Here is a 52,725-nt window from a genome sequence, read left to right as displayed (position 1 = left end):
GTGCTGTGGCTGGCGGCCGACAATCTGTTCGACGCCGAGGTCGAGGTCTCCGAAACCGCCGGCGGCGTCGCCGGCTACGCCCCGCCGCGGACCCTGACGCTGGGTCTGCGAATGGAATACTGAGCGAAGAAACAATGAGTATCTGCCTTGGGGTGATGCCAGGGCATTCCATCTTGGTTTGACGCTGTCATTCCTGCAGCTTCGCCGGCTGAGGGATCGCGGTCCGACAGGATCTTTGCGCGGAAGAGCGTGTCGTGATCCTGCCAGGACGACTTCCTGCCGAAGTCATTCCTCGCATGGCGCGCCTATGCGAGGAACGTAAACACATTATTTAATCGCAGTTTCGAGACTCTGCAGCATTATCATTCGGTCAGCGGCACCGGCTTCCGACAAAACGAAACAACAAACCACCCGACCCAGCCTAAGTTTCACATAAATGAGGGATCGGGGAATCCCTTGCGCCCATGTCGGGAGGGACTGGATCGTGAATAAATTATCGAAACGGGCGCTGATGGCCTCGACCGTGGTCGGGGCGGCTCTGTCGGCGTTGCTGACCTCGACGAGCGTTCAGGCTCAGACGGCGGACCTGGCCGACAGCGAGCAAATATCGGAAGTCGGAGAGATCGTCGTCACGGGTACGCGCATCCGGCGCGCGGACACTTCGACGTCGGCGCCGCTGGTGGCGGTTGATCGCGAGGTTCTGAATGAGCGCGGCTATGTCCAGGCGGGGCAGGCCCTCAATCAGAATACGTCGGTCGTGCCGTCCACGCCGATGGCGGACGGCAGCGGCGCCCAGTCGGGCGGCGGGCAACAGTTTCCCAACCTGTTCGGCCTGGGGGCGGGCCGCACCCTGACGCTGGTGAACGGGCGCCGTTTCGTCACCACGGCCCAGGGCATGGGTGATCGGGTGGTGGACACCAACATCATTCCGGTGGGGCTGTTGAAGCGTGTCGACGTGGTTCAGGCCGGCGGCGCGGCGGTCTATGGGTCGGACGCGATCGCCGGGGTCATCAACTATGTGCTGCGTGACGACTTCGACGGCCTGGAGTTGGACGCCCAGTACGGTCTGAGCTGGCGTGGCGACTATCCGCAAAGCAGCCTGCGCCTGACGGCCGGCCGCAACTTCCTGGACGGGCGAGCCAACCTGGCCGGCAGCATCGAGTGGTCGGAGAGCGATTCCCTGCTGAGCTACGATCGCCCGATCTCGAACCTGGCGCGGCTGACCACCAGCAATTCCGCGGATACGGGCCCAAATGACGGCATCCCGGCCTTGAAGGAAATCCTTCATGGGCGGTTCTGGCCCTTCAATTACAACGGGGTGATCTACACCACGCCCGCGCCGGTTCCGGCCATGTTGTTGCAGATCGGCGGCGCGCCGACCCAGTTCGCGGCCGATGGCCAGAGCGTGGTCGGCTATGACACGGGAACGATCTACGGCGTGCCTTTCGCCTCTGGTGGAGACGGCTGGGACTATCGCGAGATTGCGGCGCTCTACTCAGGCGTGGAGCGGTTCAACACCAGTCTGATCGGCCGCTTCGACCTGACGGATCGGGTGCGCCTGACCGGCGAGTTCACCTATGCTCAGACGGAAGGTCGTGATCCGTTCGGCACCCAGGGAGGCAGCAATACGGTTCTGAACAACGCCGCCTCGGGGGCTGGGGTTCTGACCTTCACGCGCAACAACGCCTTCCTGACGCCGGAGGCGCGCGCCCAGTTGGAAGCGGCGAGCCCGGCCTTCGCAGCCGGCGCGCCTCTGTTCCTGTCCAAGCAATGGGCGGACGCCGTGCCGACGCGTGAGTTCGTCCACGCGACGGATGTCTGGCGCGGCCAGATCGGCCTGGAAGGCGACTTCGATTTCGCTGATCGCAACTTCTACTGGAGCCTGTCCTACAGCCGTGCGCAGGTGGACGGTGAACGGTCCGGATGGGGCGTCTGGACGCAGCGGATGCAGAAGGCTGTGAACGCTGTGAACCAGGGCGGTCAGGTCGTCTGCGCCGTCAACGCCGACGCCGATCCCTCGAACGACGACGCCGCTTGCGTGCCGATCAACATCTTCGGCGCCGGCACCGTGACAGACGCCATGCGCGACTATGTGTCGGTGCGCGTCGGCGAGACCTATGAGAACACCCAGGACAACTTCCTGGCGACGCTTGGCGGGACCATGTTCGAACTGCCGGCCGGTCCGGTTAGTTTCTCTCTGGCCTATGAGTATCGCGCCGAGGACGCCGCCTTCACTCCGTCTGAAGCGGGCCAGCAGGGCCTGACGGGATCGGGCGCGAAATCGGTCCCGACCTCGGGCGACTACAACACCAATGAGTTCTCCGCCGAATTGCTGATCCCCGTCCTGGGCGGCGACTTCACCCTGCCGTTCGTCCAGTCGCTGGAGCTCGACGGCGCCTATCGGGTCGTCGACAACTCCATCGCCGGCCGCGAGAACGTCTGGGGCGCCGGTCTGCGCTGGGGCGTGGTCGACGGCGTCACGGTTCGCGTATCGCGCAGCCGCAACTTCCGCGCGCCGACGCTGAACCAGTTGTTCGCCCCGTCGACCACCAGCCTGGGGTCCATCACTCGCAACCCCTGCGACGCCGACCGCATCGCCACCGGGCCTAATCCCGCTGTCCGCCGCGCCAACTGCGAGGCCCTGTTCGCCGCCAATCCGGGCTGGGGGCCGCTGGAAGGCTTTCAGGATCCGGGTGAGAACTTCAACAACGTCATGATCACCTCTGGGGGCAATCCGGACCTGCGCAACGAGCTGTCGGACACCACCACCTATGGGGTCATCCTGCAGCCGCGATTCATTCCGGGCCTGACCATCGTGGCGGACCGGGTGGAAGTGGAGCTGAAGGACGGGCTTTCGCCGTTCGCACCGGTGGACTTCATGGCGACCTGCTTCGACTCCAGCGAGCGCAGCAGCGCCTGCGACACCTTCACCTATAATGACCAGGGGCATGTCGCGACGGCGATCTCGACGACCTTCAACGCCGGTCGTGTCCGGTATGAAGGCGAGGTCTACAACATCAACTACGGCTTCAGCCTGGATGACTGGTTCCAGGGCGGCTACTACGGCTCGCTGGAGCTGAACGCCGAAATCACCCATACGGCGTTGCTGGAGACCTCGGTCACGGGCTTCGACTACCTGCGAACCGATGGTACGACTGCCTCGCCTGACTGGGTGTCGCGCTATGACGTGCGCTATGCGCGCGGGCCGCTGCGCCTGACCTATTCGATGTCCTATCTGCCCAAGACCAAGGTCAACCGGTTCGATACGATCGAGTCGACGCCGACGCCCGATATCGACGCCAATATTCGTCACAACGTTTCAGCTTTGTACGACTTCGGCAAATACACGCTGCGGGCCGGGGTCACCAATCTGACGGATGAGCAGCCGTCCTTCCCCACGCGCAACTATGGCGACATCCTGGGGCGTCAGCTGTTCGTCGGGGTGAACGCCCGCTTCTGATGCGATAGGGGAGGCGTCCGCAGGCGCCGCCTCCCTGTCGTAACAGGCCGTAATTCTGGAGAAACTCATGTCCCTCGCTCCCAGCCGACGGTCGCTTCTGGCGGGTTTGGCCCTATCGGCCGGCGTCGCACCGGCGGCGGTTGCGCAGGAGACGACGCGGCCGGAGGCGACAGGACCGATCCGCTTCGTGTCGCGTCATCAGGGCCGCTTCAACGGCCGCGCACTGAACTACACCGCGACGGTCGAGGAGACGCTGGTGGCGGCGGCTGAACGTCGGCCTGCCGCGCGTTTCGTCACAACGGCCTATGTGGCCGAACCGGTCGATGCGACCCGGCCGGTCCTGTTCTTCTTCAACGGCGGCCCGATCGTCGCCTCGTCCTATCTGCACATGGGAGCCTTCGGACCCAAGCGGTACGACCCGCCTCGCGACGTCACGGAGGATGTGCCCGAGCCCTACGCCCTGCTCGACAACGCGGACTCCCTGCTGGACGTTGCGGACCTAGTGTTCATTGATCCGCCCGAGACGGGATTCAGTCGGCTGGTTGATGAGGCCGACCGCAAGGCCGCCTATTCCGATGGAGCGGACTCTCGCATGACGGCGGGCTTCATCGAGGCCTGGCTGAGGGGGGCTGGACGCGCAGGGTCGCCCCGATATCTGGTCGGAGAAAGCTACGGCACCTTGCGCGCCGCTCTGACCGCCGGCTTGCTGAGCGAAAGCCTGCCGCTGGATGGCGTCGCCCTGATGGGACAGGCGCTGAACATGATCGAGACCAGCCAGCGCCGGGGCAATATCGTCTCCTATGCGGTCAACCTGCCGGCGCTGACGGCGATCGCAGCCTTCCACAAGCGCATTCCCGGCAGCGAGGACCTGAAGGCCCGGATCGAGGAGTCCTGGACCTTCGCCATGACCGACTATCTGTCGGCCCTGCGGCGCGGCAATCAGCTGACGGCGGCCGAGCGGCGCGCGACGGCCGAGCGGCTCCAGACCCTGACCGGCATTTCCGCCGACTATTACCTGGCCAACCGTCTGGTCATCACCAAGATGAATTTCTGCGTAGAGCTGCTGAAGGATCAGGGGCTGATCCTGGGCATGTACGACGCCCGTTACAGCGGTCCGGCGCGGCGCGCCGGCGAACGGCCGTCCGACCCGTACAACAAGGTCAACGCCATGGTCGCGCCCCTGCTGGCGCGCCACATGACCGAGAACCTGGGCGTGCGCCTGTCGATGTCGGACTATCGCGGATCGGCGCCTCGGCCGGGACCGTGGGGCTATGAGCCGACCGAGGGGGCCGGCGGCCCCTTCGACGACTACTTCTATGATCGAGGCGTCGAGCGTGCGATGGCGGCCAATCCGCGCTTCCGCCTGATGCTGGGGACGGGCGTGTTCGACACGACAACCACCATCGGCGCCGCCCGCTATCTGGCCGATCAGGCCGCCTATCCGCGCGAACGCATCGTGCTGAAGGAATATGAGGGCGGCCACATGACCTACAGCAATCCGGACGCCCGGACGGCCATGGCCCAGGATCTGCGCGCCTTCATCGCGGGAAGATAACCGTGAGGGGGATGGTGCGGATTCTGGGTCTTGCGGCGCTGAGCGCAGCCGCGGCGGGCGGCGCGACGGCTCAGGTTGAGGGGCCTGCAGTCGCGTCGCCCGCATCATTCCCGGCGGTGGCGAGAGGACTGGATCCCTACGCCGATCCGCCGGCCTATCCATCGACCTATCGAGCGCTGCAGGCTCCGCCGACCGCCATTATCAACGCCGTGATCCTCACAGCTGCCGGTCCGCGCATCGACGGAGGAACGGTGCTGATGCGCGAGGGGCGCATCGAGGCGGTGGGCCGCGATTTCGCCGTGCCGACGGACGCCCGCGTCATCGACGCCGCCGGGCGCTGGGTCACGCCGGGCATCATCGACCCGCACGCTCACATCGGAGCCGGCTCCAGCCCCGGCGCGGCGGGCGGCGACTCCAGCAATGAGAGCGGCCCGAATCCCGGCGGGGTCTGGGTCGAACATTCGGTCTGGCCGCAGGATCCGATGTTCGAGCGCGCTCTGGCTGCGGGCGTCGTGACCATGCAGATCCTTCCCGGCTCGTCGAACATGTTCAACGGCCGCACGGTCGTGCTGCGCAATGTCGAGGCCTTGTCGCCGCAGGCCATGAAGTTCCCTGACGCTCGCCAGGGCCTGAAGATGGCCTGCGGCGAGAACCCGTCCAGCGGCGGCGCCGGCAAGCCCGGCACGCGCGCGGGCGCCATGATGGGCTATCGGAACACCTTCATCGCCGCAGCCGCCTACGCCGCGCGCTGGGACGCCTATCGTCGCAAGACGGCGGCGGGCGAGCGCGCTGATCCGCCTAGTCGCGATCTGACGCTTGAGACGGTTGCGGGCGCGCTGAAGGGCGATATCCCCGTGCACATCCATTGCTACCGCGCCGATGAGATGCTGCAGATGATCGATCTCTCGCATGAGTTCGGTTTCCGCATCGCGGCCTTCCATCACGCGCTGGAGGCCTTCAAGATCGCGCCTGAACTGGTCCGCGAGGGCGTACCGGTCGTGACCTGGGCGGGGGACTGGTCCGGCTACAAGATGGAGGCCTATGACTCCATCATGGAGAACGCCGCCTTCATCGAGGCGGCGGGCGGCGTCGCGGCGCTGCACTCCGACGACGTCATGCTGATGCAGCACCTGAACCATGAGGCCGGCCGCGCGATGACGGCCGGGCGCGAGGCGGGACTGCAGACCACGCCGGAGCAGGCGATCCGTTGGATCACCCTGAATCCGGCGCGCGTCCTGGGGCTGGATGATCGGACCGGCTCGCTGGAGCCGGGCAAGATCGCCGATGTCATCGTGTGGAGCGCCGATCCGTTCAGCGTCTACTCGGCGCCCGATCTGGTCTTCATGGATGGGGCGCAGGTCCACGATCGCACTGCACCCGCCGCCGCGCCCCGTTCCGATTTCGAGCTGGGTCATGTGCGGCGCCCAGACGTGGCGGAGGCGCCGCGATGAGCGGCTCGCGGATTCTTCGCCTGCTGTGCGTCGGCTCGATGCTGGTCGGGTTGGGCGCGCCGATGGCTGCCGACGCCGAAACCGTTGCGGTCGTCAACGCGCGTGTCGTCTCTCTGGGGCCTGAGGGGGATCTGGAGCGCGGCGTCGTCGTTGTGCGCGACGGGCGCATCGCCGAGGTCGGGCGGGATATCGCCGTGCCGACGGAGGCGAGGGTGATAGACGGGGAGGGGATGATCCTGACGCCCGGCCTGGTCGCCGCCATAACTCCTCTGGGGCTGAACGACACTATCGGCAGCGGCTGGGGCGGTCTGGGCTCGACCGCTCCTGATCTCGGCGCCGGGTTTGATGTTCTGGCTGACGTCAATCCCAACTCGCCCCAGATTCCCGAGGCCCGCATCGAGGGCGTGACCCGCGCCGTGCTGGCCCCGAATGCGCCGGGCCGGGCGAGCGACGGTTCGGCGCGGCTGTTCGGCGGGCAGGCCTCTGTCATCCATCTGGGCCAGGGCTATGAGCTGACGGTCCGGCCGGGCGCAGCCGTGGTGATGAACGCCGGGGCTCAGGGCGCAGCGGCGGCGGGCGGCGGACGCGGGGCCTTGCTGACGCGTCTGGCGCAGGTGCTGGATCTGGTGCGCGCCTATGACCGAAATCCGCGCGCCTTCGATCGCGCGCGTCTGGAGCATGCGCCGGTCTCCGAACTGGACCTGCAGGCCCTGGTTCCCGTGACGCGGGGCGAGCGACCCCTGCTGGTCGAGGTCGAGCGGGCGTCCGACATCGTCAACATCCTGAACTTCGCCGAGCAGCAGGACGTCAGGCTGATCCTGTCGGGCGCGGCTGAGGGGTGGATGGTGGCGGACCGCATCGCCGCCGCCGGCGTTCCCGTGGTGCTGAACGGCGAAGACAATCAGGCCTTCACCTTCGACAGCCTGAACGCCACCTATGACAACGCCGCCATTCTCAGCAGAGCGGGCGTGAAGATCGCCTTCAAGCCCTCGGTCGCGCGTATCGTCTTCCTGATCCGTACGCCGCGGTTCATCGCCGGGCGGGCGGTGCGGCATGGACTGAGCTGGAACGAGGCGATGGAAGCGGTGACGATCAATCCCGCCGTCATCTTCGGTTTCGCCGATCGCTTCGGCTCGATCGAACCGGGCAAGGACGCCGACCTGGTGCTGTGGAGCGGCGATCCTCTGGAGACGAGCAGCGTCGCCCGCATGGTGATGATCCGCGGCGTCGAGCAGCCCCTGACCGCCCGGAACCGGGCTTTGCGCGACCGTTACATCGGCCGCCTGACCGCTGACTGACGATCTTGGAGTTCTGGGCATGAGGCTTTGCAAACATCGCGCCGCGGTCCTGATGGCGGGGCTGTGCATGGCCGCATTGTCTTTGGCCGCCCCGGTTCAGGCCCAGGCCCAGGGCCAAACTTCGGCCAGCAGCGAACCTCAGGCCGCCGACCCCTTCGTTCCCGCCTCCGCTTCGACGCGCGGAACGGTCACGGTGCGGGGACGGATCTTGCCCTACGTCGCGGAGGCGTCGGAGACCCTGCTACGCGACCCGCAGGGGCGCGCCAGAGCCACCTTGTCCGCCGTGTCATATGTCGGCGAGGCGGTGGAGCCGCGCCCGGTGACCTTCCTGTTCAACGGCGGGCCGGGCGGCGCCACCATCGCCCTGCGCGAAGGTCTGGCTCCTCGGATCGCAGCGGGCGCCGATCCGCGCGGCGCGTATCGCTTTGTCGACAACCCGGATAGCCTGATCGATACGACGGACCTGGTTTTCGTGGATGCGCCAGGCACCGGCTATGGGCGTTTCTTCGGGGATAATGCGTCGTCGGCCTATTGGGGCGTGGACGAGGACGCGGCGGCGATCACCGATTTCATTCTGGCCTGGTTGAGCGCGCATGGGCGGGAAGGGGCGCCGGTCTTTCTGGTAGGCGAGAGCTATGCCGGCGTTCGGGTGGGGCTGGTCGCGGAACGCCTGGCGGCGATGAACGCCGCGCCGCGTCTGGCCGGGGTCGCCCTGGTGTCGCCCTCCACGATGGCGGGGCGCGAGGAGGCGCCGGGCGGCAAGACATATGACGCTGCGGTCCGGGCCTTGCCCACCCTGGCGGTGACGGCGCGTCACCATGGCCAAGGCGCCTATGTGGCGATGTCCGTGCAGCAGCTCGCGGATCAGGCCTGGACCTTCGCCAGCGGTCCCTATGCTGACGCCCTGGCCGAGGGCGACGCCTTGGCCGAAGCGTCTCGCCGCGAGATGGCGCGCGCCCTGTCCGCCTATACAGGCCTGGACGAGACGCTCATTCTGGACAACGGCCTGAAAATTCCCGCCGCCCTGTTCATGCGGGAACTTTTGGCCGACCAGGGCATACGGATCGGCGGATCGGACAGCCGCGCCAAGGCGTCGCGCGCTGTGACCGAGCGGCGCAGCCCGCCTTATGACGATCCCTCGACCTCGCCCTACACGCTGACCTACGACCAGACTGGAGCGGTCGAGGCCTTGTTCCGCGAGGAGATCGGCTATCGACCGGTCAACGGCTATGTCCGTCTATCGATAGACGCCAATCGGGCGTGGAACTGGAACCGGAGCGGCGGCCCGGTGATGATCCCCGCGCTCTTTTCCGAGTTGATGCGGCGTGATGATCGGCTGCATGTGACGCTGATGGCGGGCTATTACGACCTGACCATTCCCTATGCGCGGTCCGTGCAGGATTATCTGGCCGCCGACCTGCCGTCGGATCGCTTCGATCATCGGGTCTTTGTCGCCGGCCATGCGGTGTTTTCCGACCCCGACGCCCGCGCCGAGGCGACGGATCATCTGCGTCGCTTCTATGCGAAGGCGATGAGCGCCTGGTGAACCGAACGCTCGCCTCAGCTCGCCTTGGCGAGGTGACGGACCGGCAGGAAGGTCGAACGCTTCATCTCCGAAAGAGCGACGGTCGAGTTGATGTCCTCGACGCCGGGCAGCTTCAGGATCTTGCGGAAGATGAAGTCCTGATACCAGCGGATGTCAGGAGCGATCACCTTGATCATGGCGTCGCGCTCGCCAAGGATTGAATAGCATTCGACGATTTCCGGCGTGGCCTCGATGGCGGCCAGGAAGCGTTCGCGTTCCTCTTCGCTCAGGTGTTTGATCTTCAGTTGAGCGAAGACGTGCAGTTGGAAGCCGGCTTTCTCGGCGTCCAGAATCGCCACCTGAGCCTTGATGTAGCCTTCGTCCTTCAGCCGCTGAATGCGCCGCCAGCAGGGCGATTGGGACAGGCCGACCCGCTCGGCCAGTTCCGAGGTGGAGATCGAGCAGTCCCTTTGAAGTTGCTCTAGAATCCGTACGTCGATGGCGTCCAAGGCGGCTGACATTGATTTCGCTCCCTCTCCTCAAAGCCTGCATTGTCTATTCATGCATAGAGGGGGTTGCGCTGACAAACGCAAAGATCGCCCGCCAAGCCCGAGGATATGATGCGGACATGGGAACGGGCTGGTTTCCCGCTGAACGCCAAGGCCGAGGATGCCGACCAATCCCTTGTCCGCCTCCGCCAAGGGCGCTGAAAGCGTCGCGCGGCCGGCTGTGGACTCACCCTCCCTGTATAACGGCGCCAGCTACAGCGCATGGAGCCGGAATCTCTACCGGTTGATGCCCTTGCAGGCGGATGCGCGCCTGCTGTTCGAAAGCACGATCGAGGAGCCGACGGCCCTGTTGTCGGCTCTGGTTGCAGGCGCTTTCGATGGGCGACCGACCGACCGCTACACGAGCGTTTTCGGGCGAGGGAATCCCTATCTGATCTCGGCGGTCGCCGCACGATACGGCGCGCCGGAGCGAGCCGTGCTGACCACAACCGGAGTGGCCAACGGGCTGAGTCAGGTTCTGGCCGCCTTCATCCAGCCGGGTGACGGGGTTCTGATCGAGACGCCTGGCTTCGATGTTCTGGGCGGCCTGACCGAAGCGGCGGGCGGCGTCGCCATGCCGCTGGTCCGCGCGGCGCCGGACTTCGATCTGACGGCGGACGCCTTGCGCGAAGCGCTCGCGCCGGGCGTGCGCATGGCGGTGATCACCAACCTGCATAATCCGTCGGGACGACGCCTGAGCGAAGAGACTGTGCTGGACCTTGCGCGGGCGGCGGCGGAAAAGGGCGCCTGGCTGGTGATCGATGAAGTCTATGCGGACTTCGCCCGGCCGGCGGTTGTGAGCCTGCCCGCAGCGCCCAATCTCATCCGCCTCAACAGCCTGGCCAAGGTCTTCGGCCTCTATGGTTTGCGTTGCGGCTGGATTCTCGCTGATCCGACGGCGGCCGCACGGATCGCCGCCGTCAACGCCACGCGTGAGTTCGGCGTCTCCAAGCTGACCCACTCCGTCAGCGCCCTGATCCTGGAAAACCCCGACCCGTTCGAGGCGCATTGGCGAACGGTTCTGGCCGAGCGGCGGCCGATCCTGGAACATCACCTGGCGGCGATGCGCGCCGACGGCCTGCTGGACGGCGCCATGCCGGAGTTCGGCTGCATGGCCTTTCCGCGCGTCGTCCGCCATGCGGACACCTTGTCTCTGGCCGAGCGGTTGTGGCGCGAAGACGGCCTGGTCACGGCTCCGGGCGAGATGTTCGGCCTGCCCGGATATATGCGGCTCGGCATCGGTCTGTCGCCGGAGCTGATGGACGAGGGGCTGTCCCGTCTTCATGAAGCGCTGAAGCGCTGACCGACGAAACCCTGATTGAAAAGGCCGCAAAGAGCCGAGAGGACTTGGAGGAAACTGACCATGAAACTGTCTCACCGCCGCTCCGCCTGGCGCATTCTGGCTGCGACCGCCGTATCCTGGGCGGCGTTGGCCCTGCCGTCGGCCTGGGCCGAGACGGTTCGCTACAACGTCGTGGCCGGTGGAGAAAACGTGGGCTGGATGGTCGTTGACCGCGAGCAGGACGAGGTTCGCATCGACTATCATGTCGACAACAACGGCCGAGGCCCCAAGCACAAGGAGCATCTGGTTCTAGACGCCCAGGGCTATCCGACGCTGTGGACCATTGACGGAACCTCTCTGTTCGGCGGCGCGATCAACGAACGCTTCGAGCGTACGGGCGATCGGGTGCGCTGGACCAGCCAGGCCGACTCCGGCGAAGCGCCCGTATCGGCAGGCCGTCTCTATGTCGCCAATGACGCCAGTCCCTGGAGCCTGGCCCTCTACGCCAACGCCCTGTCGGACGCGCCGCAACAGACGCTGGACGTCGCGCCGGGCGGTCGGATCACCCTGACGGAGGTTAGGCGCCTGCCGTTGAAGGGCGGGACGGTGAACGCCGTCGTCTATCGTCTGACCGGGCTGAACCTGGCGCCCAGCTATCTGCTGCTGGACGACAAGGGCGATCTGATCGGCGGTCTTGGCGGTCTGATCCGCGAGGACCTGGCTGAAGAAGAGCCGGCGCTGCGCCGCCTTCAGGCGGAACTCGAGACCCAGCGCATCCGAGAAATCCAGTCGCGTTTCGCCCAGGCCTTCGACGCGCCTGTCCGTTTCCGCAACGTCCGCATCTTTCAGCCCGAGACGGGCGACCTGTCGCCGCTGTCGGAGGTCACCGTCTTCGGCGATCGGATCGCGACCATTCTGCCTGAGACCGGCGGCCCGCGCCGAGCGGACGTCTATGAGATCGACGGGGAAGGCGGGACCCTGGTGCCGGGGCTGCACGACATGCACGCTCACAACAACACCCAGAGCGGGCTGAACTATCTGCTGGCGGGCGTCACCTCGACGCGCGACATGGGTAATGACAATGCGCGGCTGATCGACCTGATCGGGGAGATCGAACGCGGCGAACTGCCCGGCCCGCGCATCGTGCGTAACGGCATGCTGGAGGGGCGCAGTCCCTATTCTGTGCGGACCGGTCTTCTGGCGGATACCCTGGAAGAGGCGTTGGAGGCGGTGCGCTGGTACGCCGATCACGGCTACTGGCAGCTGAAGATCTACAACTCCCTGCATCCTGAGTGGGTGGCGCCGGTGGCGGCGGAGGCCCATCGGCTGGGCCTGGGCGTGACCGGTCACGTGCCCGCCTTCGTTACGCCCGATCAGGCGCTGGCATCCGGCTATGACGAAATTTCGCACATCAACCAGCTGATGCTGGGCTGGCTGTTGGAGCCGGGCGAGGATTCGCGCACGCCCCTGCGCCTGACCGCCATGGCGCGCGGCGCGACCCTGGACATGGACAGCGAGCGGGTGCAGCGGACGATCCGCACCATGGTGGAGCAGAAGTCGGCCCTGGACGTCACCGCCGTCACGCTGGAGACGTTGATGATGAGCCGGGCGGGCGAGATTCCGCCTATGGCCGCCGCCTTCATCGAAAACATGCCGATCGGCTATCAGCGCTATCGCCGTCGCGCCTTCGTCGATATCAACACGCCCGAGGCCGACGCCGCCTATCGCGGCGGCTTCCAGAAGATTCTGGAGACCATCAAGCGGCTGCACGATGCGGGCGTAACCCTGTTGCCGGGCACCGACGATACGCTCGGCCTCACGGTTCACCGCGAGATGGAGTTGTTCACCCTGGCGGGTCTGACCCCGGCCGAGGCTCTGACGGCCGGCACGCTGACGCCCGAGCGCTACATGGGACGCGATCAGGATCTGGGCAGCATCGCGCGGGGCAAGATGGCGGACTTCTTCCTGGTGCCGGGCGACCCGACGCAGGACATCAACGCCATCCGCGCCATTCGCCTGGTGATGAAGGGCGGAGCGGCCTATCAACCGGCCGAGATCTATCCTGAGATTGGCATCCGACCGTTTGCTTCCGGGGTGACGATCCATGCGCCCGCCCAGCCGACGAAGCGGACAGAAGCGGCGGATACGCCGTCAGCCTTGTTCGGCCCCGAAGGGCTGGAGGGACACTATCACTGACCCGCGGGTTGCGTGCGAGGGGGCATGACCATGCTGTTGCTGGACCGAGACTTCGTCCGCCGTCGCCTGACGGTCGAGGTTTGCATTCCGCTGGTGCGGCAGGCGATGATCGACCTCTCGGCCAGCCGCACCCTGCAGCCGCTGCGCAGCGTGGTGCATCTGGCCAAGGGGCGCGCCTTTGGCGTCATGCCCGGCACCATGGGAGCCGAGGACGCGGTCTTCGGCGCCAAGCTGGTCAGCGTCTATCCTGAAAATTTCGCTCAAGGCCGCCCTTCGCATCAGGGCGCGATCGCGGTCTTTGATCCGCAGGACGGGACGCTCGCCGCCCTGGTCGACGCCGGGGAGGTGACGCGCATCCGCACCGCCTGCGCCAGCGCGGCGGCGACGGATGCGCTGGCGCGGCCTGACTCCTCGCGCCTGGCGGTTCTCGGCTATGGCGAGCAGGCTGAGGCCCATGTCGAGGCCATGGCGGCGGTTCGGCCCTTGCGCGAGGTGCGCGTGTGGGGACGTTCGCCAGAGCGGGCGCAGGACTTCGCGGACCGGGTCGGCGCGCATCTGGGTCTGGCCATATCCGCCTGCGCCGATGTCGAAGCGGCGGTGCGTGATGCAGACATCATCTGCACGACCACGGCGGCTGCAGATCCGATCCTGTACAGTGACTGGGTGCCCGACGGGGCGCACGTCAATGCGGTGGGCTCCAGCTATGCCGGACCGGTCGAGATCGCCGCCGACCTGGTGGCGCGCAGCCGCTTCATCGCGGACTACCATCCCGGCGTTCTGGCGCAGGGAGCCGAGTTTCTGGCCGCCAAGGCCACGGGCCATGTGGACGACAGCCATGTGGTCGGAGAGATCGGTCAGGTGTTCGCCGGCGATCTGGCGGGTCGTCAGGATGAGGCCCAGGTCACTCTCTACAAATCCCTGGGCCATGTCGTTCAGGATCTGGCCAGCGCCGCCTGGCTGGTCCAGACGGCGCGTGAAACGGGCGAAGGAACGGTCGTTCCCTTCTAGCCGGCGCGTCAGCGGCCTTCGCCGGAGACCCTCATAAAGCGGCGAACCGCCTGCGCCAGGGCCGCCAGATTGCTGTCCTCGACGAAGACCGAGTGGCCTGAGGCGAAATAGGCCGCCGTCAGGCGATCCGCCGGAATGCCGGCCTGATCCAGGGTGTAGCGCCCGCCATAGGCCGGCGTGGACAGGTCGTAGTAGCCCGCCGCCCAGAACAGCCGCATGTCCGGATCGCGCTTCATCGCTTCCGCCAGATAGGGCATGGCGTCCTTGAAGCCTTCGTGGTTCCAGGCGCTGTTCACCCTCAGGTTCAGGGCCTGATAGGCGTCGGGCGCGCGATAGTTCAGCGTTTCTCGATAGTAGGCGTCGACGACTGATCCGCCGTCGCTGGCGCGAAAGACAGTCTGGCCCGGAGCGATCGGGCGATCCGCCTCGGGGGCGTAACTCAGGCCGGGGTCGTCATGCGGGGGCTGTTTGGCCGGAGCGTCCAGGCGCGCCGTCGCGCGGGTGTCGAGCTGCCCCGTGCGCAGGCCCTGATCGGCCAGCAGGTTGAACATGAAGAGCCGGTTGTCGATCTTCAGATCGTTCTCTTCGATCAAGGCGGTCGAAAGGCCCGTCAGGTCCGACAAGCGACGGGCGATCGCCGTCTTCTCGGCGGCGGGCAGGGCGCCGCCCTGGATCAGCGCCGAGACATAGTCGGTGCGGGCGAAGCGGACGGCCTCGTCATAGACCTGCTCGACGCTGCGGCCCTTGCGGTCGATGCGATCATGCAGCCAGGCGGTGGCGGCGTAGCTGGGCAGGGACGACATATAGGCCAACGGCCCGCTGCGTTCGCCCGGCACCAGCGCGAACAGCAGCACGCCGTCGAACGCCAGGTCCGGGGCGACACGCATCACTTCAGCGGCGCGGACGGTCCCATAGCTCTGGCCCAGCAGGTAGCGCGGCGAGCTTGCGCGGTCGTGGGTCGCCAGCCAACGCTCGATCACCTGCGCCACCGAGCGCGCGTCGCCGGTGCGGCTCCAGAAGGGCGCACCCTGGCCCAGGGACGGATCCTGCGGCCGGCTGTAGCCCGTGCCTGTCGGGTCGATGAACACCAGGTCGACCGCGTCGATCAGGCTGTGGGCGTTGGGAACGAGGAATTGCGCCTCGCCTTCGCCCAGGCGCTGCATCGGTCCGAAGGCGCCGAAATGCAAAGGCGTGGTCGAGGCGCCGGGGCCGCCGTTGAAGATGAACAGCACCGGCCGGTCCGCCGTCGCCACGCCGGTGCGGAGATAGGAGGTGGTGACGATCGTCGCCTCGTCCTCGCCTTCCGGCGCGGCCACGACGGTTTCGGCCACCACGGCTTCATAGGCGATCGGGGACCCGCCCAGAGTCAGGTCGTGACGGGTGACGACGGCGCGCGGCGGCGCAGCGATGGCCGATGCGGCCTGCGGCTGGGCGCTGACGGCCTGAGGCGAGACGAACAGGGCGACGGCCAGGCCGACGGTCGTCAGGAAGGATTTTCGGGTCATTGAGCGGTTTCCGAAATCGGAGCGCCGAAGCGGCCGCGCACGGCATACCAGAGCGCGCCGATCAGGCCCCAGACGAGCAGGGCGACATAGGGCTTCCAATCCGTGGTCAGGCCCAGCAGAACGACGACCAGAGAGGCGACGGCGCCCAACCAGCCCCAGACGGCTACGAAGGCGCGGCTGGGACGAAACACGGCCTGGGCGTGAATCTCCGGGTGCTTTCGGGCGATACGGACCGCCGCCAGGCAGGTCGCGCCGTATTTCAGCAGGGTCGGCACGTTCACCGCCAGGAAGAGGGCGGTCAGGTTCATCGGCGCCAGCAGGCCCAGACAGCAGAAGCCGAAGGCCACGGCCAGGGCGATGTGAGGCGTCTGGAAACGCGGGTGAATGCGAGCCAGGGGCGAGGGCAGGGCGCCGGCCCGCGCCATGGCGTAGAGGTAGCGGCTGAACACCATGGCTAGGGCGTTCAGCGACTTGCCGATGGCGAGGACGGCGGCGACGACGATCAGCGGGCCCGCGACGTCGTGCCCCATGAAGACGGCGGCGGCGTCCAGCACCGGCGTTTCGCTGGCGGCCAGCTTCTCGGGGCCCAGCACGCCGATGGCGACGCCTGCGACCATCAGATACAGGGCCATGGCCGACAGGATGGAGGCTGCGACTCCGATGGGAATGGCTCGGCGGCTGTTCCTGACCTCGTCGCCGACTTCCGTCGCCGCCTCGATGCCGAAGAAGAGGCCGATCAGCAGGGGCGTCGCCGCCAGGACCCCGCCCCAGCCCTCGCTGATGAAAGGCGTGAAGGCGGCGGGCTTGATCGAGGGCGCGCCCCACAGGGCGAAAACGACGAACAGGAGGATCAGGGCGCCCATCAGCAGGGTCTGCACCCGTGCGGCCAGGGCGACGCCGACCAGATTCAGCCCGAAGACCAGGGCGAAGACCGCCAGCATGGTCGGTTTGGTCGGCACGGGCACGATCATCGACACATAGCGAGTCAGCACCAGGGCCAGGATCAGCATGGCGCCGACGCTGCCCACGATGCGCAGCCAGGCGATCATGAAGCCGGTCGCCGGCGACAGGAAACGCCGGGGCCATTCGTATGAGGCGCCGGCGGTCGGCAGGGCGGAGCCCATGAAGGCGTAGGTGACGGCGATGATGAACATCGGCACGGCGGCCACGACGACGGCCAGCAGCATGGCCGGTCCCGCAAGCGCCGTCGCGGGAGCGATGACCGAGAAGATGGACACGCCCACCGCCAGCCCCATGCCCAGGGCGACGACGGAAAGCAGGCCTACGCCCTGACGAAGGCGGGGAGCGTCAGCCATGACGGGCGGTCCTTTCGAGGGAGAGCAGCCAGGCGGCCGCGGCCAGGTCCTGAACCGCGTGGCCCAGGGATTTGTACAGGGTGATGTCGGCGGGGCTGATGCGGCCGTTCCGGCGGCCGGCGAACACCTCGCCGATTTCGGCCGCGATATGGTCGTCGGTCACGCGTCCAGCCTGGCGCGCGCGCAGGAACTCCCCGCCGTGGGCCAGGACATGCTCGCGATGATCGCCGATGAAGCGGCTGGCGGCGACCAGCTCGATATCAGCCTCTGCGGCGTGCGGGCCGCTGGAGCCAACCAGATTCACATGGGCGCCGGGCGTCACCCAGTCCCGGTGCAGGATCGGGTCGCGTGATGCGGTGACCGTGCAGATGATGTCGGCGGCCTGGACGGCGGCCTCGACCGTCGCGCAGGCGCGGACGGGGCAGTCGTACTTCTTCCGCATCTCTTCGGCGAAGCGGCGGGCGCCCTCGGCGTCCCGGCCCCAGACTCGGACCTCGGTCAGGGGCCGCACCAGGGCCATGGCCTCCAGATGGGCCTGCGCCTGGGCGCCGGTTCCGATCACGGCCAGGATCGCGGCGTCAGGCCGAGCCAGGGCGTCCGTGGCGGCGGCGCTGGCGGCGGCGGTGCGGATGCGGGTGATCTCTTCAGCGTCGCCGATGAAGGCCGGGGCGCCGCTTTCAGGATCGAACAGGACGACCAGTCCCTGATGCCGTCGACGGCCGGGATGGTCCGTATCCTGGTAGACGCTGACCAGCTTGGCGCCGAACCCGTCGGCCGAAGCGGCGGGCATCAGGGCGAAGGTGCGTCCTTCGCCGACCGACAGGAAGCTGCGCAGATGCTGTTCGACCCGACCGGACGACAGGGCGGTCATGGCTTCGCGCATCAGCGGAATGCAGGCGGCGATCGTCAGACGCGCCCGCACCGCCTCCGCGTCCATGACGGTCAGGCCCTCGCTCACGCCAGGGCTTCCAGCAGACGGTCGATATCGGCCGGGGTGTTGAACACGGACGCCGATACGCGCAGCCGGTGGGCGCCGAGCGTGACCCGAACCCCGGCGCGCTTCAGCCGCTCGCCGAAGGTCTGACGCGCGTCCTTATAGGCGAAGGCGATCAGGGGGCCGGTGCTGTCTTCGGGCGTCATCGGTTCGAAGCCCAGCCGGGGCAGTTCGCGCCGCGCACGCTCGATGATCGGCTGGCGCCAGGCCTGAATGGCTTCGACGCCTAGGCCCTGGATATAGTCCAGCGACCAGTCCAGGTGGGCCACGCCGGTGTTGCTGAAGGTGCCCATGGCGAACAGGCCCGTGGCGTCGTCTCGGGCGCGAGTGACGAAGGGCCGATCGCCCGGCGGGTCGTAGGGATAGGCGTGGCTGGCGAAGGCGGCGACCTGCTGATAGCCGGCCTGCGGCCGCTTCAAATGCGGGATCAGATCGGCGCGGGCGTAGATGAAGCCCAGTCCCATGTCGCCCATCAGCCATTTGTAGCTGCTGGTCGCCAGCAGATCGACGCCGGTCGCCCTGACGTCGATCGGCGTCGAGCCGACGGCGTGAACCGCGTCGACATAGACCCGTGCGCCGTGGGCGTGAGCCAGGTCGCAGACCGCCTTCAGGTCGTGCTGGAAGCCGTTGATGGTCGAGATGGCGGAGACCGCGACCAGACGCGTGCGGTCGTTCACCGCCGCCTCCATGTCGGACATCAGGATGCGGCCGTCGCGGATCGGCAGGATGACCACCTCCATCCCCGCCCGCTCCAGTTCGTTGTAGAGATGAAAGGAGCCGAAGAAATGCAGGGCGTCGGTGACGATTCGCCCGCCCGCCTCGGGCAGCCCCAGGGCGGTCACCGCCATCTGTTCGCCGGCGGAGGTGCTCTGGACATAGGCGACTTCGCCCGGCGTGGCGTTGATCAGGGCGGCGAAGCGCGCCAGCACCGACCGGCGCAAGGGGCCGAACTCATAGCCTTCGGGGCGGCCGTTCATGGCGCGGGAGTCGAGGTATCGCTTCACGGCCTCACGTGCGCCGACGCTGAAGGGGTGGACCGATCCGGCGTCGAGATAGGTTTCCTGGATGTCGGGGAACTGCGCGCCGCCAAGGCTGGGAGCGGGCGAAGGCAGGATGGAGGCCGGCGCTGCCGTCGCTCCGCCCGCCACGGCGGAGGCGGCGGGCAGGGCGGCCGCGGCGGCCAGCCAGGTTCGACGGGTCAGGCCTTCCGAGGTGCGGCTCATGCTTATCCTCCTCGACACGAGATCACAGGGCGCAATGGTCGGCGGCGACGTCCTCGACCCGTTCCCAGCGCCAGCCGCTGACAGGCTCGCCGCGTGGCAGATAGCGAACGCCATAGGTTTGACCATCGCGACGTATGGTCATTTCCATCATGCGGCCCTCGTCCTTCTGCAACTCGGGGATGGGCGTCAGGGTCAGGATTTCATCGCCGTTCGCCAGGCCGGCGCGGGCGGCGGCCGAGTCGGCGCGCAGGTCGGCGACGACGCCGAGACGCATCTCGTCGAATCCCAGATCATAGGGGCGGGCCTGAACCGCGACAGCACGGAAGCAGGGGCCGAGCGAGTCGGGCAGGGGAGTGATCAGCTCGCCCTCGGTCATGGCGTCGAACTCTCGCCCGGCCGCCTCGCCCAGTTCAACGACCAGCAGGGCGCGCCACTCTGCCAGGCCGGCGGGCTCTCCGCGACGCTGGCGGGCCAGCAACTCCAGCACCAAGTCGTCGAGCGAGCGCTGTCCCCCCGATGCCGCCCGAACCTGGGCGTTGACGTTGGTCAGATACATGAAGCCCCGGCCATAGGGCACGCGCTGGGCCCGGGCGTCGCTCCAGAATATCTTGCCGGCCTCGGCGTTGGAGAGGCCCAAGTGCGGGTTGGCGTAGTAGCCGTCGGCGCGGCGATTGACGATGTCCAGCAAGTCGTCTGCGCTCAGCAAGCCCGCCCGGTAGGCCAGGGTCGAGGAATAGTATTCGGCCGCGCCTTCCGTGTACCAGGCGGTCAGAGGGTGGGCGCTGTCGGTCAGACGCGGCCAGTTGTGGGCCATCTCGTGCGCCAGCAGCATCTGCAGCCCGCCGCCCGTGGTCTGCCCGTTCGCGCCGTAGCCGAACATGAAGGACTTCGCCAAGGCCGTGCCGCCGCCGGCCGGATAGGGGTTTTCACGGACGAAGACACGATAGGGCGCATGCTCGTCGCCGAAGAACCGGGCCATATAGGTGTAGAGCGCGCGGGTTTCTCCGGCCAGTTCCTCGATGTCGAACGGCGGCTGGGCCAGCCAGTAGAGGGCGAAGTCCTCGGCCCCCGCCTCCGGCTCGCTTGAAACCGCTCCAACCGCGTAGAAGGAGAAGGAGAGGGTGCTGGCCGGGGCGGTGATGGTCCGTTCGCCCTCGCCCAGGCTCCAGACCCCGCGCGCGCCGTCCGGCAGCGCCGACAGATCCCAGTTCAGAGTGATGCGATAGGGATCGTCGCTGACCGGCAGGGCGAAGAAATAGACTCCGGCTCCCATCAGCCCGCCCGGCTGGGCGCGCAGATCGAACAGCGGACCGTTGCGGGTTTCCGCCGATACGGCGCGCGGCGCGGCGCCGTAGGAGACGACGAGATCGCCCGCCGCGGCGCGCTGCGGCAAGTAGCGGCGATAGACGCCTTCCGGTGTGGCGGGATCATCCACGGCCCGGAGTGGAAGGTCGCCCTGGCTGTCACGAACATGAATGTCCTCGGCGGCGTAGGCGGCCGTGGGCGTGGAGACCAGGGTCACCGGCATTCTGAGCAGGGCCTCGCCGTCCGCGATCGACGGCGACGGCAGGCGCATCTCGACGTTCAGTCGAGCTATTCCGCCCAGACCGTCCGGCAGGGGCTTGAGGGTCACCGCCAAGGTTTGGGGCTCGGCCGCCCAGGCGGCGGAGGCGGACATCAGCAGAAAGCCGACCGCCAAGACGCGTCGCAACATGAGTCATCCCCCTCGACGATGTTTCCCATCGTCAGATTAATCGCCGTCATGCGCTAGTTTCATGCAAACACGAAGCGTCGCCCTCAGGTCGAGCATGGGTCATGCGTTATGGGGGTGAAGCGTGCATAAATTTCACACTCGCGTCAGATCGGCACCGCTGTCGTGTATTTCACCTGGCTAAGGGCGAAGTGGGAGGCGGCGTTGGACACGTTCGGATGGTTCAGCAGATCGCGCATCAGGAACCGCTCATAACCCGCCACGTCCTCGGCGACGATCCGCAGCAGATAGTCCCATTCCCCCGACATGGAGTGAGCCTCCATCACCTCTGGCTTGGTCTGCAGGAAGCTCTCGAAGGCCTGACGATCATCGGGCGCGTGGGAGCGCATCCGTAACTGGCACATCACATTGACGCCCCGACCGACGCGGGCCGCGTCCACCAGGCGGACGGTGCTCCGCAGAACGCCCGCCTCTTCCAGTGCCCGGATTCGTCGCCAGCAGGACGCCGGCGAGGACCCCGCCTTTTCCGCCAAGGCCGCGTGGCTGAGGCTGGCGTCATCCTGGAGCAGTCGAAGGAGCCGACGATCGACCTCGTCGAGAGACGTCTGTTTCATTTTTTCTCGAAATTGGAACCATAGCTTTCGTCTCAGTCCATCCCACGAGGGGTTTTGAAAGGCAATCGCGCCTTCTTCGCGCCATTCTGAGCAGCAGGAGTGGAAACGGCGGCGGCCGGCTCCCGTTTCTTCCCTGATCCTTTCTTGTGCGCCGCCGAGGCGCGCGACCCGCGGAGCCAAACCCATGACCATCACGCCTGAAAATCCCATCGGCCTCGACGGTTTCGAGTTCGTCGAGTTCACCAGCCCTGATCCGTCGGCGATGAAGGCTCTGATCGAGCAGCTGGGCTTCGTCGCCACGCACCGCCATCCGATGAAGGATATCGTGCGCTACAAGCAGGGCCGCACCAATCTGCTGGTCAACGGCGAGCCGACCGGTCAAGCCGCTGATTTCCGCGCGGCCCACGGCCCGTCCGCCAGCGGCATGGCCTTCCGGGTCGCCGACGCCGCCCAGGCCTATGAATTGGCCCTGTCGCGCGGGGCTAAGGCGGCTGAGGCCGCGACGGGCGCCCTGGGCGCGGACGCCAAGGTGCTGCAGGGCATCGGCGGTTCCTACCTCTATCTGGTCGACCGGTTCGGGGCGAAGGGCTCCCTCTATGACGCCTGGACCGAGATCGAGGGCTGGCGCGAAGCCGAGGCGGCGAACAGCGTCGGCCTGGACCTGCTTGACCACCTGACCCACAATGTCCGGCGCGGCGAGATGCGCACATGGTCCAGTTTCTACAACCAGATCTTCGGCTTTGAGGAGCAGAAGTATTTCGACATCAAGGGGCAGGCGACGGGCCTCTTCTCCCAGGCCATGATCGCTCCGGACAAGGCGATCCGCATCCCCCTGAACGAGAGCCAGGACGACAAGTCGCAGATCGAGGAATTCATCCGCCAGTACAACGGCGAGGGCATCCAGCACCTGGCGATGACGACCGACAACATCTACGAGACGGTCGAGAAGCTGCGCGCCCGAGGAGTCCAACTGCAGGACACCATCGAGACCTATTACGAACTGGTCGACAAGCGTGTGCCGGGGCATGGCGAGGACCTGGAACGGCTCAAGAAGAACCGCATCCTGATCGATGGAAGCGTTGGCGAGGAAGGCCTGCTGCTGCAGATCTTCACCGAGAATCTGTTCGGTCCGATCTTCTTCGAGATCATCCAGCGCAAGGGCAATGAGGGCTTCGGCAACGGCAATTTCCAGGCCCTGTTCGAGTCCATCGAACTGGACCAGATCCGTCGCGGCGTCATCAAGGTCGAGGCCTGAACATGGCCGCTGACGCGCCCGCCTATCAGAGCGGTTTCGCCAATCATTTCGCGACGGAGGCGGTGGACGGCGCCCTGCCGGTGGGTCGCAACTCGCCGCAGCGCCCCGCGCTGGGCCTCTATGCCGAACAGCTGTCGGGCACGGCCTTCACCGCTCCGCGCGACTATAATCTGCGCAGCTGGCTCTATCGCCTGCGGCCGTCGGCCCAGCACGGGCCCTATCAGCCGTTCGCGCAAGGGAAGGTGCGCTCCGGTCCCTTCACCGAGACGCCGCCCAATCCCAACCGGATGCGCTGGGACCCGCTGCCCATGCCGGACCAGCCGACCGACTGGGTCGAGGGGCTGACCACCTATGGCGGCAACGGCGACGCCGATTCCGGGACGGGGGTGGGCGTCCACCTCTATGTCGCCAACCGCTCGATGGTCGATCGGGTCTTCTATTCGGCCGACGGCGAGTTGCTGATCGTGCCGCAACTGGGGGCGCAGCGCTTCGTCACCGAGATGGGCGTGATCGAGGCGGCGCCGGGCCATGTGGTCGTCATCCCGCGCGGCGTGCGTTTCCGCGTCGAGGTGGACGGCGAAGTGCGCGGCTATGTCTGCGAGAACTACGGCGCGCCCTTCCGCCTGCCGGACCTCGGCCCCATCGGCTCCAATGGCCTGGCCAATCCGCGCGATTTCGAGACGCCGGTCGCCGCCTTCGAGGACGTGGATCGCCCGACGGAGTGCGTTCAGAAATACGGCGGCAAGCTGTGGGCTGTGACCTTCGATCATAGCCCGCTGGACGTGGTCGCCTGGCACGGCAACTACGCCCCCTACCGCTATGACACGGCGCGGTTCAACACCATCGGCACGGTCAGCTTCGACCACCCCGATCCGTCGATCTTCACCGTCCTGACGAGTCCGTCGGACACGCCGGGGACGGCCAACTGCGACTTCGTCATCTTCCCGCCGCGCTGGATGGTGGCCGAGGACACCTTCCGCCCGCCGTGGTTCCACCGCAACGTCATGAGCGAGTTCATGGGGCTGATCTTCGGCGAGTATGACGCCAAGGCGGGCGGCTTCGCGCCGGGCGGCGCCTCCTTGCACAACCGGATGAGCGGCCACGGTCCGGACCAGGCCAGCTGGGATGGCGCGACCAGGGCTGATCTCAAGCCGCACAAGATCGAGAACACCCTGGCCTTCATGTTCGAGACGCGCATGCCCATCCGCACCACGGCCTGGGCCGAGCAGACGCCGCTGATGCAGCTCGACTACGACGACTGCTGGACCGGCTTCCAGAAAGGCCGCACGGCGTGAGGGGGACCGACGAAACCCACGATCCGGCGCGCGTCAGCTGGGTCGATAGCGCGAACGGCCACGCCGACTTCCCGATCCAGAATCTGCCGCTGGGCGTGTTCAGCCGTCCGGGCGAGGCGCCTCGCGGCGGCATGGCTATCGGCGAACGAATTCTGGATCTGGCCTCTGCGGCGCGTTCGGGTCTGTTCGACGGCGAGGCGCAGACCGCAGCAGAGGCGGCATCCGGCCCCGCGCTGAATCCGCTTCTGGCTCTGGCGCCGGCGCCGCGCTGCGCCCTGCGCCGGGCGGCCTCCGCCCTGTTGTCGGATACGGCTCGTCGCAGCGAGGTAGAAGTTCATCTGGTCGAGGCGTCCGATGCGATCATGCATCTGCCCGCAGCGATCGGCGACTACACCGATTTCTACGCGGGTGTTCACCACGCCATGAACGTCGGACGCCTGTTCCGGCCGGACGACCCGTTGCTGCCGAACTACAAGCATGTGCCCATCGGCTATCACGGCCGGGCGTCCACCGTTGTGCCGTCGGGCCGGACCGTGCGCCGCCCGTCAGGTCAGACGCGGGCGCCGGATGCGTCGGCGCCGACCTTCGGACCGACGCAGCGGCTGGATCTGGAGCTTGAACTCGGCGTCTGGATCGCTCAGGGCAATCGGCTGGGAGAGCCGCTGTCGATCGCCGAGGCGGGATCGCGGATCGCCGGCCTGACCCTGCTGAACGACTGGTCGGCGCGCGATCTTCAGGCGTGGGAGTATCAACCGCTGGGACCCTTCCTGGCCAAGAGCTTCCTGACCACGGTGTCCCCCTGGATCGTCACCGCCGAAGCGCTGGAGCCGTTCCGCATCGCACAGCCGGCTCGGCCCGAAGGCGATCCGGCCCCCTTGCCCTATCTGTGGGACGAGGCGGATCAGGCGCACGGGGCCTTCGCGCTGGAGCTGGAGACGCTGATCCAGACCGAGGCCATGCGAAAGGCGGGCGTGGCTCCCCATCGCCTGGGAGTCGGTCCCGCGACCAATCTCTACTGGACCATGGCCCAATTGGTGACGCATCACGCCTCGAACGGCTGCGGCCTGAACCCCGGCGATCTTCTGGGCTCGGGCACCATCTCGACCCCTGACGATACGGGGATGGGCAGTCTTCTGGAGCTGACGCGCGGCGGCAAACAACCGGTCGTCCTGCCCAACGGCGAAAGCCGCACCTTCCTGGAGGACGGCGACGCCCTTCATCTGCGCGGTCGGGCCGTGCGCGAAGGCTTCGTCTCCATCGGCTTCGGGGAATGCGTCGGCGTGATCGAGCCTGAAACGGCTTAAGGCGGCCGCGCCTCAGCGTGCGTCTGCCGCAATCAAGGCGCGCACGTCGTCCGAAAAGGCGGCGGCCGTGTCGCCCAGATAGAGCATGTGCCCGGACTCATAGTCGCGAATGGTCGTCCTGTCGGCGGGCACGCCTGCCTGTCTTAGAGCGTCCTTGGCGGCGGCGGGGGTCGTGACCAGATCGAAATAGCCGCTGGCGACCAGGACGCGCAGGTCGCCGTTCCGGCGCATGGCCGTGGCCAGATCGGCGGCGAAGGACTGGCCCTCTGGCACGCCCGTCCGCTTCCAATTCCAGCCGAACAGCAGGTTGCGCCAGACGATGGCGCCGTAGGGGCGATCCATGCGCACCTTCAGGTCCTTCGCCAGCATCTGATGAAAGGCGGAGACAAATCCCGGCACATAGCGGCCCATGGCGGGGTCATCGGCCACGGGTTCGCCGCCGTCGCCCGCCAGCGGCAGGGTGTAGCGTCCGTCATAGAGCCCCACCGCCAGCCCTTGGTCCGCCAGCAGCAGTTGGGAGAAGGCGCGCGTCGACAGCACCAGAGTCTCGGGCCAGGCCTCGGCCGGCACGCCGGTATAGCGGATCAATCGAGCGACGACGGCGGCGCGTTCCGCTTGGCTCAGCGCGCCGGTGGCGGCCTTCTCGACGGCGTTCAGATAGTCGCCGGTGGCGAAGGCCGAGACCTCGGCGTCGAAATCGGCCAGGCTTCGCCCGCCGCGTTCGATCCGCCCGTGGCTCCAGGCCGTGGCCGCCATGGCCGGAAGGTTCAGCGCCGCCGCACGCGCGGGGCCGGGGCCTGCACCCTGGCCGTTGAGGCTGGACCCCAGCAGGATGATCCCGTTGATCGTGATGCCGCGCATGACCCCGGAATAGGTGGTCGGCCCGCCCATCAGAGCGCGGGGCAAAAGGGCGGCGCGGGCGCTGCCGTAGCTTTCGCCCATCAGGTACTTCGGCGCGTTCCAACGGCCGTTGGCGCTGAGCCACAGCTCGATGAACTGAGCGATGCTCTCAGCGTCCTGGTCGACGCCGTAGAAATCCTCAGGCTCGCCGACGCCGACGATGCGGCTGAAGCCGGTGCCGATGGGGTCGATGAAGACCAGGTCCGCCACGTCCAGCAGGCTATCCGGGTTGTCGACGACGCCGAAGGGCGGAACATTGCTGGGGTTGACCTCACGATCCAGTTGCACCCGGCGCGGGCCGACCACGCCCATGTGCAACCATAGCGAGGACGAGCCGGGGCCGCCGTTGAAGACGAAGATGACAGGGCGATCGGCGGGCGCGTCATCCTTCACATAGGCGAAGCTGAACAGGGCGGCGGTCGGCTGATCTCGACCATTGCGCAACAGGGTCTCGCCGGCGGTCGCCGTATAGGCGATGTGCTGACCTCGGATTTGCGTCTGATGGCGGGTGACGAAGGGCGCGAAGGCGGTCATGCCGTCATGCGCCGCCGGCGCCTCCGGGATCGCCGTCGAGGCGGGCATGGCCGCCAGACAAAGGCTCGCGGCGAGGCCGCCGATCACCGCGCCTGCGGCGTTCCTGTGTAGGCGCCTGAACATCCTAGCCCTCCCAAGCGGATCACCAGGTCATTGTGCCGGGCGGGCGCCGGACGTTCTTTGCAAAAGCATCGAGGCTGGCGGGGAGATTGCAAATGACATGCGCGCCTGAGGCAGGCGAAGCAGCTTCTATGCGTGGTACGCGCAGGTTGGTTCGAGTGATTGCGTTCCTGTTCAACACACTGAGTGATCTATGCGCAGAACCATGCCTGCAAGAGAGAACGGAGCGAGGCGCGCCCACCGACGCAGCGTGTTCGCATAACCCTGCCGACGGCATGACGCTAAGATTTCATTCCACGACTGGGGAGGTTGGCATGAGGCGGCGGACGGTGCGTTTGGGTCTGGCGGCGGGCATGGCGATGCTGGCGGCCATGGGGAGCGCCTACAGCGTCGCTCGAGCCGATGTCGCGAGCCTCTCAGAAACGCGAGCCGTCCCGGAGCACCCGGTCGAGACGCGCCACAGCGTGCAGGTCGACGGGCGAACCCTGGACTATGTCGCAGAGGTGGGGCGCATCGCCATCCGTGATGTCGAAACCGCTCAGGCGCGCGGCTACATGGGCTACATCGCCTATCGGGTCGAGGGCGTCGCGCCTCGTCCGGTGATTTTCGTCTGGAACGGCGGTCCCGGGTCGAACTCGACCATCCTGCATTTCGAAGTCGCCGGGCCGAGGCGGGGGGAGGGCGATCGCCTGGTCGAGAACCCCGAGACCTGGTTGGAGGATGCGGACCTCGTCTTCGTCGATCCCATCGGCACGGGTTTCAGCCGACCGGTCAGCGCCGAGGCGGCCGGAGAATTCTACGGCACGGTTGGCGACGTCGCTTCGGTCACGGAGTTCGTCCGCGCGTGGCTTCTGCAGCACGCTGCGGAAGAGCGGCCGGTCATCCTGGCGGGGGAAAGCTGGGGCGCGGGGCGCGCCGCAAGCGTCGGCTACAGGCTGATCCGGCAAGGCGTCCCGGTGAAGGGACTGGTCCTGATCTCCGGCGGTGACGGCCTGACGGCCGAATATCTGCCCAGGCCCATGGCGACTGCGCTGCGTCCCATCGATCTGGCCCCTGTCGCCCTGTATCACCGCCGCCTCGATCCCGCCTTGGGCGCCGATGTCGAGACCGTGAGGGCGCGCGCCCGCGCCTGGATCGAGCAAACCTATCTGCCCGCCTTGCAGAGCCAGGACATGAGCGCAGTCGAACGGGCCGCGGTGGCGGTCGACCTGGCGCGTTTCACCGGCGTGCCGCTCGATTCCATCGACCTTGCGATGCTCAGCTTCACGCCGCGCCAGCATCTGCGCGGCCTGCTGGCGGATGCAGGTCGGACGCTGAACATCTTTGACATGCGCCTGACCGAAGAGCCGCGCTCCGACTTCCGCAAGGCTATCGACCGTTATCTGCGGCATGACCTGGGGTATCGGACGGATCTGCCCTACCTTGGCCTCCAGGCGGCGGAGGCCGGTTACGCGCCGTTTGATCGCTATCCTCAGAGCGTGGGCTCCCGTTGGAATTACGCCACCATCGACGCCACGCCGGAGCAGGTTGAGACAGCCATCCGCGAGGCGGTTCAGAAGGGCGGAGGCCCCCCGCGTATCGGACCGCCTTTGCCGGGCACCGAAGAAGCCGTGGCGCAGGAACCCGACCTGAGAGTGCTGGTCGCTTCGGGTCGCTATGATTCCCTGGCGAGTTGCGCCCGTGACGAGGCGCTGAAGCTTCGATTGCCGGAGCCCCTGGCGGCGGCGATGACGTATCGTTGTTACAACGGCGGTCATATGTTCTATCGGGACGAAGAGGCGCGGCGGCTTTTTCGTCAGGACCTCGCCGATATCGTCTCGTCCAGCCTGAACGACTGACGGGTTGAAAGCCGTTTGAAACCCGCAACGCCAGCAAGCGCTGGAACCTTCCGCCTGGTCGCGCATCCAATGTCTGGGGATGACTGCAGATGGCCAGGAGGACGGGCATGGACGGGTCACGGACCGAGGAGGCTGCAGGGCCGGACTTCAGCCGAGGCGTAGCGATCACGCAGGCGCCGCTGGACGGGTTTCTGGCGGGACATGTCAGCGGCGAGCCCGTTCTGCTGGTGCGGCGGACCGATGGTTTCTGGGCCGTAAGCGCGACCTGCACCCATTACGGCGGCCCCTTGAGCGAAGGCCTGGCGGTCGGCGATACGGTGCGCTGTCCCTGGCATCATGCCTGTTTCGACCTGCATAGCGGCGAGGCGCTGGCCGCGCCCGCCATGAGTCCGCTGGACGCCTGGCGCGTCGAAATCGAAGGCGACCTGGTGTTCGTGCGAGCGAGAGAAAAGACGTCGCTGCCGACGACGCCCGCGCAGCCGGCGCATCCACGGCGCATCGTGATTATCGGCGGCGGCGCGGCGGGGTTTGCAGCGGCGGAGATGCTGCGGCGGCGCGGCTATCAGGGAAGCCTCGCTCTTCTGAGCGCGGACGATGCGCCGCCATGCGACCGGCCCAATCTGTCGAAGGACTATCTGGCGGGAACCGCGCCCGAAGACTGGATTCCGCTGAAACCGCCGGAATTCTATGCCGAGCACGCCATCGACCTGCGCCTGGGTTTCGAAGTGGCTCGGTTGGACCTTCCGGCGCAGGAGGCGGTGAGGTCCAGCGGCGAACGCATCGGCTATGACGCCCTGCTGGTGGCGACGGGAGCGGAACCGATCCGACTGAAAGGGCCGGACTTCGAGCGGAACAATGTTTACGTCCTGCGCTCGCTGGCCGACGCCCGGGCCATCATCGCGGCGGCGCATCATGCTCATCGCGTCGTGATCGTCGGGGCAAGCTTCATCGGACTGGAGGCCGCCGCATCGTTGCGAGCGCGGGGACTGGAGGTGCATGTCGTCGCTCCGGAAACGACGCCGCTGGAACGCGTCATGGGGCAGGGGCTCGGCGCCTTCGTGCGGAACCTGCATGAACAACAGGGCGTGCGTTTTCACTTGGACGCCACGGCCGTGGCCTTTGACGGCGACAGGGTGACCCTGGCCGACGGGACGCGTCTGGATGCGGATTTCGTGGTGCTGGGGGTCGGCGTGCGGCCTCGGCTGCAACTGGCGATCGACGCCGGACTGGCGGTCGATGGCGGGGTGATCGTCGATCGGATGATGCGCGCCAGCCATCCCGGCGTTTACGCCGCCGGGGACATCGCGCGCTATCCCGGGCGAGTCGCCGGCGAGGCCTGGCGCATCGAACACTGGGTCGTGGCCGAGCGTCAGGGGCAGGTCGCCGCCCTGAACATGCTGGGCGAGCCCACGGAGTTCATCGACGCTCCCTTCTTCTGGAGCCAGCACTACGATCAGGCGATCCGCTACGTCGGCCACGCGCAAGCCTGGGACGCCATTCGCCTCGACGGCTCAATCGAGGACGCTGACGCCACCGTCCGTTTCGAAGCCGGCGACCGTCTGCTCGCCGCCGCGACGCTCGGCCGTGATCTGGAGAGTTTGCGGATCGGCGAGGAGTTGAGAGGCTGAAGATGGCGATCTTGGGGATGGGCCGTGTCGGCGCGTATTGAAGATTACGCGCTGATCGGAGACTGCGAGACCGGAGCCTTGGTCTCAAGAACCGGCTCTGTGGATTGGCTGTGCTGGCCGCGCTTCGATTCCGGGGCCTGTTTCGCCGCGCTGTTGGGCGAGCCCCGCCACGGTCGATGGAAGATCGTGCCGACCGACCCGACGGCGCGGGTCACGCGCCGCTACGAGCCCGACACCCTGATCCTGGAAACGACGTTCGAGACCGAGACGGGGACGATCGCTCTCGTCGACTTCATGTCGTTACGCGGACGAGATTCGAACCTGATCCGCAGCGTCGTCGGCAAGACCGGGTTCGTCGAGATGGACATGGAGTTGATCCTTCGCTTCGGATACGGCGCGACGCTGCCCTGGGTGACCCGAGGCGATGACGGCGCCCTGAAGGCGGTCGCTGGTCCGGACATGGTCATCCTGCGCACGCCGGCGCCGATCCGCGGCGAAGGCCTGTCGACAGTGGCGCGCTTCACCATCAGCGCGGGCGAAACCATGCCTTTCGTCCTGACCTACGGCCCGTCCCATCGGCCGGTCCCCAGGGCCGTTGATCCCGAGGCCGCCCTGCAGGCCACGCGAAGCTTCTGGTCGCGCTGGGCGGTGCGGGGCAAGGTCAAAGGCCCCTATGCACAGCCTATCCAACGCTCGCTGCTGACGCTCAAGGCCCTGACCTATGCTCCGACCGGCGGATTGGTCGCGGCCCCGACGACCTCCCTGCCGGAGGCCTTGGGCGGGACGCGAAACTGGGACTATCGCTATTGCTGGATTCGTGACGCCACCCTGACCTTGCTGGCGCTGATGAACGCCGACCATTTCACGGAAGCCCGAGCCTGGGTCCGGTGGCTTCAGCGCGCTGTGGCCGGCGCGCCCGACGAGATGCAGATCATGTACGGCCTCGCCGGAGAGAGGCGGCTGATGGAATGGGGCGCCGACTGGCTGCCGGGATATGAGGCCGCCGCGCCGGTTCGGATCGGCAATGCGGCGCACCAGCAGTTCCAGCTCGACGTCTACGGCGAGTTGATGGACGCCTTTCATCAGGCGCGACGCTGGGGCTTGGTCGAGGACAGCAGTTGGGCGTTGGAGCGCGCAGTGGTCGCTCACGTCGCCAAGGTCTGGGATCAGCCGGACGAAGGCATATGGGAGGTGCGCTCCGGATCTCATGACTTCACCTTCTCCAAGATCATGGCCTGGGTCGTGATGGATCGGGCCGTCAGGGCGGTGGAGGATCATGGGCTCGACGGGCCGGTCGGCGAATGGCGCGCTCTGCGTCAGACCATCAAGACGTCGGTGTTCCAGAACGGCTTAGACGCCGCGACCGGGGCGTTCAAACGGGCCTATGACGATCCCAGTCCTGACGCCAGCCTGTTGCTGATAGGCGATCTGGGATTCGTCGCCCATGATGATCCGCGCTTCGCCGCCACTGTCGCCGCCGTCGAGCGAGAATTGTTGACGCCCGAGGGCTTCGTCAGGCGTTATGACAGCTTCCGCGTGCACGATGGCCTGCCGCCTGGTGAAGGGGCCTTTCTCCCTTGCAGTTTCTGGCTGGCCGACGCCTACGTCATGCTCGGCCGGATCGAGGACGCGAGGCGTCTGTTCGAGCGCCTGCTCGGGCTGTGCAACGACGTCGGCCTGTTGTCCGAGGAGTATGATACGGGAGCCGGGCGGCTGGTCGGCAATTTCCCGCAGGCCTTCTCACACGTCGGCCTGTTGAATACGGCGCAGAACCTGACGCGAAGCGCCAAGCCCAGTCTTCAGCGCGCGGGGCGGCGCACGGCGTCATGATCGTGGGGGCGTGGAGCCGGCGGGCAGGACGAACCGCCTGACCGCATGGGCGAACCCGTCGTTCTCATTACTGTCGGTCACGAGGTCGGCCTTTGCCTTGACCGCCTCGCTGGCGTTGCCCATGGCGATGGACAGGCCGCTCTTGCTGAACATCATCACATCCGTGGGCATGTCGCCGATGGCGGCGACCTGCTCGGGCGCGATGTTCAGTCGTCGGGCCAGGGCGAGCACGACGGCGCCCTTGTTGGCCTGAGGATGAGTCACGTCGAGGAAGTGCGGTTCCGAACGGGCCGCGCTGACCCGATCGCCAAGCTTATGGCGAACCGCCGTCTCGCAGCGGGCGACCAGAGGCAGGTCGTCGGAGACGCCGACGATCTTCAGCGTCTGGCTCAGATCATCGTCGCTGAAGTCCCTCACGACCTTGGCGTCAAACTGCAGGATCCAGGCCTCGCGCGCCACATGCGATCCATGAGGGTTGCGGACCAGCCAGTCTTTTTCCGTGTAGAGCCAGACGTCCAGCCCCTGATCGCGCAGCAGGTGCACGGTCGCCCTGGCCGTCTCGGCGTCGATCATATGACGCCGGATCACGGACAGATCGGGCCGCACGTAAAGCCCGCCATTGAAGCCGACCAGAGCGCCCTGCAAGGCCAAGGGCCGGATCAGCATCCGCATACCGCGCGGCGGCCGGGCGCTGGTCAACGCCAGGGCGATCCCGGCAGCGGCCAAGTCTCGCGACGCCTGCATCGCAGCCTCGGTCAGAACCTTTTCGCGTGTGACCAGGGTGCCGTCCACATCCGCCAGCAACAGGCGTATGTCCGGGCGGTCCTTCATGGTCGAGGCGACGGCGGCATGGGGTCGATCGCCTCGGCGCCTTCGATGTGGCCTCCAAAGCCGAAGCGCATGGCGGACAGCATGCGCTCGGCAAAGGTATGATCCTTGCGTGAACGGAAGCGCGCATAGAGGGCGGTGGACAGCACGTCCACCGGGACGGCTTCCTCGATGGCCGCCTCCACGGTCCAGCGACCCTCGCCGGAATCCTGGACGTAGCCCGAATAGTCGCTGAGCTGGCCGTCCTTGACCAGGGCCGCTGCCCCCAGGTCGAGCAACCAGGAGGCGATGACGCTGCCCCGCCGCCACACCTCGGCGATCTCCGCCAGGTTCAAGGTGTAACGCTCGTCTTCGGGAAGGTCTTCGGAGTTCTTGTTGCGCAGGATGTTGAAGCCTTCGGCATAGGCCTGCATCAGGCCGTACTCGATGCCGTTGTGCACCATCTTGACGAAGTGCCCGGCGCCCGTCGGGCCCGCATGGATATAGCCGCGCTCGGCCGTCGAGGGCTGGCCGTCGCGCCCTGGCGTGCGGGGGATGTGGCCGAAACCGGGGGCCAGGGCGGCGAAGATCGGATCGAGACGGGCGACGGCTTCCGGCGGGCCGCCGATCATCATGCTGTAGCCGCGATCCAGGCCCCAGATCCCGCCCGAAGTGCCGCAATCGACATAGGCCACGCCCTTGTCGGCCAGTGCCTTGGCCCGGCGAATGTCGTCCTTGTAGAAGCTGTTGCCGCCGTCGATGATGGCGTCGCCGGGCGCGAGCAGGTCGCGCAACTGCTGAACGGTGTCCTCAGTGGCCTGACCGGCGGGCAGCATCAGCCACACCGCGCGGGGCTTCTGCAGCTTCTCGACCAGATCCGTTAGAGAGACGGCGGCCGTGGCGCCCTCGCTCGCCAGGATGTCGCGCGCCTTGGCGTCCAGGGCGTAGACGACGCAATCGTGACCTGCGGCCATCAGGCGACGGGTCATGGCGCCGCCCATGCGGCCCAGTCCGACCATGGCGATCTGCATGACGGCCTTCCTTCTCTACGAGCGGCGCGGATTTGCGAGATGGACGTCGCGCTGGCGGGCGAGGGCGACGAACAGCTTGTCAAAGGCGTCGGTGAACTGGCGAACGCCGTCGACTACCAGTGCGTCGGTGGCGGCCTGCATCGACACGCCGTGCTGCTCCAGGGCGATGAGCAGGGCGCGGGCATCGTCCACGCCGCGCTCGATGGCGTCGGGGACGACGACCCCGTGATCGCGGAAGGCGTCCAGGGTCGCCGGGGGCAGGGTGTCGACGGTGTCGCGACCGATCACCGCCTCGGCATAAAGGGTGTCCTTGTAGGCCGGGTTCTTGGTGCTGGTGGAAGCCCATAGCAGGCGCTGGGTCCGCGCGCCGGCGGCGGCCAGAGTCTGCCAGCGAGGACTGGAGAACAGGGCCTGGTAGCGATTGTAGGCCAGGGTGGCGCTGGCGATGGCGGCCTGGCCGCGCAGCCCGTCCGCCAGAGCCTTGTCCTCCAGCGCGTCCAGTCGCTTGTCGACCTCGGTGTCGATCCGGCTGAGGAAGAAGCTGGCCACGCTGGCGATGCGCGACAGGTCGCCGCCCGCCTGTCGCCATTGTTCGAGGCCGGAGAGGTAGGCTTCGACCACCTGTTCATAGACCGCCAGGGAGAACAGCAGGGTGATGTTGATGTTCAGACCGCGCCCGGTCAGTTCGCGGATCGCGGGGATGCCCGCCGGGGTCGCCGGAACCTTGATCATGACATTGGGTCGGTCGATCGCCTGATGCAGACGCATGGCTTCGACGATGGTGGCCTGGGTGTCATCCGCCAGATAGGGCGAGCATTCCAGGCTGATGTAGCCGTCTCGCCCCTCCGTCCTGTCGAAGACCGGACGCAGGACCGCTGCCGCCGCCTGAATGTCGGCGATGGCCAGGTGTTCGTAGATGTCCGAAACGCTGTGGTCGCCCTTGGCCAGGAAGGCGCTGATCGCCTCGGCGTACTCGTCGGTCCCCGCGATGGCTTTCTCGAAAATCGAGGGGTTGGAGGTGACGCCCTTTAGGCCGTCGTCGTCGATCAGGGCCTTCAAGCCGCCGTCCTGGATCAGACTGCGCTTCAGATAGTCGAGCCAGATCGCCTGACCGCAGGCTTCGAGCTGTCGGAGCGGTGTCATACGCCCTGTCCCTTTGCTGTGATCAACTGAGCCTTGGCGGCTTCAAACACGGCGTCCGCCGTAAAGCCGAACCGGGCCATCAGATCGTCGGCCGGCGCCGAGGCGCCGAAACTTCTCATGCCGATCCGTGCGCCCGCGGACCCGACATAGCGGTCCCAACCGATCACCGCGCCGGCCTCGACCGAAACGCGCGCCATGACGCCGGGCGGCAGGACGCTGTCGCGATAGGCCAGGTCCTGTTGCTCGAACAGTTCCCAGGACGGCATGCTGACGACCCGAGCGGCGACGCCCTGTTGCGTCAGCCTCTTGAACGCCGCCACGCAGACGGCGACCTCGCTGCCGGCGCCGATCAGGATCACTTCCGGATCGTCGGCCCGAGCGTCCGCCATGACATAGGCGCCGCGCGCCAGCCCCTGGGCGGAGGCGTAGAGGGTGCGATCGAACGTAGGCAGGGCCTGGCGGCTGAGCACCAGACAGACGGGCTGATCCTTGAGGTTCCCGATGACGCGCCAGGCCTCCACGACCTCATTGGCGTCGGCGGGACGAAGCACGATAAGGTTCGGGATGGCGCGCAGGCCGACCAGTTGCTCAATGGACTGGTGGGTCGGCCCGTCTTCGCCCAGGCCGATGGAGTCGTGGGTATAGATGTAGATGACCGGCAGCCGCATCAGGGCGGCCAGGCGGATCGACGGCTTCATGTAGTCGGAGAAGATCAGGAAGCTGGAGCCGTAGGCGCGAAGTCCGGACAGGGCCATGCCGCTGAGCACGGCTCCCATGGCGTGCTCGCGAATTCCGAAATGCAGGTTGCGGCCAGCATAGGCGCTGACCTCGAAGTCGCCCGCCGCCTCGAATGTCAGATTGGTCTTGGTCGAGGGCGACAGGTCCGCCGAGCCGCCTACGAGCCAGGGATAGCGCGCGGCGACAGCGTTGAGCGCCTTGGCCGACGACGCTCGACTGGCCAGGCCCTTGGCGTCGGCGGGGAAGACGGGGAGGTCGGCGTCCCAGCCTCTCGGCGCTTCGCCCTTGGCCATCTGGTCCAACTGCGCCGCCAGATCGGGATGCTGGACGCGATAGGCGTCATAACTTTCCCGCCATGCCGTTCGCGCTGCTCGTCCGCGCCGCCCGACGCCTGCGTCGAAATGGGCGCGCACGCCGTCGGGAATCAGGAAATGCGCGTCTTCGGGCCAACCGTAGCGACGCTTGGCCAGGCGGACTTCTTCCTCGCCCAGGGGCTCGCCGTGCGCCGCGCTGGTGTCCTGCTTATGCGGCGCGCCATAGCCGATATGACTGTTGACGATGATCAGGGTCGGCGTGCTGTCGTGCTCGCGAAAGGCTTGCAAGGCCTCGGCCATGCGCTCGACGTCATTGGCGTCGCCGACGTGGAGCACGTTCCAGCCATAGGCCAGGAAGCGCGCCGCCACGTCCTCCGTGAACGTCAGGTCCGTGTGACCCTCGATGGTGATGGTGTTGCAGTCATAGATCCAGCAGAGGTTGCCCAGCATCAGATGACCGGCGATCGAGGCCGCCTCGCTGCTGACGCCCTCCATCAGGTCGCCGTCGCTGCACAACACATAGACGTCATGGTCGAAGATGGTGAAGCCGGGCCGGTTGAAATGCGTGGACAGCCAGCGTTCGGCGATGGCCATGCCCACGCTGGTTCCGCAGCCCTGACCCAGCGGTCCAGTGGTCGTCTCCACTCCAGTCGTATGGCCGTATTCGGGATGGCCGGGACATCGGCTGTCCAGTTGCCGAAAGGCCTTGATGTCGTCGAGCGAGACGGACGGGGTGTCGAGGCGTTCGTGATCCGGGCCGCACTGTCGGACTCCGGTCAGATGCAGGATCGAATAGAGAAGCATCGAGGCGTGACCGTTGGACAGCACGAAGCGGTCGCGGTTCAGCCAGAGCGGGTCCGTGGGATCGTAACGCAGGACGCGCTGCCACAAGGTGTAGATGACCGGCGCCAGGGCCATCGGCGTGCCGGGATGTCCGGATTCCGCCTTCTGCACGGCGTCCATCGACAAGGTGCGTATGGTGTCGATGCAGAGCTGATCGATTGAAGCCGTGTTCGGCTTCAGCATCTCTTCGGCGGCGGTCATGACATCCTGTCTCGCCTGATTGCGATGCGGACGCCCCCGATCGAAACTCGTGAGGGAAGGCGAGGTTGCACCGTTCCCGGCCGATCGGATGAGAGCCGTGGGAACCTTTGGATGCGGCCTGCCGTTGGCCGACAGGCCGAGGGGATCGCCAAGAGGCAAGGGCAGGAGGTCGAGGATGGGCGATAGGGAAGCCGAACAATTCCGGGTCGGGGACCGAGTGAGCTGGAACTCGGAAGCCGGTCGCGTCAGCGGCACGATCATTCGGGTCCACACTCAGGATGTCGACTACAAGGGCCACATCCACCACGCCCGTCCGTCCGAACCTCAGTATGAGATCAAGAGCAGCAAGACAGATCACATCGCCCTTCATCGCGGCGCGGTCCTGACGCGCCTGAGCGACTGACGCTGGGGATGGCCGAGGATTTCCGGCGACCGTTTTTCACGATCGGCCATTCCACGCGTTCCATCGAGGAAATGGCGGAGCTGCTTCGCGACGCCGAAGCTGAAATCGTCGTCGATGTCCGCAAGATGCCGCGCTCGCGCGCCAATCCGCAGTTCAATATCGACGTCCTGCCGCAGGCGTTGGAACCGTGGGGGATCGGCTATCGTCACCTCGCGGCGCTGGGCGGCCTGCGCGGGCGTGAACGTCAATGGTCTGCGTCGCCGAACACCCTGTGGCGCAACCGGAGTTTTCGGAACTACGCCGACTACGCCCTGACCCCTGCGTTCCGGCTCGGCCTTGTCGAACTGCTCGAGCTGGGTCGACGACGAACCTGCGCCGTCATGTGTTCGGAAGCGCTCTGGTGGCGATGTCACCGTCGGATCATCGCTGACTATCTGCTCGCCGACGGGGCCGAGGTCTTTCACATCATGGGGCCCGGCCAGACGGCGGCCGCCAGCTCGACGCCCGGCGTCAGGCGGGTCGCCGACGGGTTGATCTATCAAGAGCCCGGCGACGAGCATCAAGGTATGACCGAGGGGATTCCGACCTAATCCAGCGTTGTGCGCGAGCGCCACAGCGCCAAGGTCGAGATGATCAGGACAAACAGTCCCAGCGCCAACAGGTTCGGTCCCATGTCTGAGAGGGTCTGCTGCTTGAGGAGGGCGCCGCGCACGATCCTCAGAAAATGCGTGATCGGCAGGACATTGCCGATGTACTGGGCCCAGACAGGCAGGCCGTAGAAGGGGAAGGCGAAACCCGACAGGAAGATCGACGGCATCATGTAGAAAAAGGACATCTGCATGGCCTGCAGCTGGCTCTTGGCCAGGGTCGAGATCAGATAGCCGAGCGCAAGATTGCCCAGGATGAACAGGCTGACCCCGAAGGTCAGGGCGATCCAGCCCGCCGCAGTCTGCGCCATAGGCACGCTGAACAGAACGCGAGCGACGACCAGGATGACGGCAGTCTGGACGATGCCGACCAGGACATAGGGCGTCAGCTTGCCGACCATGATCTCTATCGGCGTGGCTGGGGTGGAAAGCAGCGCCTCCATGGTGCCGCGCTCGCGTTCGCGGGTCACGGCCATGGCGGTCATCATCACCAGCGTCATGGACAGGATGACGCCCAGCAGGCCGGGCACGATGTTGTAGGCGGTGATGTTCTCAGGATTATAGAGACGGTGCGTCACCACCTCGAACGGCGGAGAGGTCGAGGGTCTGGCCGCAGCGCCGACCAACTGGCGATCAAGCGCATTGTCGGGCAGGGCGGCGACAGCGCCCAATGCGCCGGCGGCCGACACAGGATCGGAGGCGTCCACTTCGACCAGGACCTGGGCCTGGTCGCCTTTCAGCACCCGTTCGGTGAAGTCGGGCGGAATGGTCAGGCCCAGCATGACCTGGCCGCGTCGCAGCAGGGCGTCCATCTCATCGGTCGAGCGGGGCAGGTAGCGCACATCGACGTAGCTGGTGCGCTCCATCGCCGAGACCACGGCGTTGGCGGTCACGCTGTGGTCGCTGGAGAACACAGCCGCCGGCAGATGCCGAGGGTCCATGTTGATGGCGTAGCCGAACAGCAGCAACTGCACGAGCGGCATCAGCAGGATCATGGCGTAGGTGATCCGGTCCCGGCTGAGCTGGGTGAATTCCTTGGTCAGGACCGCATAGATTCGCAGCAAGGCGCCGGTCATGCGTGATGTCCTTCCTGGACGCTTTCCGTCTCGCGGCTCATCAGCTGGATGAAGACGTCCTCCAGGGACGGCTTGACCTCGCTCCAGCGATAAGGGGCCTGACGATAGGGAGCCAGGGCCTGCTCCAGCGCGGCGCGGTCGACGCCGCTGACGTGAACCGCCGCGCCGAAGGCCGAGGCGCTGACCACGCCGGCCTGGGTCGCCAGACGGTGGGCCAGGTGGTCGATATCGGGACCTTCGCCGTTGAAGGTGATCAGGTTCGAGCGGTCTATGATCTCTTCGCCCGTCCCGCGCGCGATCAGTTCGCCATGCAGGATGTAGCCGATATCATGGCAACGCTCGGCCTCATCCATGTAGTGGGTCGACACGAGGACGGTCAGACCCTCTGCGGCGAGGGCGTGAATCTCATCCCAGAATTCGCGCCTGGCCTTGGGATCGACTCCGGCCGTCGGCTCGTCCAGCAACAGGAGCTTCGGCTCGTGCAGGGTCGCGGCGGCGAGAGCCAGCCGCTGTTTCCAGCCGCCGGACAGGGCGCCCGCCAACTGGTCGCGGCGCTCGGCCAGGCCCAGTCGCTTCAGCGCCCGATCCACGCGGTCGGCGCGATCATCAAGACCATAGACGCGTGCGACGAAGACCAAGTTCTCGTTGATGGTCATGTCGTCGTACAGTGAGAACCGCTGGGTCATGTAGCCAGTCTGACGCTTGATCCGGCTGCTCTCGGTTCGGAAGTTGAGCCCCAGGACCTCGCCTTCGCCGCTATCCGGGGTCAGCAGGCCGCACAGCAGGCGCAGCGTGGTCGTCTTGCCTGAGCCGTTCGGGCCGAGAAAGCCCGTGATCCGCCCCTCGTCCACGGCGATGGAGACGTCGCGCACCACACGTTTGTCGCCGAACGACTTGTTCAGACCTCTGACGTCGATGACCCGGCTCATCGGCGAGCGGGGGGAGTTTTCAGGGGCGTGACGTCGATTGGCTGGCCTGGCGTCAGCGCGCGCGGGGCTGAGGGCGCAGCTTCCACCAGGAAGACCAGCTTGTCGCGCGCAGTCAGGCTGTAGATGATCGGGGGCGTGTATTCCGGGCGGCTGGCGACGTAGTTGACGCGCGCCGTCATGCCCGAAGCGCAGCCGTCGCAGGCGATGGCGACCGTGGCGCCCGGCGGATAGGCGCTCACCACGGCCTGGGGCACATAGAAGCGCACCTTGACCTGATCGTCGGGGACCAGGCTGATGATCGGCGCATTGGCGGCGGCCCATTCGCCGGCTTGATACATGACATCCTCGACCCGCGCGGCGATCGGGGCGACGGGCGAGAGCTGGCTGAGCTGGCGGCGGGCGTCGACCACCCCCGCCTGGCTGCCCTGAATGGCGGCGCGGCTGGCGGCGATGCGGGCGGCGGCGGCGTCCACGTCGGTTCGGGCGGCGTCTCTGCGCCGCTGGGCGCCGGCGGCAGCGGTTCGGGCCTGGTCGAGTTGCTGGCCCGCGACCGATCCCGTCTTTTCTTGCTCCGCCGCGAGATAGCGGGCCAGGTCGGAGCCCGTACGGTCCACGTCCACGTCAGCCGCGGCCAGATCGGCGCGAGCCTTGTTCAGAGCGGCGACGTCGGCCTCCAGTTGCGCCTGCCCCTGATCGACCTGGGCGATCGCCTGATCGGCGCGCGCACCCAGGGATGTAGGATCGATGCGGAAAAGGGGGGCGCCGGCCTCGACACGCTGACCGCGCACGACGTTCAGGGTGTCCACCACACCCGCCACGGGGGCGGACATGTAGAGGTTCTGGCTCACGACATAGCCGGTAAACATCGGGGTGTCCGACGACCGCCGATCGAAGATGTTCCAGAGCAGCAGGGTGCAGGCTGCGCCTCCAACAACCAGGCCGATGACAAGCGGGCGGCGCGCGATGCGTCGACGGCGTTGTGCAGTGTCGGCCATCTAGAGCCCTCCCGCATCGGCGATGCGACGGTCGTCCCAACCGCCGCCGAGCGCCTTGAAAAGCGCCACCACGTCCAGATCGACCGCCCCCTGCGCCTGGATGCGTGCGTCGGAGGCGTCCAGGAAGGAGGCGCGCGCCGCCAGCAGGTCCAGCGCGGGCGCCAGTCCGGCGTTCTGTTGAGCCTGAAGGGTCGTCCATTGGTCGCGAGCGGCGGATTCGGCGGCTCTGATTTGCGCCTCTCGGACGCGGTCGGCCTCCAGCCGGCTCAAGGCGTCCTCGACGTCCTTCAGCGCGATCAGCACCGCGCCCTGATAGGCCAGAAGAGCTTCCTGCGCCTGGGTCTGGCGCAGGTCCACCGTCGCGCGCCGCCGTCCGCCGTCGAACAGTGGGAGCATGATTGCGGCGCCCGCCGTGGGTTGCAGGCTGTCGGACGAGATCAGCGCGCTGAGAGAGCCCGAGACCAGATGGATCGCGCCGGTCAGGCTGATCGAAGGATACAGGTCAGCCACGGCCACGCCGATCTCGGCGGTGGCGGCCGCGAGCTTTCGTTCGGCCGCCCGGACATCCGGCCGTCGCCGCAACAGATCCGACGGCAGGCCGACCGGAATGACGGCGGGCGCGGTCGGCGCGGCCTGGGGCTCGGCCAGATCGTTGATCAGCGCCATAGGCGGCCGGGCCAGAAGGACCGCCAGGGCGTGGGCCTGCGCGGTGCGCTGGGCGACGAGATCCTCACGCGCGGCGGCGATAGACGCTCTGTCGCGTTCGGCGGTGCGTTCATCCAGAGTCGACGTCAGGCCATGGCGTCGGCGGACTTGATGGAAAACCAGGACCTCGTCTCGCACTTCTTGAAGCGCGTCGGCCACGGCGATGCGCTGATCCAGGGCGCGATAGTCCAGATAGGCTCGCGCGACTTCAGCCGTCAGGATGATTTCGGCGTCACGCCGGCTCCAGACCGCCGATGCCGTGCGAGCATCCGCCGCCTCCAGCGCCCGTCGACCGGCCCCGAACAGGTCCAACTCCCACGAGGCGTCGAAACCGGTCTGGTAGGTCTCGAACGCCGTCCCCGGCGCGCCGATCGGTTCGGAGTCCGGCGTCCCTGACTCGCCCAGAAGCGCGGCGATGGAGGTGGTCTTGCTAAGCCGGGTGTAGCCGCCCTGTGCATCGGCCGAGATGGTGGGCGCGGTGGCGGCTCCGACGATGCGCGCCTGGTGTCGGGCTTCCTCGACCCGCAGCGTCGCCTGACGCAAATCCAGGTTGGCGGCCCGCGCCTGGTCGACCAGGCGATCCAGCATGGGATCGCGGAACGTTCGCCACCAGGCAGGGGCGGGCTGGCCGGTAGGCTCGCCGTGCGAGAAGGCCGCAGGCGTCGCCAGGGTCGGTTCGCTGTAGTTCGGGCCAGCCATGCAGGCCGCCAACAACACGGAAAGCATGACCGGCGCAGCGAGACGAGCGGCAAGGGTCTCCGAACCCATGCGCGGCGCTGTCTTCGTCATCCTCGGCCCCTCAGCATCATGTCGACGCCTGATCCAAGCTGTACGGCTACGGAGCCATAACGTCGCTTCCGGCGCAATGGTCGCATTGCGCCCGCGAAGAGGCAGAGTTTGTTACGCAATCTATCTGGCGGACTTCCTATAAGCGAACCGGACATTCTGGATATGGGGATGTGGCGGTGCTGTCCGTCGTAAGTGAAAGTCTCCAGTGGGTGCAGGAAGCCGGAGAAGGGTGAAGCTCCGGGGCGACAACGGTTCGGCGGCCGATGATTTTCAAGCGAGGCCAGCCGCCGTGTCTTGAGATGTATTGTTTATGATGCAAGGTGCTTTCCCGCCATCAGGGAGGAAGACTTGCCGCATGCTCTTGTCACAGGCGCAGCTCGAGGGATCGGGCTGGCGTTGACCGAAGCCCTGGCAGAGCGAGGTTGGGCGGTGACGGCGACCTGCCGCGCGCCGGACGAGGCCGCAGCGTTGCAGGCTCTGGGCGCCGCCCATTCCGAGTTGATCGAGATCGCGCCTTTGGACGTGGCGGACCTTGAGGCGGCGGAGAGACTGGCCGCTCGTATCGAGGCGCCGATCGACGCCCTGGTGAACAATGCGGGGATCGCCTGGCGGGACACCCCCTTCGGCGCCCTGGACTACGAGGCCTGGCGGCGGGTGATGGAGGTCAATCTGATGGCGCCCATGCGCGTGGCCGAAGCCTTCATCGAACAGGTCGCCGCCAGCGAGCACAGGAAGATCGTCTCAATCTCCAGCAGTCTGGGCTCCATCGCGGCGACGACGGGCGGCAACTACTTCTACCGGACCAGCAAGGCGGCGCTGAACATGGCCATGCGCAGTCTGGCCAAGGATCTGGCCCCGCGCGGCGTCACGGTCGCCCTGCTCAGTCCCGGCTATGTCGATACCGACTTCACCCGCCCTGTCGTCGGCGGTCCGCCCAAGATTTCGGCGCGCGATAGCGGCCAGGGCCTGGCGGACGCGATCATCGGCCTGACGCCCGAGGACTCGGGCCGTTTCAAACGGTTCAACGGCCAAGTGGTGGACTGGTAGCGTCCAGCGCGCTCAGGAAGGACAGGACGGCGTCGCGCCAGACTTCGGGCGACTCCAGCGCCGTCGCCGGGCCTGAAGGCAGGACGGCGCCGCGCCAGTCGGGCCTGCATTTCAGCAGCCGGGAACCATGAGAGTGAATGGCGTCGCCGCGACTGGACAGCACCAGCGTCGGGGCGGCGATGGCGTCGACGGCGCTGGCCATGTCCCAGGCATAGGCGGCGGCATGACCGTGATCGGCGCTCGCGTCGTTCACGTGATGGGCGATGATGGCGAGGTGCAGTCCGGCGACGGACAGGTCGGGGTCCGCCATCCCCCGCATGAAGCGCCAACGCGACGTGAAATGGCCGCCGCCCTCTTCGGGCGCATGGGCGTGATGGGGCAGGGCCAGGCGTTGAGCGCGTTCTGCGGCGGTGTAGAAGGGCGGGTTGTCGAGGATCAGGCCGCTTGTCCTGTCAGGTCGGGCGGCGGCGAAGGCGGCGGCGATCAGCGCCCCGGTGTGATGTCCCGCGATCACGGCGTCCTGAACGTCGAGGCTGTCGAACACGACGGCCATGTTCTCGGCATAGTCGCCAATGGCCGGTGGAGCGGACGGGCGATCGGAGAGGCCATAGCCCGGCGTATCGGGTGCGATGACGCGCCAGCCCGACTGCGCCAGCAGGGGCGCCAGACGGTGGAACTGAACTCCGCTCCACGGCGTCTGGTGCAGCAGAAGCAGGGGGCGGCCGAAGCCCCACTCGCGCAGGTGGACCTGCCCCCAGAGACCGTCGACGTAGCGGCGGCGCCCGCTGGTCCAGGCGGAGATCATGTTCGGGAGGTCAACGAGATGAGGCTCTGGCCCAACAGGCGTCCGAACGTCAGGGCGGGCGTCGCCATCATGCCTCCGCAGACGGCGCGTCCCATGGTCTGGCCGGCGCCCAGCAGTTCGCCGGCGGCCCACAGCCCCGGTATGGCCGAGCCGTCCGGGCGGATCACTTGAAGCTGGTCGTTGACAGCCAGGCCGACCGCGCTGCTGACCGCCGCGCCCTGCACCCGTATGGCGTAGAAGGGGCCTTGCGCGATCGGGAGAGGCAGATGGCGGCGGCCCAGGAAGTCGTTGCCGGAATGGACGCCGTAGTTATAGCTGCGCACGGCGCGCATGAGGCCGTCGGCGTCGATGCCCGACGCCGAGGCCAATTTCCTCAGATCGTCCGCCTTGTAGAAGAAGGGACGCTTTTCCAAGAACAGGGCGCGGATTTCGTCGGCGTTGAGGCCGGCGATGAACGGCGGCGCTTCCGTTAGGATCCGTTCGTCGAACACGACCCAATAGCGTTGGTCCGGTTGCTCGAGCAGGGCGTTTTCGCGTGCATCGACCGACTCCATGTCTTCGCGCACAAAGCGGTCGCCATGGGCGTTGACGTAGATCTCCCACGGCAGGCGGCGCTGGGGATAGGTGTTCAACCGGCCGACCATGCCGGGGCGCGGCCCTTCGCTGTCCAGCAGGAAGCCGAAGTTGATGAAGAAATTCTCGTGGCCGCGCAGCCATCCGCCGACGCTGCATCCCAGCCGGTGTCCGACGCCCTGCGAATAGGCATAGGGAAGATTGGTGTAGAGCGGGACGCCGTTCATGGCCTGATAGACGTCGGGCGAGGCGGAATAGCCGCCCGTCGCCAGCACGGTCTGGGCGGCCTCGAAATGATGTTCGGCGCCGTGGGCGTCGCGGGTCGTAACCCCGGTCACGGCGCCGCTGGGGTCGGTCGTCAGGCTCAGCGCTTCATGGCCCAGCCGCAGGCTGATCCGGCCGTCCGAGACGGCCTGCTCGATACGCGTGATCAGGACATCGCGCAGCGAGGCGCCGCCGTTTCGGCCCCAGTAGTAGCGCGCTCTGGAATAGGGTTCATGGCCGACGCCCTCGACCGGGCAGGCGGGATCGACATCGAAGCCCTGATCCATCAGCCAGTCGAAGGTCTCGGCGGCGTTCCATACCGCCAGCCGCACCAAGGCCTCGTTCGCCGTGCCTCGACTCAGGCGCATGACATCGTCGAAATGCGCCTGGGCGTCGTCCTCGATCCCCTTGTCGTGCTGCAGGCGCGTGCCCGCCGCGCTCAACTGGCCGTTGGCGACCCACAGGGTCCCGCCCAGCACATCGGCGTGATCGATCAACAGGACGCGGGACGTACGTTCCGCCGCGAAGATGGCGGCGGCCATGCCGGCGGCGCCTCCGCCGACGACGATGAGATCCCAGTGCGCGGTATCGGCGGTCATGCTCAACGCAGGGTCATTTCTTCATAGACCGGCACACGGTGGCGGATCTTCACGTGACCGACCCTAGGCGCATAGGCGAACAGGTCCTGGTGCTCGATCAGGAACAGGGAGGGCGCCGCCTCGCGGTACAGACGGCCCAGCGCCTGATAAGCCTTCAGCCGCTCGTCGTCGTCCATGATCTCGCGCGCGACCTTCAACTTGTCGGTGATCGCCGTGTCGCAGAAGAAGGGCGTCGGCCGCATGCAGGAAAAGTCCTCCATGGCGCGGGTGACATCGTAGTACTGGAAACTGTTCCACGACAGGGCCAGAGCCTCGCCCGCCCAGCTGTTGGTCTGATACTTCACCAGGAAGTCCGGCATGGTCATGACCTTGAGGCGGGTGTCGACACCGACGGCGCGCCAGTATTCGGCCACGGCCTGGGACATCATGTCGTCGCCCGGCGCCGCGTCGGTCAGGACCTCCATCGTCAGATTGAAGCCGTTCAGGTAACCGGCCTCGGCCAGCAGGCGACGCGCCTTGGCGGGATCATAGGGGTAAGGCGGTATGGTCGGATCATAGCCGAACACCCCCTTGGCCGCAGGCTGACCCGACGGCTTGGCGTTTTCCGGCAGCAGGGAGGCGATCGCCTCCTTGTCGACGGCGTAGTTGAGCGCCTGACGCACGCGCACGTCGCGCAGAGGCGAGGCCGGATCGCCGCCCACATTTCGGAAGGAGTAGGCCTTCACCTGCATGGCGGGGGTGTAGAGGACGTGGAAGCCGTTGCGCTCCAGCCGCTCCGTCTCCTCCAGGTCGACCAGCGACAGGTCCACATCGCCCGACAGAAGGGCCTGTGTCCGCCCCGCCGCGCTCGGCAGTTCATAGAAGACCACGCCGTCGATCGTCGACGGGCGCCATGATTTCGGGTTTCGGGCCAGGGTCAGGCGGCGGGTGCGCTGGTCCCAGCCGGTCATGACGAAGGCGCCGGTTCCGACCGGCTTCTGGGCGTAGGCGTCCATGCCCATATCGGCCAGGGCCTTCGGCTCGATCATCATGATGGCGGCCAGGCGGCGCGGCAGGACCGGATCGGGCCGTTCGGTGTGGATCTCCAGCTCCAGCGGCGCGACGGCGCGCGCTTCGACGATGCCGCGGGCTTCGGAGCCGATCAAGCTGCGCTTGCCCTGATCAGAGCGCAGGAAGGCGAAAACCTCGGCCGCAGCCTCGGCGTCGAACGGGCGATCGTTGGAGTAACGCACGCCTTCACGCAGCCTGAAGCGCCAGACGGTCGGCTCGACCAGTGTCCATTCGGTCGCCAGACCCGGCCCCAACTGGTCGTCGTCGTCGATTGCTGTCAGGCCGTCGTAGATGGCCAGCCACAGCAGGGAGCCGGGACGACTGTTGCCCCGAAATGGATTGCCGAGGCTGGAGGGCAGGCTGCCGGCGGCGACGCGCAGCACCTGGCTGCCGGTCGCAGGCGTCGGCTTGTTCGCGGCGCCTTGGCCGCAGGCGGCGACCAGGGCGGCGCCCAGACAGGCGACAACGAAGAAGCGAAGGCGGTTCGACGTCATGAGCGGGGCTGCTCCTGCATGAGGGCGTTCGCGCCGATGATGTCCATCACGCCGGCCAGCGCCTCGTCCGAGATCGGCCCGCCGGCTTCCAGGGCGGCGCTCAGGCGCGGGTCGGCCAGGGCGGCGGCCGGGTTGAGGGCGGCGGCCAGCAACAACTGCGTATAGGCGCTCCGCGGGTGATAGAGGACCTCTGCGACCGGTCCCTGTTCGACCACCTGACCGCTTTCGATGACGCAGACGTGGTCGGCCATGCGGCGCACGCTACGCATGTCGTGCGAGACGAACAGCATAGCCAGGTTCAGCCGCTCCTTCAGTTCCAGCAGCAGTGCGGAGACCTTGTCCTGATTGGCGAAATCCAGAGCCGAAAGCGCCTCGTCGGCGATCAGCAGGTGCGGCTCCATCGACAGGGCGCGGGCGATGGCGACGCGCTGTTTCTGCCCGCCGGACAGGGCGGCGGGCCGTAGGTCCAGCAGGCGGTGGTCCAAGTGAACGAGGTCCATCAGTTCTTCGACCCGCCGCCGTCGCGCCGCGCTGTCCAACCTGCCCACTACGATCAGCGGCTCTTCCAGTACGGCGCGGATGGACTGACGCGGGTTCAGGCTGGCGCCGGGGTCCTGGAAGACCATCTGGATGCCGTGCAGCATGGCCTTCGAGCGTTTGCCCAGTGGCGGCAGCGCGACGCCCTCGAACATGATCGTCCCTTCAGCAGGCGTCGCCAGGCCGGCGACGGCGCGGACCAGGGTCGACTTGCCCGATCCCGACTCGCCGACGATGGCCATGACCTGACCGGGCGCCAGGTCGAAACCGGCGCCGCGCAGGACGAAGCGGCGGTCACGTCCGCTGCCGTATGCGACGCCCAGGTTCTGAATCGACAGAAGCGGCGTGGTCATTGCCGTCTTCCCAGGTGGGCGGCATCCCGCAGGCTGCGGGTGAAGGAATGCCGGGGCTCGTACAGCACCTGCGTCGTGGGGCCTTCCTCGACGATCTCGCCTTCCAACATGACGGCGATGCGATCGCAGACGGCGCCGGCGGCGGCGATGTCGTGGGTGATCATCAGGGCGGCGGCCTGCTGGGCCTGACGCCGCAACAGGGCCAGAATCTGCAACTGGACCGTCGGGTCCAGCGCGGTGGTCGGCTCGTCGGCCAGGATCAGGGCCGGCTGGTTGATCAGGGCCAGGCCGATCATGGCGCGCTGGCGTTGTCCGCCCGACAACTGGTGCGGGAAGGCGTCGATGCAGGCGTCGGCGCCCGGCAGGCGCATGGCGCGCAGGGTTTCGACGGCCAGGGCGCGGGCGGCGGCCTTGTCGAGGCCGCGATGGCGACGCGCCGACTCAATCAGAATGGAGCCCACCGTCTTCACCGGGTTGAACGAGGAGAGGGGGTCCTGGAACACCATGCCGATGCGGCCGCCGCGCACGGCGCGCCATTCCGCCTCGGTCAGATTGTCGATGCGGCGGCCTTCCAGACGAATCTCGCCGCCCGCGACGCGCACGCCCGGCGGAACCAGGCCGCCGACGGCGAAGCAGGTCAGGGTCTTGCCCGACCCCGACTGGCCGACCAGGCCGACGATCTCGCCACGGCGGATCGTCAGGTCGAGGTTGGGGATCAGGACGCGGCGGTCGGCGACGGTCTCCAGCCTCAGCTTGCGGATATCCAGCACCATTTCGTGTGCCGTGTTCAGGTCAGCAACGCTCATCGGGTCAGGTTCCGCAGGTGCTGCCCCACGCTGTGGGCGGCCACGATGATGATGACCATGGCGAAGGCGGGGCCCAGCGTCAGCCACGGGGCCTGCAGCATGAAGGCGCGTCCTTCGCTCAACATGGCGCCCCAGGTCGCGGCCCCCAGCGGTGCGCCGATGCCCAGGAAGGACAGGGCGCTTTCGGCCACGATCATTTCGGCGAAGTGGAAGACCACCAGCACCGACAGCGTCGGCACCAGGGCGGGCAGGACGTGGTGAGCGTAAAGGCGCACGACGCTCATGCCGGTCATCTCGGCGGCTTGGACGTATTCGCGCTGAAACAGGCTGCTGGCCTCGGCGTAGACAACGCGAGAGAAGACCGGCCAGGTCACCAGGCCGAGCGTCAGGGTGACCGCCCAGAAGCCGCTATCGCCCAACAGGGCGATCACGGTCACCGCCATGACGAAGGAGGGAAAGGACTGGGTGAAGGTGGTCAGCAGTTTCAGGGCGCCGCCCAGCCAGGCGCCCTTGTGCGCCGCCGCCAGGCCGAAGGTCGTACCGATGCAGAAGGCGATCAGGGTGGCACAGAAGGCCGAACCCACTGACCAGCGCATCCCGTTCAGCAGGCGCGCTAGCACATCGCGTCCCAGTTCGTCCGTTCCCAACAGATGGCCCGGCGCCAGCGGCGCGGCCAGACGCATCGACAGATTGATGGCGCGGTGGTCATGGCCGGACAGGGCGTCGCCGAAGATCATGACGGCGAGGCAGAACAGGCCCACCACGCCGGCGCCGACAATGGCGGGGGACAGGCTGCGGCTCATGATGCAGCCCTCGCGCGGCTGCGGATGCGCGGGTCCAGCAGGGCCTGCACCGCCTCGGTGACGGCGTTGCTGAGGAAGACGCTGACCACCATGACGAAGACCACGGCCTGCACCACGGGGAAGTCTAGGTTCAGCGTGGACTGCACCAGCAGCCAGCCGATGCCGGGCCAGGCGAAGATGGTCTCGATGACCACAAGGCCTGTCAGCATGAAGGCCAGTTCAGCCCCGATCAGGGCGACGGCGCCCAGCAGGGCGTTGGGCAGAACATGGCGCCACAGGATCTGGTTTTCGGACGCCCCGGTCGAGCGGGCGGTGCGCACGAAGTCGGCGGCCAGGGCGGCATGAGTGTTGGCCTCGACCACGCGGATCAGCTTGGGGGCCAGGAAGGAGACGACCGAGATCACCGGCAGCACCCAGGTCGCCGGTCCGCCGTAGCCGATCGACGGCAGCCATTCGAGCCCGGCGGCGAACAGGTTGATCAGCAACAGGGCGATGACGAAACCGGGAAAGCCCTGCATCACCGTCAGCACGCCGCGCACCGCACGACGCGCCGCCCCGGTGCGCTTCTGCCCCAGCCAGGCGCCCAGCGGCAGGGAGATCAGCAGGTTCAGACTCAGCGCCATTGCGGCCAGGAACAGGGTGGCGGGCAGGGAGGCCAGGACCTTGCCCAGGGCCGGGCTTCCATCGGTCAGCGACTTGCCGAAGTCGCCCTGAAGCAGCCGCAGCATGGTCTGGCCATACTGGACGATCAGGCTCCTGTCGAAACCGTACTCGACGCGGATCGCCTCGATCTGAGCCGGAGAGGCGCCTTCGCCCGCAATGACCAGGGCCGGGTCGCCGGTCAGTCGCAGCAGGAAGAACAGCACTGTCATTGCGGCGATCAGGACAAAGGCGAAGTCCCGTAAGCCGCCGAGGATACGAGAGGAGGACATCAGAGGCGTCGGCTCGCTTCGACCCCGTTCGAAACGGTCGGATGAGGCTTGGACATGTCCTGAACGGTCTCCGCCGAAGAGTCGTATCTAAGTTAAGACATCATCCTTAGGGCAAGCGAAGCGCCTGTCAACGTTGCTCAGTCCTCTGACATGAGCTCGCGCAACACCGCCAGCGTATCCTGCCCGAGCCTCGGCGGCGGGGCGTCATAGCGCACCGGCGTCTTGGACAGGCGGATAGGCGAGGCGACGGTGCGGACGGGGTCGGCCAGGTCGGGCCGGGTCTGCTCGACCGTCAGGCCGCGATGGATCGCCTGAGGCTCGGCGAACACCTGGTCGATGGTGTTGACCGGACCGCAGGGCACGCCCGCCGCCTCCAGCGCCTGCATCAGACCCTGCATGGTGAAGCCTTCCGTCTTCGCGGCGATCAGCGTCCCCAGCGCCTCGCGCTCGGCGACCCGCAGGGCGTTGCTGGCGAAGCGGTCCTCGACCTCCAGCCCCAGGGCGCCGCACAGGGCGCGGAACTGGCCGTCGTTGCCCACGGCGATGATCACCCTGCCGTCCGAGCACGAGAAGGGCTGATAGGGAGCCAGATTGGGATGGGCGTTGCCCATCCGCGTCGGCGCCTTGCCGGACACGAACCAGTTGGTCGCCTGATTGGCCAGCATGGCCGCCTGGACGTCAAACAGGGCGATGTCGACGTGCTGACCTTCGCCGCTCGCCCGTGCGTGCCACAGCGCCGCTAGAATGGCGTTGGAGGCGTAAAGGCCGGTGAACAGGTCCACGACCGCCACCCCGACCTTCATCGGCTCTGCGCCCGGCGCGCCGTCGGGCTGGCCTGTGATCGACATCAGCCCGCCCATGGCCTGGATCATGTAGTCGTAGCCGGCCCGGTGCGCGTCCGGCCCGTCTTGGCCGAAGCCGGTGATGGAGCAATAGACCAGCTTCGGATTGATCGCCGCCAGCGAGGCGTAGTCGAGGCCGTACTTCTTCAGCCCGCTGGTCTTGAAGTTCTCGACCACCACGTCGCAGGTCGTAGCCAGGCGACGCACGGCCTCGGCGCCGTCTGGGCTGGCGATGTCCAGCTCGACCGACTTCTTGCCCCGGTTGGCGCACAGGAAATAGGCGGCGTCGCCCAGTTGTCCGTCCGCCGTCGTGGTGAAGGGCGGGCCCCAGTGGCGGGTGTCGTCGCCCGCACCGGGCCGTTCGATCTTGATGACCTCGGCTCCCAGGTCCGCCAGCGTCTGCGTCGCCCACGGCCCGGCCAGAACCCGCGACAGGTCCAGCACTCGCACCCCGTGAAGCGGGCCTGTGGGGGTGTCGGAAATCGTGGGGCTGAGGGTCATGACGGGCCCTTAATCAGAAGGCGGCTTCGCCGGTGATGGCGCGGCCCAGGATCAGGGCGTGAACGTCGTGCGCGCCTTCATAGGTGTTGACCGTCTCCAGGTTCATGG

The 52,725-nt window shown here is 67.0% G+C and carries 41 protein-coding genes; 17 read left to right on the top strand and 24 right to left on the bottom strand.

Annotated features, from left to right (window positions below):
* Nucleotides 1-484: 484 nt before the first annotated feature.
* From ACWGL1_RS15740 to ACWGL1_RS15720, 5 genes are all read left to right on the top strand, one after another.
* Entirely contained in the window at nucleotides 485-3,460 is a 2,976-nt protein-coding gene (locus ACWGL1_RS15740; RefSeq protein WP_452112527.1) for a TonB-dependent receptor plug domain-containing protein, read from the top strand.
* Nucleotides 3,461-3,527: 67 nt separating this feature from the next.
* Entirely contained in the window at nucleotides 3,528-5,015 is a 1,488-nt protein-coding gene (locus tag ACWGL1_RS15735) for a S10 family peptidase (protein ID WP_452112526.1), read from the top strand.
* Between the two features lie 11 nt (nucleotides 5,016-5,026).
* Nucleotides 5,027-6,466 carry an amidohydrolase family protein gene (locus ACWGL1_RS15730; protein ID WP_452112528.1) on the top strand — a complete coding sequence of 480 codons (1,440 nt, stop codon included), beginning with the start codon at nucleotides 5,027-5,029 and terminating at the stop codon, nucleotides 6,464-6,466.
* Nucleotides 6,463-7,764 carry an amidohydrolase family protein gene (locus ACWGL1_RS15725; protein ID WP_452112525.1) on the top strand — a complete coding sequence of 434 codons (1,302 nt, stop codon included), beginning with the start codon at nucleotides 6,463-6,465 and terminating at the stop codon, nucleotides 7,762-7,764. The genes ACWGL1_RS15730 and ACWGL1_RS15725 overlap by 4 nt, the downstream gene beginning before the upstream one ends.
* 19 nt (nucleotides 7,765-7,783) lie before the next feature.
* Nucleotides 7,784-9,310, top strand: a complete 1,527-nt coding sequence (locus ACWGL1_RS15720; RefSeq protein WP_452112524.1) for a S10 family serine carboxypeptidase-like protein — start codon at nucleotides 7,784-7,786, stop codon at nucleotides 9,308-9,310.
* A gap of 14 nt (nucleotides 9,311-9,324) precedes the next feature.
* On the opposite strand, the gene ACWGL1_RS15715 is transcribed toward ACWGL1_RS15720, so the two are convergent.
* Nucleotides 9,325-9,810: an Lrp/AsnC family transcriptional regulator gene (locus ACWGL1_RS15715; RefSeq protein ID WP_338575180.1), complete on the bottom strand. Its 486-nt coding sequence runs from the start codon at nucleotides 9,808-9,810 to the stop codon at nucleotides 9,325-9,327.
* Between the two features lie 208 nt (nucleotides 9,811-10,018).
* Between ACWGL1_RS15715 and ACWGL1_RS15710 the strand changes: the two genes are divergently transcribed.
* Genes ACWGL1_RS15710 through ACWGL1_RS15700 form a run of 3 tightly spaced genes read left to right on the top strand, consistent with a single transcriptional unit; the run spans nucleotide 10,019 to nucleotide 14,323 of the window.
* Nucleotides 10,019-11,140, top strand: a complete 1,122-nt coding sequence (locus ACWGL1_RS15710) for a pyridoxal phosphate-dependent aminotransferase (protein ID WP_452112523.1) — start codon at nucleotides 10,019-10,021, stop codon at nucleotides 11,138-11,140.
* A gap of 60 nt (nucleotides 11,141-11,200) precedes the next feature.
* Entirely contained in the window at nucleotides 11,201-13,315 is a 2,115-nt protein-coding gene (locus ACWGL1_RS15705; protein ID WP_452112522.1) for an amidohydrolase family protein, read from the top strand.
* 24 nt (nucleotides 13,316-13,339) lie between these two features.
* Nucleotides 13,340-14,323, top strand: a complete 984-nt coding sequence (locus tag ACWGL1_RS15700) for an ornithine cyclodeaminase family protein (RefSeq protein WP_452112521.1) — start codon at nucleotides 13,340-13,342, stop codon at nucleotides 14,321-14,323.
* Between the two features lie 8 nt (nucleotides 14,324-14,331).
* Here ACWGL1_RS15700 and ACWGL1_RS15695 read toward each other — a convergent pair whose 3' ends face one another.
* The 6 genes from ACWGL1_RS15695 to ACWGL1_RS15670 form a co-directional block, all read right to left on the bottom strand.
* Nucleotides 14,332-15,828: a S10 family serine carboxypeptidase-like protein gene (locus ACWGL1_RS15695; protein WP_452112520.1), complete on the bottom strand. Its 1,497-nt coding sequence runs from the start codon at nucleotides 15,826-15,828 to the stop codon at nucleotides 14,332-14,334.
* Complete coding sequence (locus tag ACWGL1_RS15690; protein ID WP_452112519.1) at nucleotides 15,825-17,144, bottom strand: APC family permease; 1,320 nt, start codon at nucleotides 17,142-17,144, stop codon at nucleotides 15,825-15,827. The genes ACWGL1_RS15695 and ACWGL1_RS15690 overlap by 4 nt, the downstream gene beginning before the upstream one ends.
* Nucleotides 17,137-18,102 (bottom strand): ornithine cyclodeaminase family protein, encoded by a 966-nt coding sequence (locus ACWGL1_RS15685; protein WP_452112518.1) that lies wholly within the window; start codon nucleotides 18,100-18,102, stop codon nucleotides 17,137-17,139. Before ACWGL1_RS15685 ends, ACWGL1_RS15690 begins: the two co-directional genes overlap by 8 nt.
* Nucleotides 18,099-19,361 (bottom strand): aminotransferase class V-fold PLP-dependent enzyme, encoded by a 1,263-nt coding sequence (locus ACWGL1_RS15680; RefSeq protein ID WP_452112517.1) that lies wholly within the window; start codon nucleotides 19,359-19,361, stop codon nucleotides 18,099-18,101. The genes ACWGL1_RS15685 and ACWGL1_RS15680 overlap by 4 nt, the downstream gene beginning before the upstream one ends.
* A 22-nt stretch (nucleotides 19,362-19,383) precedes the next feature.
* A complete protein-coding gene (locus ACWGL1_RS15675; RefSeq protein ID WP_452112516.1) occupies nucleotides 19,384-21,075 on the bottom strand; it encodes a hypothetical protein in 1,692 nt (563 codons plus the stop codon).
* 143 nt (nucleotides 21,076-21,218) lie between these two features.
* The gene (locus tag ACWGL1_RS15670; protein WP_338575161.1) at nucleotides 21,219-21,686 is read right to left on the bottom strand and encodes an Lrp/AsnC family transcriptional regulator; all 468 of its coding nucleotides are present in this window, start codon (nucleotides 21,684-21,686) and stop codon (nucleotides 21,219-21,221) included.
* A 184-nt stretch (nucleotides 21,687-21,870) separates the two neighbouring features.
* Between ACWGL1_RS15670 and hppD the strand changes: the two genes are divergently transcribed.
* The 3 genes from hppD to fahA are packed head-to-tail and all read left to right on the top strand — an operon-like array spanning nucleotide 21,871 to nucleotide 25,540.
* Complete coding sequence (hppD, locus tag ACWGL1_RS15665; RefSeq protein WP_452112515.1) at nucleotides 21,871-22,941, top strand: 4-hydroxyphenylpyruvate dioxygenase; 1,071 nt, start codon at nucleotides 21,871-21,873, stop codon at nucleotides 22,939-22,941.
* Nucleotides 22,942-22,943: 2 nt separating this feature from the next.
* Complete coding sequence (hmgA, locus tag ACWGL1_RS15660; RefSeq protein ID WP_452112514.1) at nucleotides 22,944-24,236, top strand: homogentisate 1,2-dioxygenase; 1,293 nt, start codon at nucleotides 22,944-22,946, stop codon at nucleotides 24,234-24,236.
* Nucleotides 24,233-25,540, top strand: coding sequence for a fumarylacetoacetase (gene fahA / locus ACWGL1_RS15655; protein ID WP_452112513.1), 1,308 nt, complete (start codon nucleotides 24,233-24,235; stop codon nucleotides 25,538-25,540). The genes hmgA and fahA overlap by 4 nt, the downstream gene beginning before the upstream one ends.
* 12 nt (nucleotides 25,541-25,552) lie before the next feature.
* Here fahA and ACWGL1_RS15650 read toward each other — a convergent pair whose 3' ends face one another.
* Nucleotides 25,553-27,097 (bottom strand): S10 family peptidase, encoded by a 1,545-nt coding sequence (locus ACWGL1_RS15650; protein ID WP_452112512.1) that lies wholly within the window; start codon nucleotides 27,095-27,097, stop codon nucleotides 25,553-25,555.
* A gap of 311 nt (nucleotides 27,098-27,408) precedes the next feature.
* On the opposite strand from ACWGL1_RS15650, the gene ACWGL1_RS15645 reads away from it, so the two are divergent.
* The 3 genes from ACWGL1_RS15645 (at nucleotide 27,409) to ACWGL1_RS15635 (ending at nucleotide 32,390) form a co-directional block, all read left to right on the top strand.
* The gene (locus ACWGL1_RS15645; protein ID WP_452112511.1) at nucleotides 27,409-28,932 is read left to right on the top strand and encodes a S10 family serine carboxypeptidase-like protein; all 1,524 of its coding nucleotides are present in this window, start codon (nucleotides 27,409-27,411) and stop codon (nucleotides 28,930-28,932) included.
* A 107-nt stretch (nucleotides 28,933-29,039) separates the two neighbouring features.
* Nucleotides 29,040-30,560, top strand: a complete 1,521-nt coding sequence (locus tag ACWGL1_RS15640) for an FAD-dependent oxidoreductase (protein WP_452112510.1) — start codon at nucleotides 29,040-29,042, stop codon at nucleotides 30,558-30,560.
* 24 nt (nucleotides 30,561-30,584) lie between these two features.
* A complete protein-coding gene (locus ACWGL1_RS15635; RefSeq protein ID WP_452112509.1) occupies nucleotides 30,585-32,390 on the top strand; it encodes a glycoside hydrolase family 15 protein in 1,806 nt (601 codons plus the stop codon).
* Here the strand turns inward: ACWGL1_RS15635 and ACWGL1_RS15630 are convergent.
* Genes ACWGL1_RS15630 through tkt form a run of 4 tightly spaced genes read right to left on the bottom strand, consistent with a single transcriptional unit; the run spans nucleotide 32,385 to nucleotide 37,467 of the window.
* Nucleotides 32,385-33,221, bottom strand: coding sequence for a Cof-type HAD-IIB family hydrolase (locus tag ACWGL1_RS15630; protein ID WP_452112508.1), 837 nt, complete (start codon nucleotides 33,219-33,221; stop codon nucleotides 32,385-32,387). The genes ACWGL1_RS15635 and ACWGL1_RS15630 overlap by 6 nt on opposite strands.
* Entirely contained in the window at nucleotides 33,218-34,228 is a 1,011-nt protein-coding gene (gnd, locus tag ACWGL1_RS15625) for a phosphogluconate dehydrogenase (NAD(+)-dependent, decarboxylating) (protein ID WP_452112507.1), read from the bottom strand. Before gnd ends, ACWGL1_RS15630 begins: the two co-directional genes overlap by 4 nt.
* A 15-nt stretch (nucleotides 34,229-34,243) precedes the next feature.
* Nucleotides 34,244-35,371: a transaldolase gene (gene tal, locus ACWGL1_RS15620; protein ID WP_452112506.1), complete on the bottom strand. Its 1,128-nt coding sequence runs from the start codon at nucleotides 35,369-35,371 to the stop codon at nucleotides 34,244-34,246.
* Nucleotides 35,368-37,467: a transketolase gene (tkt, locus tag ACWGL1_RS15615; RefSeq protein WP_452112505.1), complete on the bottom strand. Its 2,100-nt coding sequence runs from the start codon at nucleotides 37,465-37,467 to the stop codon at nucleotides 35,368-35,370. The genes tal and tkt overlap by 4 nt, the downstream gene beginning before the upstream one ends.
* Before the next feature lie 175 nt (nucleotides 37,468-37,642).
* Between tkt and ACWGL1_RS15610 the strand changes: the two genes are divergently transcribed.
* Entirely contained in the window at nucleotides 37,643-37,870 is a 228-nt protein-coding gene (locus ACWGL1_RS15610; RefSeq protein ID WP_452112504.1) for a DUF2945 domain-containing protein, read from the top strand.
* A gap of 8 nt (nucleotides 37,871-37,878) precedes the next feature.
* Nucleotides 37,879-38,460: a DUF488 domain-containing protein gene (locus ACWGL1_RS15605; RefSeq protein WP_452112503.1), complete on the top strand. Its 582-nt coding sequence runs from the start codon at nucleotides 37,879-37,881 to the stop codon at nucleotides 38,458-38,460.
* On the opposite strand, the gene ACWGL1_RS15600 is transcribed toward ACWGL1_RS15605, so the two are convergent.
* The 4 genes from ACWGL1_RS15600 to ACWGL1_RS15585 are packed head-to-tail and all read right to left on the bottom strand — an operon-like array spanning nucleotide 38,457 to nucleotide 43,011.
* Nucleotides 38,457-39,593, bottom strand: a complete 1,137-nt coding sequence (locus ACWGL1_RS15600; protein ID WP_452112502.1) for an ABC transporter permease — start codon at nucleotides 39,591-39,593, stop codon at nucleotides 38,457-38,459. The genes ACWGL1_RS15605 and ACWGL1_RS15600 overlap by 4 nt on opposite strands.
* Nucleotides 39,590-40,522: an ABC transporter ATP-binding protein gene (locus tag ACWGL1_RS15595; protein ID WP_452112501.1), complete on the bottom strand. Its 933-nt coding sequence runs from the start codon at nucleotides 40,520-40,522 to the stop codon at nucleotides 39,590-39,592. The genes ACWGL1_RS15600 and ACWGL1_RS15595 overlap by 4 nt, the downstream gene beginning before the upstream one ends.
* Nucleotides 40,519-41,517, bottom strand: coding sequence for an HlyD family secretion protein (locus ACWGL1_RS15590; protein ID WP_452112500.1), 999 nt, complete (start codon nucleotides 41,515-41,517; stop codon nucleotides 40,519-40,521). Before ACWGL1_RS15590 ends, ACWGL1_RS15595 begins: the two co-directional genes overlap by 4 nt.
* Nucleotides 41,518-43,011: an efflux transporter outer membrane subunit gene (locus ACWGL1_RS15585; protein WP_452112499.1), complete on the bottom strand. Its 1,494-nt coding sequence runs from the start codon at nucleotides 43,009-43,011 to the stop codon at nucleotides 41,518-41,520.
* A 294-nt stretch (nucleotides 43,012-43,305) separates the two neighbouring features.
* On the opposite strand from ACWGL1_RS15585, the gene ACWGL1_RS15580 reads away from it, so the two are divergent.
* A complete protein-coding gene (locus ACWGL1_RS15580; RefSeq protein ID WP_452112498.1) occupies nucleotides 43,306-44,058 on the top strand; it encodes an SDR family oxidoreductase in 753 nt (250 codons plus the stop codon).
* Here the strand turns inward: ACWGL1_RS15580 and ACWGL1_RS15575 are convergent.
* From ACWGL1_RS15575 to ACWGL1_RS15540, 8 genes are all read right to left on the bottom strand, one after another.
* Nucleotides 44,033-44,863, bottom strand: a complete 831-nt coding sequence (locus ACWGL1_RS15575; protein ID WP_452112497.1) for an alpha/beta fold hydrolase — start codon at nucleotides 44,861-44,863, stop codon at nucleotides 44,033-44,035. The genes ACWGL1_RS15580 and ACWGL1_RS15575 overlap by 26 nt on opposite strands.
* Nucleotides 44,860-46,299, bottom strand: coding sequence for an FAD-dependent oxidoreductase (locus tag ACWGL1_RS15570; RefSeq protein WP_452112496.1), 1,440 nt, complete (start codon nucleotides 46,297-46,299; stop codon nucleotides 44,860-44,862). Before ACWGL1_RS15570 ends, ACWGL1_RS15575 begins: the two co-directional genes overlap by 4 nt.
* A gap of 2 nt (nucleotides 46,300-46,301) precedes the next feature.
* On the bottom strand, nucleotides 46,302-47,843 hold the full coding sequence (locus ACWGL1_RS15565) for an ABC transporter substrate-binding protein (protein WP_452112495.1): 1,542 nt from the start codon (nucleotides 47,841-47,843) through the stop codon (nucleotides 46,302-46,304).
* A complete protein-coding gene (locus ACWGL1_RS15560; RefSeq protein WP_291775894.1) occupies nucleotides 47,840-48,733 on the bottom strand; it encodes an ABC transporter ATP-binding protein in 894 nt (297 codons plus the stop codon). The genes ACWGL1_RS15565 and ACWGL1_RS15560 overlap by 4 nt, the downstream gene beginning before the upstream one ends.
* A complete protein-coding gene (locus ACWGL1_RS15555) occupies nucleotides 48,730-49,539 on the bottom strand; it encodes an ABC transporter ATP-binding protein (RefSeq protein WP_291775897.1) in 810 nt (269 codons plus the stop codon). The genes ACWGL1_RS15560 and ACWGL1_RS15555 overlap by 4 nt, the downstream gene beginning before the upstream one ends.
* Nucleotides 49,536-50,342, bottom strand: a complete 807-nt coding sequence (locus ACWGL1_RS15550) for an ABC transporter permease (RefSeq protein ID WP_452112494.1) — start codon at nucleotides 50,340-50,342, stop codon at nucleotides 49,536-49,538. The genes ACWGL1_RS15555 and ACWGL1_RS15550 overlap by 4 nt, the downstream gene beginning before the upstream one ends.
* Complete coding sequence (locus tag ACWGL1_RS15545; RefSeq protein ID WP_291775901.1) at nucleotides 50,339-51,274, bottom strand: ABC transporter permease; 936 nt, start codon at nucleotides 51,272-51,274, stop codon at nucleotides 50,339-50,341. The genes ACWGL1_RS15550 and ACWGL1_RS15545 overlap by 4 nt, the downstream gene beginning before the upstream one ends.
* Before the next feature lie 137 nt (nucleotides 51,275-51,411).
* Nucleotides 51,412-52,617: a CaiB/BaiF CoA transferase family protein gene (locus ACWGL1_RS15540; RefSeq protein ID WP_452112493.1), complete on the bottom strand. Its 1,206-nt coding sequence runs from the start codon at nucleotides 52,615-52,617 to the stop codon at nucleotides 51,412-51,414.
* Nucleotides 52,618-52,725: the final 108 nt, after the last annotated feature.

Source organism: Brevundimonas sp. NPDC055812 (assembly GCF_053616535.1).
The sequence above is the reverse complement of the archived record's forward strand: the minus strand, read 5'-3'. Positions and strand labels throughout refer to the sequence as shown.

Excerpts from the sequence above, each read along its gene's own strand:
- ACWGL1_RS15735 (WP_452112526.1), top strand. The coding sequence starts at position 3,528 with ATGTCCCTCGCTCCCAGCCGACGGTCGCTTCTGGCGGGTTTGGCCCTA.
- ACWGL1_RS15730 (WP_452112528.1), top strand. The coding sequence starts at position 5,027 with ATGGTGCGGATTCTGGGTCTTGCGGCGCTGAGCGCAGCCGCGGCGGGC.
- ACWGL1_RS15725 (WP_452112525.1), top strand. The coding sequence starts at position 6,463 with ATGAGCGGCTCGCGGATTCTTCGCCTGCTGTGCGTCGGCTCGATGCTG.
- ACWGL1_RS15720 (WP_452112524.1), top strand. The coding sequence starts at position 7,784 with ATGAGGCTTTGCAAACATCGCGCCGCGGTCCTGATGGCGGGGCTGTGC.
- ACWGL1_RS15715 (WP_338575180.1), bottom strand. The coding sequence starts at position 9,810 with ATGTCAGCCGCCTTGGACGCCATCGACGTACGGATTCTAGAGCAACTT.
- ACWGL1_RS15705 (WP_452112522.1), top strand. The coding sequence starts at position 11,201 with ATGAAACTGTCTCACCGCCGCTCCGCCTGGCGCATTCTGGCTGCGACC.
- ACWGL1_RS15700 (WP_452112521.1), top strand. The coding sequence starts at position 13,340 with ATGACCATGCTGTTGCTGGACCGAGACTTCGTCCGCCGTCGCCTGACG.
- ACWGL1_RS15695 (WP_452112520.1), bottom strand. The coding sequence starts at position 15,828 with ATGACCCGAAAATCCTTCCTGACGACCGTCGGCCTGGCCGTCGCCCTG.
- ACWGL1_RS15690 (WP_452112519.1), bottom strand. The coding sequence starts at position 17,144 with ATGGCTGACGCTCCCCGCCTTCGTCAGGGCGTAGGCCTGCTTTCCGTC.
- ACWGL1_RS15680 (WP_452112517.1), bottom strand. The coding sequence starts at position 19,361 with ATGAGCCGCACCTCGGAAGGCCTGACCCGTCGAACCTGGCTGGCCGCC.
- ACWGL1_RS15675 (WP_452112516.1), bottom strand. The coding sequence starts at position 21,075 with ATGTTGCGACGCGTCTTGGCGGTCGGCTTTCTGCTGATGTCCGCCTCC.
- ACWGL1_RS15670 (WP_338575161.1), bottom strand. The coding sequence starts at position 21,686 with ATGAAACAGACGTCTCTCGACGAGGTCGATCGTCGGCTCCTTCGACTG.
- hppD (WP_452112515.1), top strand. The coding sequence starts at position 21,871 with ATGACCATCACGCCTGAAAATCCCATCGGCCTCGACGGTTTCGAGTTC.
- hmgA (WP_452112514.1), top strand. The coding sequence starts at position 22,944 with ATGGCCGCTGACGCGCCCGCCTATCAGAGCGGTTTCGCCAATCATTTC.
- ACWGL1_RS15650 (WP_452112512.1), bottom strand. The coding sequence starts at position 27,097 with ATGTTCAGGCGCCTACACAGGAACGCCGCAGGCGCGGTGATCGGCGGC.
- ACWGL1_RS15645 (WP_452112511.1), top strand. The coding sequence starts at position 27,409 with ATGAGGCGGCGGACGGTGCGTTTGGGTCTGGCGGCGGGCATGGCGATG.
- ACWGL1_RS15640 (WP_452112510.1), top strand. The coding sequence starts at position 29,040 with ATGGACGGGTCACGGACCGAGGAGGCTGCAGGGCCGGACTTCAGCCGA.
- ACWGL1_RS15630 (WP_452112508.1), bottom strand. The coding sequence starts at position 33,221 with ATGAAGGACCGCCCGGACATACGCCTGTTGCTGGCGGATGTGGACGGC.
- gnd (WP_452112507.1), bottom strand. The coding sequence starts at position 34,228 with ATGCAGATCGCCATGGTCGGACTGGGCCGCATGGGCGGCGCCATGACC.
- tal (WP_452112506.1), bottom strand. The coding sequence starts at position 35,371 with ATGACACCGCTCCGACAGCTCGAAGCCTGCGGTCAGGCGATCTGGCTC.
- tkt (WP_452112505.1), bottom strand. The coding sequence starts at position 37,467 with ATGACCGCCGCCGAAGAGATGCTGAAGCCGAACACGGCTTCAATCGAT.
- ACWGL1_RS15610 (WP_452112504.1), top strand. The coding sequence starts at position 37,643 with ATGGGCGATAGGGAAGCCGAACAATTCCGGGTCGGGGACCGAGTGAGC.
- ACWGL1_RS15605 (WP_452112503.1), top strand. The coding sequence starts at position 37,879 with ATGGCCGAGGATTTCCGGCGACCGTTTTTCACGATCGGCCATTCCACG.
- ACWGL1_RS15600 (WP_452112502.1), bottom strand. The coding sequence starts at position 39,593 with ATGACCGGCGCCTTGCTGCGAATCTATGCGGTCCTGACCAAGGAATTC.
- ACWGL1_RS15595 (WP_452112501.1), bottom strand. The coding sequence starts at position 40,522 with ATGAGCCGGGTCATCGACGTCAGAGGTCTGAACAAGTCGTTCGGCGAC.
- ACWGL1_RS15590 (WP_452112500.1), bottom strand. The coding sequence starts at position 41,517 with ATGGCCGACACTGCACAACGCCGTCGACGCATCGCGCGCCGCCCGCTT.
- ACWGL1_RS15585 (WP_452112499.1), bottom strand. The coding sequence starts at position 43,011 with ATGACGAAGACAGCGCCGCGCATGGGTTCGGAGACCCTTGCCGCTCGT.
- ACWGL1_RS15575 (WP_452112497.1), bottom strand. The coding sequence starts at position 44,863 with ATGATCTCCGCCTGGACCAGCGGGCGCCGCCGCTACGTCGACGGTCTC.
- ACWGL1_RS15570 (WP_452112496.1), bottom strand. The coding sequence starts at position 46,299 with ATGACCGCCGATACCGCGCACTGGGATCTCATCGTCGTCGGCGGAGGC.
- ACWGL1_RS15565 (WP_452112495.1), bottom strand. The coding sequence starts at position 47,843 with ATGACGTCGAACCGCCTTCGCTTCTTCGTTGTCGCCTGTCTGGGCGCC.
- ACWGL1_RS15560 (WP_291775894.1), bottom strand. The coding sequence starts at position 48,733 with ATGACCACGCCGCTTCTGTCGATTCAGAACCTGGGCGTCGCATACGGC.
- ACWGL1_RS15555 (WP_291775897.1), bottom strand. The coding sequence starts at position 49,539 with ATGAGCGTTGCTGACCTGAACACGGCACACGAAATGGTGCTGGATATC.
- ACWGL1_RS15550 (WP_452112494.1), bottom strand. The coding sequence starts at position 50,342 with ATGAGCCGCAGCCTGTCCCCCGCCATTGTCGGCGCCGGCGTGGTGGGC.
- ACWGL1_RS15545 (WP_291775901.1), bottom strand. The coding sequence starts at position 51,274 with ATGTCCTCCTCTCGTATCCTCGGCGGCTTACGGGACTTCGCCTTTGTC.
- ACWGL1_RS15540 (WP_452112493.1), bottom strand. The coding sequence starts at position 52,617 with ATGACCCTCAGCCCCACGATTTCCGACACCCCCACAGGCCCGCTTCAC.